The sequence below is a fragment of the Shewanella sp. DW31 genome (assembly GCF_015767295.1).
GTDB lineage: Bacteria > Pseudomonadota > Gammaproteobacteria > Enterobacterales > Shewanellaceae > Shewanella > Shewanella oncorhynchi.
The window spans coordinates 1-57671 of sequence record NZ_JADWMP020000004.1; the positions used below are offsets into that span (position 1 = coordinate 1).

At 46.3% G+C, this 57671-nt stretch carries 47 protein-coding genes; 16 read left to right on the forward strand and 31 right to left on the reverse strand.

What is annotated here, in order from left to right; all coding sequences use genetic code 11:
* Nucleotides 1-71: 71 nt before the first annotated feature.
* Together GWI56_RS04680 and GWI56_RS04685 are read left to right on the forward strand one after the other, a co-directional pair.
* Nucleotides 72-839 carry a helix-turn-helix domain-containing protein gene (locus tag GWI56_RS04680; protein ID WP_198572361.1) on the forward strand — a complete coding sequence of 256 codons (768 nt, stop codon included), beginning with the start codon at nucleotides 72-74 and terminating at the stop codon, nucleotides 837-839.
* 37 nt (nucleotides 840-876) lie between these two features.
* The gene (locus tag GWI56_RS04685) at nucleotides 877-1326 is read left to right on the forward strand and encodes a carboxymuconolactone decarboxylase family protein (protein WP_198572266.1); all 450 of its coding nucleotides are present in this window, start codon (nucleotides 877-879) and stop codon (nucleotides 1324-1326) included.
* A gap of 94 nt (nucleotides 1327-1420) precedes the next feature.
* Here GWI56_RS04685 and GWI56_RS04690 read toward each other — a convergent pair whose 3' ends face one another.
* Nucleotides 1421-2428, reverse strand: coding sequence for a class I SAM-dependent methyltransferase (locus tag GWI56_RS04690; protein WP_198572267.1), 1008 nt, complete (start codon nucleotides 2426-2428; stop codon nucleotides 1421-1423).
* 211 nt (nucleotides 2429-2639) lie between these two features.
* The gene (locus GWI56_RS04695) at nucleotides 2640-2933 is read right to left on the reverse strand and encodes a YciI family protein (RefSeq protein ID WP_198572268.1); all 294 of its coding nucleotides are present in this window, start codon (nucleotides 2931-2933) and stop codon (nucleotides 2640-2642) included.
* Nucleotides 2934-3820: 887 nt separating this feature from the next.
* Here GWI56_RS04695 and GWI56_RS04700 point away from each other — a divergent pair.
* On the forward strand, nucleotides 3821-5482 hold the full coding sequence (locus GWI56_RS04700; RefSeq protein ID WP_198572269.1) for an MFS transporter: 1662 nt from the start codon (nucleotides 3821-3823) through the stop codon (nucleotides 5480-5482).
* Between the two features lie 148 nt (nucleotides 5483-5630).
* A complete protein-coding gene (locus tag GWI56_RS04705; RefSeq protein ID WP_198572270.1) occupies nucleotides 5631-8192 on the forward strand; it encodes a glycoside hydrolase family 15 protein in 2562 nt (853 codons plus the stop codon).
* A gap of 119 nt (nucleotides 8193-8311) precedes the next feature.
* Here the strand turns inward: GWI56_RS04705 and GWI56_RS04710 are convergent, their stop codons facing one another.
* Nucleotides 8312-9130, reverse strand: coding sequence for a helix-turn-helix transcriptional regulator (locus GWI56_RS04710; protein WP_198572271.1), 819 nt, complete (start codon nucleotides 9128-9130; stop codon nucleotides 8312-8314).
* A gap of 80 nt (nucleotides 9131-9210) precedes the next feature.
* On the opposite strand from GWI56_RS04710, the gene GWI56_RS04715 reads away from it, so the two are divergent.
* Nucleotides 9211-10602, forward strand: coding sequence for an SLC13 family permease (locus GWI56_RS04715; protein WP_198572272.1), 1392 nt, complete (start codon nucleotides 9211-9213; stop codon nucleotides 10600-10602).
* A 115-nt stretch (nucleotides 10603-10717) separates the two neighbouring features.
* Here the strand turns inward: GWI56_RS04715 and GWI56_RS04720 are convergent, their stop codons facing one another.
* On the reverse strand, nucleotides 10718-12592 hold the full coding sequence (locus GWI56_RS04720; RefSeq protein WP_198572273.1) for a choice-of-anchor I family protein: 1875 nt from the start codon (nucleotides 12590-12592) through the stop codon (nucleotides 10718-10720).
* Nucleotides 12593-13044: 452 nt separating this feature from the next.
* On the opposite strand from GWI56_RS04720, the gene GWI56_RS04725 reads away from it, so the two are divergent.
* The 3 genes from GWI56_RS04725 to ilvN all read left to right on the forward strand — a co-directional run bounded on the left by GWI56_RS04725 (nucleotide 13045) and on the right by ilvN (nucleotide 17012).
* Nucleotides 13045-14268: a multidrug effflux MFS transporter gene (locus GWI56_RS04725; RefSeq protein ID WP_198572274.1), complete on the forward strand. Its 1224-nt coding sequence runs from the start codon at nucleotides 13045-13047 to the stop codon at nucleotides 14266-14268.
* Nucleotides 14269-14799: 531 nt separating this feature from the next.
* The gene (locus GWI56_RS04730) at nucleotides 14800-16518 is read left to right on the forward strand and encodes an acetolactate synthase 3 large subunit (RefSeq protein ID WP_198572275.1); all 1719 of its coding nucleotides are present in this window, start codon (nucleotides 14800-14802) and stop codon (nucleotides 16516-16518) included.
* The gene (gene ilvN, locus GWI56_RS04735) at nucleotides 16518-17012 is read left to right on the forward strand and encodes an acetolactate synthase small subunit (protein ID WP_028759823.1); all 495 of its coding nucleotides are present in this window, start codon (nucleotides 16518-16520) and stop codon (nucleotides 17010-17012) included. Before GWI56_RS04730 ends, ilvN begins: the two co-directional genes overlap by 1 nt.
* 99 nt (nucleotides 17013-17111) lie before the next feature.
* On the opposite strand, the gene GWI56_RS04740 is transcribed toward ilvN, so the two are convergent.
* The 14 genes from GWI56_RS04740 to trmJ all read right to left on the reverse strand — a co-directional run bounded on the left by GWI56_RS04740 (nucleotide 17112) and on the right by trmJ (nucleotide 27611).
* Nucleotides 17112-17555, reverse strand: a complete 444-nt coding sequence (locus tag GWI56_RS04740; protein ID WP_028759822.1) for an Hsp20 family protein — start codon at nucleotides 17553-17555, stop codon at nucleotides 17112-17114.
* Nucleotides 17556-17917: 362 nt separating this feature from the next.
* Nucleotides 17918-18349, reverse strand: a complete 432-nt coding sequence (ndk, locus tag GWI56_RS04745) for a nucleoside-diphosphate kinase (protein ID WP_011789197.1) — start codon at nucleotides 18347-18349, stop codon at nucleotides 17918-17920.
* Nucleotides 18350-18549: 200 nt separating this feature from the next.
* Nucleotides 18550-18717 (reverse strand): hypothetical protein, encoded by a 168-nt coding sequence (locus tag GWI56_RS04750; protein ID WP_081729028.1) that lies wholly within the window; start codon nucleotides 18715-18717, stop codon nucleotides 18550-18552.
* Between the two features lie 217 nt (nucleotides 18718-18934).
* Nucleotides 18935-19132, reverse strand: a complete 198-nt coding sequence (iscX, locus tag GWI56_RS04755) for a Fe-S cluster assembly protein IscX (RefSeq protein WP_028759821.1) — start codon at nucleotides 19130-19132, stop codon at nucleotides 18935-18937.
* 113 nt (nucleotides 19133-19245) lie between these two features.
* Nucleotides 19246-20151 (reverse strand): 30S ribosomal protein S6--L-glutamate ligase, encoded by a 906-nt coding sequence (gene rimK, locus GWI56_RS04760; RefSeq protein WP_006081851.1) that lies wholly within the window; start codon nucleotides 20149-20151, stop codon nucleotides 19246-19248.
* Nucleotides 20152-20308: 157 nt separating this feature from the next.
* Nucleotides 20309-20647 (reverse strand): ISC system 2Fe-2S type ferredoxin, encoded by a 339-nt coding sequence (fdx, locus tag GWI56_RS04765; RefSeq protein ID WP_006081852.1) that lies wholly within the window; start codon nucleotides 20645-20647, stop codon nucleotides 20309-20311.
* Nucleotides 20648-20655: 8 nt separating this feature from the next.
* Complete coding sequence (hscA, locus tag GWI56_RS04770) at nucleotides 20656-22518, reverse strand: Fe-S protein assembly chaperone HscA (protein WP_198572276.1); 1863 nt, start codon at nucleotides 22516-22518, stop codon at nucleotides 20656-20658.
* A gap of 67 nt (nucleotides 22519-22585) precedes the next feature.
* Nucleotides 22586-23110: a co-chaperone HscB gene (gene hscB, locus GWI56_RS04775; protein ID WP_113940596.1), complete on the reverse strand. Its 525-nt coding sequence runs from the start codon at nucleotides 23108-23110 to the stop codon at nucleotides 22586-22588.
* 16 nt (nucleotides 23111-23126) lie between these two features.
* Nucleotides 23127-23450 carry an iron-sulfur cluster assembly protein IscA gene (gene iscA / locus GWI56_RS04780; protein ID WP_006081855.1) on the reverse strand — a complete coding sequence of 108 codons (324 nt, stop codon included), beginning with the start codon at nucleotides 23448-23450 and terminating at the stop codon, nucleotides 23127-23129.
* Between the two features lie 14 nt (nucleotides 23451-23464).
* Nucleotides 23465-23848 carry a Fe-S cluster assembly scaffold IscU gene (iscU, locus tag GWI56_RS04785; protein ID WP_006081856.1) on the reverse strand — a complete coding sequence of 128 codons (384 nt, stop codon included), beginning with the start codon at nucleotides 23846-23848 and terminating at the stop codon, nucleotides 23465-23467.
* 37 nt (nucleotides 23849-23885) lie between these two features.
* Entirely contained in the window at nucleotides 23886-25100 is a 1215-nt protein-coding gene (locus GWI56_RS04790) for an IscS subfamily cysteine desulfurase (RefSeq protein WP_028759818.1), read from the reverse strand.
* Nucleotides 25101-25180: 80 nt separating this feature from the next.
* Nucleotides 25181-25642 carry a Fe-S cluster assembly transcriptional regulator IscR gene (iscR, locus tag GWI56_RS04795; protein ID WP_006081858.1) on the reverse strand — a complete coding sequence of 154 codons (462 nt, stop codon included), beginning with the start codon at nucleotides 25640-25642 and terminating at the stop codon, nucleotides 25181-25183.
* 378 nt (nucleotides 25643-26020) lie between these two features.
* Nucleotides 26021-26842 (reverse strand): serine O-acetyltransferase, encoded by an 822-nt coding sequence (gene cysE / locus GWI56_RS04800; RefSeq protein WP_028759817.1) that lies wholly within the window; start codon nucleotides 26840-26842, stop codon nucleotides 26021-26023.
* 40 nt (nucleotides 26843-26882) lie between these two features.
* On the reverse strand, nucleotides 26883-27611 hold the full coding sequence (gene trmJ / locus GWI56_RS04805) for a tRNA (cytosine(32)/uridine(32)-2'-O)-methyltransferase TrmJ (RefSeq protein WP_028759816.1): 729 nt from the start codon (nucleotides 27609-27611) through the stop codon (nucleotides 26883-26885).
* Between the two features lie 153 nt (nucleotides 27612-27764).
* On the opposite strand from trmJ, the gene suhB reads away from it, so the two are divergent.
* On the forward strand, nucleotides 27765-28568 hold the full coding sequence (gene suhB, locus GWI56_RS04810) for an inositol-1-monophosphatase (protein WP_028759815.1): 804 nt from the start codon (nucleotides 27765-27767) through the stop codon (nucleotides 28566-28568).
* A gap of 276 nt (nucleotides 28569-28844) precedes the next feature.
* On the opposite strand, the gene lolE is transcribed toward suhB, so the two are convergent.
* The 3 genes from lolE to GWI56_RS04825 all read right to left on the reverse strand — a co-directional run bounded on the left by lolE (nucleotide 28845) and on the right by GWI56_RS04825 (nucleotide 32155).
* Nucleotides 28845-30095, reverse strand: a complete 1251-nt coding sequence (gene lolE / locus GWI56_RS04815) for a lipoprotein-releasing ABC transporter permease subunit LolE (RefSeq protein WP_198572277.1) — start codon at nucleotides 30093-30095, stop codon at nucleotides 28845-28847.
* A complete protein-coding gene (lolD, locus tag GWI56_RS04820; protein WP_198572278.1) occupies nucleotides 30092-30787 on the reverse strand; it encodes a lipoprotein-releasing ABC transporter ATP-binding protein LolD in 696 nt (231 codons plus the stop codon). The genes lolE and lolD overlap by 4 nt, the downstream gene beginning before the upstream one ends.
* Nucleotides 30788-30922: 135 nt before the next feature.
* Nucleotides 30923-32155: a lipoprotein-releasing ABC transporter permease subunit gene (locus GWI56_RS04825; protein ID WP_198572279.1), complete on the reverse strand. Its 1233-nt coding sequence runs from the start codon at nucleotides 32153-32155 to the stop codon at nucleotides 30923-30925.
* A 94-nt stretch (nucleotides 32156-32249) separates the two neighbouring features.
* Here GWI56_RS04825 and GWI56_RS04830 point away from each other — a divergent pair, with 94 nt between their 5' ends.
* The 3 genes from GWI56_RS04830 to GWI56_RS04840 all read left to right on the forward strand — a co-directional run bounded on the left by GWI56_RS04830 (nucleotide 32250) and on the right by GWI56_RS04840 (nucleotide 37463).
* The gene (locus GWI56_RS04830) at nucleotides 32250-32891 is read left to right on the forward strand and encodes a hypothetical protein (protein WP_198572280.1); all 642 of its coding nucleotides are present in this window, start codon (nucleotides 32250-32252) and stop codon (nucleotides 32889-32891) included.
* Between the two features lie 85 nt (nucleotides 32892-32976).
* Nucleotides 32977-36462, forward strand: coding sequence for a transcription-repair coupling factor (gene mfd, locus GWI56_RS04835; protein WP_113940590.1), 3486 nt, complete (start codon nucleotides 32977-32979; stop codon nucleotides 36460-36462).
* Entirely contained in the window at nucleotides 36462-37463 is a 1002-nt protein-coding gene (locus GWI56_RS04840) for a peptidoglycan binding protein CsiV (protein WP_198572281.1), read from the forward strand. Before mfd ends, GWI56_RS04840 begins: the two co-directional genes overlap by 1 nt.
* 67 nt (nucleotides 37464-37530) lie before the next feature.
* On the opposite strand, the gene GWI56_RS04845 is transcribed toward GWI56_RS04840, so the two are convergent.
* The 6 genes from GWI56_RS04845 to nagZ form a co-directional block, all read right to left on the reverse strand.
* Nucleotides 37531-37806 carry an acylphosphatase gene (locus GWI56_RS04845; RefSeq protein WP_028759808.1) on the reverse strand — a complete coding sequence of 92 codons (276 nt, stop codon included), beginning with the start codon at nucleotides 37804-37806 and terminating at the stop codon, nucleotides 37531-37533.
* A 599-nt stretch (nucleotides 37807-38405) separates the two neighbouring features.
* Nucleotides 38406-40106, reverse strand: coding sequence for a hypothetical protein (locus GWI56_RS04850; protein ID WP_198572282.1), 1701 nt, complete (start codon nucleotides 40104-40106; stop codon nucleotides 38406-38408).
* A gap of 10 nt (nucleotides 40107-40116) precedes the next feature.
* Nucleotides 40117-42354 carry a hypothetical protein gene (locus GWI56_RS04855; protein WP_198572283.1) on the reverse strand — a complete coding sequence of 746 codons (2238 nt, stop codon included), beginning with the start codon at nucleotides 42352-42354 and terminating at the stop codon, nucleotides 40117-40119.
* Between the two features lie 545 nt (nucleotides 42355-42899).
* Nucleotides 42900-44360, reverse strand: a complete 1461-nt coding sequence (locus GWI56_RS04860; RefSeq protein ID WP_198572284.1) for a restriction endonuclease — start codon at nucleotides 44358-44360, stop codon at nucleotides 42900-42902.
* Nucleotides 44361-45128: 768 nt separating this feature from the next.
* A complete protein-coding gene (ycfP, locus tag GWI56_RS04865; RefSeq protein ID WP_198572285.1) occupies nucleotides 45129-45668 on the reverse strand; it encodes an alpha/beta hydrolase YcfP in 540 nt (179 codons plus the stop codon).
* A gap of 79 nt (nucleotides 45669-45747) precedes the next feature.
* Nucleotides 45748-46776, reverse strand: coding sequence for a beta-N-acetylhexosaminidase (nagZ, locus tag GWI56_RS04870; RefSeq protein WP_198572286.1), 1029 nt, complete (start codon nucleotides 46774-46776; stop codon nucleotides 45748-45750).
* Nucleotides 46777-47161: 385 nt separating this feature from the next.
* Here nagZ and GWI56_RS04875 point away from each other — a divergent pair, with 385 nt between their 5' ends.
* Nucleotides 47162-48538 (forward strand): L-serine ammonia-lyase, encoded by a 1377-nt coding sequence (locus GWI56_RS04875; RefSeq protein ID WP_028759794.1) that lies wholly within the window; start codon nucleotides 47162-47164, stop codon nucleotides 48536-48538.
* 118 nt (nucleotides 48539-48656) lie between these two features.
* Here the strand turns inward: GWI56_RS04875 and fghA are convergent, their stop codons facing one another.
* Both fghA and GWI56_RS04885 read right to left on the reverse strand, forming a co-directional pair.
* The gene (fghA, locus tag GWI56_RS04880; protein ID WP_028759793.1) at nucleotides 48657-49499 is read right to left on the reverse strand and encodes an S-formylglutathione hydrolase; all 843 of its coding nucleotides are present in this window, start codon (nucleotides 49497-49499) and stop codon (nucleotides 48657-48659) included.
* Nucleotides 49500-49638: 139 nt separating this feature from the next.
* Nucleotides 49639-50778 carry an S-(hydroxymethyl)glutathione dehydrogenase/class III alcohol dehydrogenase gene (locus GWI56_RS04885; protein WP_006081880.1) on the reverse strand — a complete coding sequence of 380 codons (1140 nt, stop codon included), beginning with the start codon at nucleotides 50776-50778 and terminating at the stop codon, nucleotides 49639-49641.
* 176 nt (nucleotides 50779-50954) lie between these two features.
* Between GWI56_RS04885 and GWI56_RS04890 the strand changes: the two genes are divergently transcribed.
* Nucleotides 50955-51833 carry a LysR family transcriptional regulator gene (locus GWI56_RS04890; RefSeq protein WP_198572287.1) on the forward strand — a complete coding sequence of 293 codons (879 nt, stop codon included), beginning with the start codon at nucleotides 50955-50957 and terminating at the stop codon, nucleotides 51831-51833.
* A gap of 45 nt (nucleotides 51834-51878) precedes the next feature.
* Here GWI56_RS04890 and GWI56_RS04895 read toward each other — a convergent pair whose 3' ends face one another.
* Nucleotides 51879-53168: an FAD-binding oxidoreductase gene (locus GWI56_RS04895; protein ID WP_198572288.1), complete on the reverse strand. Its 1290-nt coding sequence runs from the start codon at nucleotides 53166-53168 to the stop codon at nucleotides 51879-51881.
* Between the two features lie 540 nt (nucleotides 53169-53708).
* Here GWI56_RS04895 and GWI56_RS04900 point away from each other — a divergent pair.
* Nucleotides 53709-54356 carry a DUF938 domain-containing protein gene (locus GWI56_RS04900; RefSeq protein WP_198572289.1) on the forward strand — a complete coding sequence of 216 codons (648 nt, stop codon included), beginning with the start codon at nucleotides 53709-53711 and terminating at the stop codon, nucleotides 54354-54356.
* A 51-nt stretch (nucleotides 54357-54407) separates the two neighbouring features.
* On the opposite strand, the gene GWI56_RS04905 is transcribed toward GWI56_RS04900, so the two are convergent.
* Nucleotides 54408-54986, reverse strand: coding sequence for a nuclear transport factor 2 family protein (locus GWI56_RS04905; RefSeq protein ID WP_198572290.1), 579 nt, complete (start codon nucleotides 54984-54986; stop codon nucleotides 54408-54410).
* A 432-nt stretch (nucleotides 54987-55418) separates the two neighbouring features.
* On the opposite strand from GWI56_RS04905, the gene GWI56_RS04910 reads away from it, so the two are divergent.
* Nucleotides 55419-57407 (forward strand): TonB-dependent receptor, encoded by a 1989-nt coding sequence (locus GWI56_RS04910; RefSeq protein WP_198572291.1) that lies wholly within the window; start codon nucleotides 55419-55421, stop codon nucleotides 57405-57407.
* Nucleotides 57408-57671: the final 264 nt, after the last annotated feature.

Sequence of the window (57671 nt, forward strand, 5' to 3'; positions counted from 1 at the left end):
TGCGCCATCAAGATAAACAAGATCAGGAACATGAGGCTCAATTGTCGTTGCAGATGATGTAGGTTCTTGGAATAGCCCCTTCCAGGGGCAAGTCAAAGCCGCCTTCTAAGAAGCGGATTCTTTACCCAGACGGCGGCACTAGCCTGCATTTCTATTTCCCAACTCAAACACTCAGTGGCGATGAACCTCAAGTGTTATTTCATTGTGGTCAGAGCCGACATTCCCACGCCTTTTTACCAGGAATCGAGCTAATGACAGTTCGCTTTCACCCCGGCGGCGCGTTTCATTTACTCGGCATTGAACTGCAAGATATTCTGTCTACTTCATCAGTGACGACTATTGATGCGACGCAATTACAGCTAACAGGATTGGATCAACTGCTATCGAAACTGGCGGAAACCAATCAGCCAGCCCAACGCGTCGCCCTACTTGAGCACTGGTTATTGCAGCTCACCCAGCAGCAATGTGATGCGGCCTTATCTCGACATAAAAGCGCTATGATTAGCTTAGTGCAGGCGAGTTTACCAAAGCTTACTCAAACCCAAGCCAGTTTAGAGGATTTCTATAGGCAACTGCCCTTAAGCCGCCGTCAATTTGAACGAAGATTTAAACAAGAAACCGGATTGTCACCCGCGCAGTTACTGCAATTAAACAGAGTCAAAATCGCCCGAAACTTACTCAGCCAATCACCTAACCTCAGCCTAGTGCAAGTCGCATTCGATTGCGGATTTTACGATCAAGCCCATCTACATCAACACTTTGTACGGGTGACACAGCAAACTCCAGGACAATACAAAAAGCGTAAAATGTCGCAAATCTCCAATCCTACGTCGCGCTAACCGCTTAGATTGAAGCCTCAGCTTATAGGAGGCTTTTATGTCAGAACGTATACCACGCCAGCAAATTTACCAGCTACAACCCGTACTCGCTAACGCACTGCTCAGCTTAGACAAAGCAGCCGGCGACTCCCACTTTTCGCCATTACTGGTGCATTTAGTCAAGCTTAGAGCATCGCAACTCAATGGCTGCGCATTTTGTCAGCGAATGCACGCCGAGGAAGCCAGAAGCGACGGTGAAGAACAGCTGCGTTTAGATTTACTTGCCGCTTGGCAGGAGGTCGATGGAATCTTTAATGAACGGGAACGTGCAGCACTGCTCTGGACAGAAACCTTAACCCAAGTTGCCACTGCGCCCGTGCATGACAGTCAATATGCGGCGCTTGCAGAGCATTATTCCGAGAAAGAAATTGTCGACCTCACCAGCTTAATCATTGCCATTAATGGCTGGAACCGCATCGCGATAGCCTTCCATTTACAGCCCATCTAGCGGCAAATAAATGGACAAATAAACAGGGCACCGAATCGGGTGCCCTGCTTGTTAATATCACTATGTAGTTCTTATCACTATGCCGTTTGTATAGTTAACTTAATGTCAGTGCCACTATTTTAAGTGGATGATTGTCATCGAACGAAGGGAAATCCTCATGGGGATCAAGCCAAGTGTGCGTAGTGACTGTACGGCCTTGTTTTTCAACGCAGCGCTCTAAACTGTCAAACCATGCTTGGCGCTCGACTTTCGCCACATTGTTACAGCAAACGATAGTGCCACCGACTTTGGTCGCCATTAATGCGGGCTTAAACAAACCTTGATAATCATTGACCAAATCGACAATACCAAAAGCACTCTTGGCATAACGCGGCGGATCGAGGAACACCAGATCAAACTGGGTTTGCGCCAATTTGGGATAACTCGGTAATTTTTGATTGCGACGCCCTCCCACACTCAAGCCTGCCAATTGGCGCAGGGCCGGAAACGCATCACTCTGCACAAACTCACATACATTCGACACCTGATTTAACACCGCATTCGCTTTGCCCGTCGCTAAAGCAAAGGAAGAAAAATCAACATTCATCACCTGAGTCGCGCCGCCGATGGCTGCCGCAGTACCAATGCCGCAGGTGTAGGAAAACAAATTAAGCACAGTTTTATCTTGACTGTGTGCCCGCACATATTCGCGGCCAATACGCATATCGAGGAATAACAGCGGATCTTGTCCTTCGTGGCGCAGTTTAGTGCTGAACTTGATGCCATTTTCCTGCATTACTCGCTCAGAACTCGCAATCTCTGTCAGTGCGGGTGATAAGGCATTCAATACACGGGAATGGCCTAAAGAACGATCGTTATACACAATCGGCAAATCGGCCTGTTGCAACAAAACAGTGCCGACATCAGCCAACTCTTCGTCAGTTAAGGTTTGATGAAAACTCTGCACTAACCAAACATCGCCGTAGCGATCGACATTCAAGCCACTCACGCCTTCAACTGTGCCATGGAACACCCGAAAACAATCGGTTTTATCCTGTTCAGCTTGTTGTAAAAAATCATGGCGTTTCGCCAGAGCCGTCGATAACAGCGTTTGAATAGACATAAAAAGCGGGACTCGCGCAGCGGAAACCTGCGTAAGGTTTCAAGATGGAAAACGGCATAATACCAAACTAGGTCGCAGAATATCGGAAAAGTTCGCCCCGAAAACAGCATAAACACCGACTAACACCCAAATGGGCGGAACTCTATGTCCCCCAACCCGCCAAGCCTGTTATAACCAAGTACACGGAATAATTTTCAAACAAAGATGTAGGTTAAATCACTTCAAGCAACGGCTCTAACCCTGGCGCCGTTTTAGTCGGCACAAACTCTATCACCTCAAACTCAGCAACATCGGCAATGCAGAAAGGATCTTGCTGCAAAATAGCCTCTAGCGCCGCACGACTTTCAGCCTTGGCGAGGATGACGCCACCGGTACGTGGCACCTTACGACCCGAGGCGACAAAAGTCCCTGCGGCATAATACTCATCAAGATAAGCAATATGGGCGGCTAAATGTAACTCCACTTCTGCAATTGGCTTTTTATAGGTAAGCGAGACAACAAACATAGGGATCCTTTAATCAACTGAAAAAATTTAAAATAATCGAACGAAAAACGCTTAATCTGGCGATCATCATAAGCTAAGTACCTATCTGATCCCACCATATCTAGGCTGGCTATTATCATAGTGCAGAGTGCGCGACTTTCGAGTCAAGCTATCGGCATCCGTACTGGATATTTATTGCATGCTGACTCTTATTAAGTGCATTTAACTCGCCGTCAGTTATGCTGCGGTTGATTTTATCACTCAGTTAACATCCGCAATAACAATACCCTTTTTTCTAAAAAATAATGCAATGACTGATCATCAAGTATTCCAACAAGATTAGAGAGTTATTTGAGCATTCCAGCAAGCCTATGACTATTGATAAACCGTCTAGATGCGTTACACCTATGTTTCCATCCAGTTACTAAGCCATGATGAATACGTATGTAAGCAGTTGTGCAAAAATCTACGCCGAGGCTACTATAAATCCGCTCGTTTCACCCTCTGCTTGTGGGGTTTGAAATCTGTGAGGTCGTTTCTGATAGGGTTACATACAAGGATTGCTATCAGGCTTAAGTTCTTTCTGCTGACTGGCTTTAGGCCACTCACTTGGGCTAATCCCTTTGAATTAAGGTGTTAGGTCCAAATTTGAAATGAATTTATCGGCGAATATGCTTCTGAGGGAGGAGTATATTCGCCATTTTTTCACAGAGTACATTCATGGCATGCGCGAAAGCACCATGAATAAGCCATAAATCTGACTCTTAGCTTTTATTGTATGCTCTTGGCTGTGATGAAATAGCTCACCACATAAAAGCAAAGTACAGTGCCAATCCATTGCTAGGCAAAACAATTAAAACAATAAGCACTCAAGGCAGAACGACTGCCGGCAACAGAAAGGAAGTTCAATGTCTTCGAATTACCAGCAAGATCCCCATCAAGCCGCAGCACCTCAGTTGCCGCATGCATTCAAGCAACAACCTGAGTTGAGTTTCTGGCAAATTTTTAATATGTGTTTCGGTTTTTTAGGTATTCAATTTGGATTTGCCCTGCAAAATGCCAACGTCAGCCGCATTTTTCAAACCTTAGGGGCTTCTATCGATGAAATTCCCATTCTGTGGATTGCCGCACCACTGACGGGTTTATTGGTTCAACCTATTATTGGTTATTTGAGTGATAACACTTGGGGACGCCTTGGCCGTCGCCGCCCCTATTTTTTGATTGGCGCGATTTTTACTACCCTTGCCATTTTCATCATGCCGCACTCGCCTACCCTGTGGATTGCCGCTGGCATGTTATGGATCATGGATGCCTCGATCAACATCGCCATGGAGCCGTTTCGAGCCTTCGTCGGTGACAATTTACCGAAAAGCCAGCGTACCCAAGGCTATGCCATGCAAAGCTTTTTCATCGGTATTGGCGCAGTGGTCGCTTCGGCCTTACCCTATATTTTGACTCACTTTTTTGATGTTGCGAATACTGCACCAGCGGGTGAAATTGCCGATTCAGTGCGTTATGCCTTCTATTTTGGCGGCACAGTATTATTGCTCGCGGTCACTTGGACTGTCGTATCGTCAAGAGAATATTCCCCTGAAGAATTAGCCGCCTTTAACGCAAAACAAGCCGATGCTGAAGATGAAACTTTAGCCCGCACTCGTACCCGCAAGGACTATCAATTTGCCTCCTTCGTGTGGATGGGTCTCGGCGCCCTGCTCACCTTCGCTATTTGGGCTCAGGATTTAGATAAGCAGTTGTATATCTTGAGCTTAGGAATTTTCGCCTTTGGCCCATTGCAATTGTATTGCGCGCTGCGTTTGGGCAATTCACAACCCGCTGAACGCAATAAGCTCGGCATGGTATTTAGCGTGGTCGATGACTTGTTCCATATGCCCAAAGCCATGCATCAACTGGCGATCGTGCAGTTTTTCTCTTGGTTCGCACTGTTTGCCATGTGGATTTACACCACTGCCGCCGTGACGTCTTACCATTTTGGCAGCAGCGATGTGTTGTCCCAGGCTTATAACGACGGCGCAGATTGGGTCGGCGTACTATTCGCCTCCTACAATGGTTTTGCCGCCATTGCCGCAATTTTTATTCCTATGCTGGCTAAGCGTATTGGCATCAAGCTGACCCACACAGTCAATATGTTCTGTGGTGGTATAGGTTTGATTAGTTTCTTTTTTATTAAAGACCCAAGCCTGTTATGGCTGCCTATGATTGGTGTCGGTATCGCGTGGGCGTCAATTTTATCTGTGCCCTACGCCATGTTGTCGGGCATGTTACCCCCGCAAAAAATGGGCGTTTACATGGGGATTTTTAACTTCTTCATCGTCATCCCGCAGCTTCTTGCCGCCAGTGTGCTGGGTTTAGTGCTCAATGGTCTGTTCGATGGTCAACCTATTTATGCACTGATCACAGGTGGCGTCTTGATGATGTGTGCAGGCATTGCCGTATTATTTGTCAACCAAGACATTGTCGAACAAAATAACTCAAATAATCAAAGTGCAGCGATGAACCGCAAGACCCACTCAATCACGAAAGCCACAAGCAAATTAACGAATAAAAGTTAGCTCTTTATAACAGCGATACACATTAGGCGACATGCAGCAATGCATGTTAAGCGCGGTGAATTCGGTCATTTGGCTAATCACAGCAGCATAAAATATCTTTATCAATTCAATCACTATAAAAATAAAACCATTATTTGGGGAGAACGAGATGGAATCGAGTCCTACGCCGCAGCAGGATCTGCATACCAGCCAAAACCGTCACACACAAGCGTTAACAAGACGCAGCCGCCTAGCGCTTGCCGTCGCCGCAAGCCTATTAGGGATAATAGGGTTAGCGGCCTGTTCACCCACATCGAATTCAGCAACAACTGCCACAAGTGTGAATGCCGCGCCAAATGTGCAGCGGGTTGCGCCCGGCGCACCGGGTAAAGCGCCGACTTGGGCATTTTCGGGTAAAACTGGTATTGGGACGTCTTACGAGCCTTATACCCAAGGTCAATATCAAGATGCTAAGCAAAATCCCATTAGCCGCGTTTGGTTCTCCCTCGCCCAAGGTATTTTAACCGAAACCATGTATGGTCTTATCCATAATGCGCAGCTCAAAGAACTGCAATTTGTAGTCACAGGTAATGGCTTTGTCGATACCGAAAAAGAGAACACTATCAGCAGCATAGAATATTTAGATACAGATGCTAATGGTCGCCCACAATCCCTTGCCTATAAAATTATCAATAAAGATGTTGAAGGTAAGTATCAGATTGAAAAGCATATCTTTACCGATCCCGACCGCGACACTTTGATGATGCGTGTCACCTTTACCGCCTTTGAAGATGGCATTACACCGCATTTGTATGTCAATCCGCATATCGACAATGCGGGCGCCAATGATATCGGCCGCATCGACACTCATACTGACAATCATGCCAACACTCATGCTAATAATCAGGCGCTGGTGGCCTATACCGCCGCCAAAGACAGTAGCGTAATGACGGTAAAATCCGATCTGAATTTTGTGCAGGCTACGGCTGGCTTTGTCGGTGTCTCCGATGGCCTAGCCGATTTGGCCGATAACGGCAAACTCGATACGCCCTATCAAACGACCAGTGCGCAAGATAAATCGACCGTTGGCAATATCGCCTTTACCGCAAGCTACCCAACGCTCATCAAAGCCAAACCCGTCACCTTTAATCTCGCCATCGGTTTTGGTAAAGATGAAGCACAGAGTTTAGCCAATGCCGATGCCACCTTAGCCGCAGGTTATGATGCTGTGCTCAGCCATTACAATGCCGGCTGGCAGGGTTACCTAAGCTCACTGCCCGCCATCGCTAACATGGCTAACAACACCACAGATAGCGGCAAGCTGCTGTATACCAGTGCTATGGTCTTGAAAGCGCAGGAAGATAAAACCTATGCGGGCGCACTTATCGCCTCGTTATCTAATCCTTGGGGCGATACGGTTTCGGCAGCCGTGCCGAGCACTGGCTATAAAGCAGTATGGCCGCGCGACTTTTACCAATGCGCCATGGCATTCCTCGCCATGGGTGACACGCAAACGCCCAAGGTGGCCTTCGAATACCTGAAAAAAGTGCAAGTGACCGAAAAGACGCCCGACTATACAGGTACGCCAGGTTGGTTCCTGCAAAAGACCCATGTGGATGGCCAAATTGAATGGGTCGGTGTACAGCTCGATCAAACCGCCATGCCTATCATGCTCGGCTGGAAACTCTGGCAAGCGGGCGTACTCACCCCTGATGAGATCAGTCACTGGTATCAAGAGATGCTCAAAGGTGCAGCGGACTTTTTGATCAGCGGCGGTGACGTCAATCTGGATTGGAATCACACCCAAATCACCCCACCTAAAACTCAGCAAGAACGTTGGGAAGAACAAGCGGGTTACTCCCCCTCTACAACGGCTGCCGTGATCGCCGGTCTTGTTGCCGCGAGTGAAATTGCCAAAGAAGCCAAGGATCCCGACTCCAGCGTCCGTTATCTTACCGCCGCCAAAGACTTAAGTAATAGTTTAGAAAAACACTTAGTCACCACCCAAGGATTATTGAAGAACAGCACTGGAGTCAGCGCGCCTTACTATTTACGTTTAAGCCCGAATGGAAAGCCAAATACTAGCGATACACTGGCGGCAAATAATGGTAAGCAAGGTTTAGATCAACGTCAGATCCTCGATGGCGGATTTTTAGAACTAGTGCGTTATGGCGTGCGCGGTGCAACCGATAAGCTCATCAATCAAAGTCTTCAACTGATTGATAATACAGAGCTTGAGCACAACCTACGCATAAAATACGAGTTTACCGCCAAAGATGGCAGCACTATCCCAGGCTTTAGACGTTATGGCAACGACGGCTACGGTGAGGATACGGTTTCTGGCAATAACTATGCGGAATCCGGCAGCAACAGCGCCGATCAACGCGGCCGAGTCTGGCCCTTCTTCACCGGCGAGCGTGGTCATTTTGAATTAGCACTCGCCCAAGCGAAAGGTGAGCTAACAGGCAATAACGCCCAGCAAACCAAGCAGCAGTTGATCAACACCTATGTGCAGGGCATGGAAACCTTTGCGAATGCGGGCATGATGTTACCCGAGCAAGCCTGGGACGGTGTCGGCGACGCCACCCGCTACCATTACCAACTCGGACAAGGCACTAACTCGGCCACGCCGCTCGCTTGGACCCATGCCGAATACATCAAACTGGTGCGATCTATGACCGACGGCCAAGTCTGGGATAACTACCCTATCGTCCCAGCGGCATTGAAATAATCAGTTGAAATAGCCAATTAAAATTGCGCATTAGCTTAACGATACTTTGATTGATTAAGGCTAGAATAACTCACAGATGTTGTTCTAGCCTTTTTATAGACGATGTTATTGTGCCTGCTTTAGCTCGCACTTTTCATAGGCTTATGCTGCGGATAATCTTGCGGCGTGCAACCAAATTGCATTTTAAAAGCGGCACTGAAACTGCTGACACTCAGATAACCTAGACTATGGGCCACCCTAGTCGTGCTCTCCCCTTGGCTTAAGCTCTCAAGCGAATTTAACAAACGAAACCTTTGCCGCCATTGTCGATAAGTAAGCCCAGTTTCAGCTTTGAATAGTCGCTCAATCGTTCTCACACTCGCGCCGCCCATTTCGGCTAACTCGGTCAGTGAGTAACTCACTTTTGGACGTCGGATCAGCGTTTGGATCAAGCGGCTGAGTCTTGGATCTGAGCCTGCGGGTAAATGGGCATCCAGACTGTCCAGAGTTTGGAGCTCATCGATGGCAACCAAACCCAGCCGATGCAGTTGTCCACTGTCCATAAGATGTGAACTTTCACAAAGTTTAAGCACTAATTCGCGCATCAGCGCTGTCATAGTCACCATCACTACTTGCGTATCCTGTGGCCTAACGCCATAGCTAGGGTCAATATAAATATTGCGAGTATGGGCGTGGGTTTCACTGTTCACTTGATGGGGCAAATTGCAAGGGATCCAAACGGCATGGGTTGAGGGTACCACCCAGACGGCATTTTCACTGCGAACACGTAACAAACCTTTGGCGGCCCAAAGTAGCTGACCCCGCGGGTGCGAGTGAGGCTCGATGCCCGCTTCCGCCGCCATATTGCGAGTATGGGTCAGCACGGGCCGATTGGCATCTATGATAAACGCCGCATCACTGGGTGTTAACAATGTCGCTTTAGGAACATACTTTGACATATTACCTTCTTAAAACGCCAAACCAAGTCAGTTATCTTAGTAGGCATCTTTTACGTATTCAACCCAATAGGTCGGTAAACATGAAACGTTTTATTGGCGTTAAACAGCTAGTGTTTTTCAGTGCACTGTTGATCGCTACTTTACTTGCGCTTTTTCCGCTAAGTCAGCATCCCGCGGTGTTTTCCTACAGCGCAGGCGTAGTGTTAGTGACCTTGATGTTTTGGAGCACAGGTTTCTTCCCGCCCTTTATGGCGGGGTTAATCTTTTTTGCCCTTGCCACCATTTTTAAACTCATTGAGCCGAGTATACTTTTCTCCGGATTCGGCTCAACTGCGGTGTGGTTAATCATTTCGGGGTTTGTGATCGGCAGTGCCATCACTCAGTCAGGTTTAAGTCGCAGAATGGCCAGTTTGATTGCCCCCATACTGACCACAAGTTATCCACGCTTAATTGCGGGTTTGGTCTTTAGTGCTGTACTGCTTGGCTTTGTGATGCCCTCATCCGTTGGCCGTGCAGTGGTACTGGTGCCTATTGGTATGGCGTTAGCCGAGCAAGTCGGTTTTGCTCGTGGTAGCCATGGACGGATAGGCATTGCGACCGCCTTGGCACTGGCGTGTAACATGCCCAGTTTTGCCGTATTGCCCGCGAATATTCCCAACATGATATTAGCGGGTTCCAGTGAGAATCTATTCAATATCCACTTTGGTTATACTGAGTATCTCTTATTGCATTTTCCAATCCTTGGCTTACTCAAATCAATATTGATTGTGGCGCTAGTTATCTTTCTATTTCCTGCCCATATTGATAAAAGCCAGCCTAAACACGTCATTGAAAAAGAAACCTATCATCTTGGTATGCAAAAGAAAGTTGCACTATTACTGGCTATTACTTTGCTCTTTTGGGTGACTGACTCGCTGCACGGCATCAATCCCGCTTGGGTAGGATTAACAACGGCTATCTTGTTATTGCTCCCCAAATGGGGAGTACTTGAGCCTAAGAGTTTTAATAGTTCGGTGGATTTGTCGACCGTCATTTTTGTCGCGGCGGCCTTAGGTCTGGGAGCATTGGTCAATCATTCCGGGCTCGGCACTGCGCTAGGTCAACTGTTCAGTGAATGGTTACCCTTGCAGCAAGGGGCATCGTTCCTGAATTTTATGTCGTTATCGTTAATCGCGACGCTAACGGGATTAGTGGCAACGGTTCCAGGCGTGCCGACTGTGTTATCCCCCATGGCAGCAGACTTTGCCAATACAACTGGCTTCTCCACCCCTGCGGTATTAATGACGCAGGTGATCGGTTTCTCAACCGTGATTTTTCCTTATCAGGTGGCTCCTTTGATTTTGGCGATGCAATTATCCCAAGAGCCATTAACTAAACTACTTCGCATCACCTTACCTCTAGCGGCAATAACTCTAGTTGCACTTATTCCACTGAATTATCTGTGGTGGTTATGGCTCGGTTGGATAGCCTAAGCCCTCACCATTGGCGGTATTCATGCCGCCAATGGTGGATTTTAGAGCGGTTATATCAAGAACTCACAAGGCCCACGTCCAAAGCGCGATGCTCAGGTGACTGAATAAAACTCAATTACTTGATCTTGAGTTGGTAAACACTCGTGGTGCCACTGACTTCATTGCCTATGATTAACAAAGGATTACCGTTAGGGCTTTTATCGGCACTGACAAATTTCATCCCTTCTGGCCCTAAATCACCCGCCAATGTTGCATCACCTTTGACTGCACCTGTAGCGGTATCGACAACGAAGTCAGCTTCAAAATCACGATTAACAACATAGTCGACAAAATGCACATCAAAAGGATTAGTCACGTCATAGATCATAAAGCCAGAGGTACGTTCTAAACCAACAAAGGCATATAGTCGTTGACCAATTTGGCCTAGGGCTAAAGCTTCTGGCTCTGGCCCCTTGTCATCGCTGCGACTATCACCTTTATTTTCTTCGTTGTTATTGTTGAACTTATCCCCCAGTAGTGCGGCGGTAATACGCTCAAAATCACTGCCACTGTCAAACACTTGCTGACCATCAGCATTCCAAATCGAGAAGGAACGAGCACCAAAGCTCACGACTTTGTCGTAGTCGCCGTCCTTATCGTCGTCACCCATGCTCGTCGTTACCTTAAGACGCGCTAATTGGGTTTTATCTTTTGCGGCGGCAAATTGTGGGTGATTCGGGTCGAGCATTAAATCCCCTGCGCGGGCTTCTTCCGAAAAAGCCGCATAGTCACGGGAGTCACCTTCATTCGCAGTCACAATAAAGTCAGTGTTATTCCAACGGTAACTAGCAAGGGTATCGGGTTGATACATGCCGTACACCCCAGTGTAGCTTTGCAGGTTCACAAGATTGTCTTTGTCACTCGCATCAATTTTATTCACATCAAGCCCGTAATCTTTGAGGCCTAGCGGTAAAATCTTAGAGACTTTCGCATTGGCGATATCAATCACGGCAACAGCATTGTTCTCTTGTAAACTGACAAATGCACGGCGGTTATCTTGACTAATGGCGATATATTCAGGTTCTAAATCCTGCGCCACACTCGCCATTGGGCCATTAATTTTAATGTCAGCGGTGATTTCACTTGCACGCGCCCCGCCCTGATTAAACGCACTAAAATTTATGATGGTCGCAGTAGCTGCGGGCTTACCGTCAGTAATAGCAATCAGCGCAACACTACCTTCAGGATCTAAGGTATAAGCAGGATTAGGTTCGCCTTCATTGGCCACGAGTAAGGTTTTACCATCGTGGGTGAACACCACATTATCGGGTAAAGCACCGACTTCGACGGCGCTGATAAACTGCGGAGCATCTGTGCCGTTAAGCTGATAAAAAGCCACAAAACCATTGGCTTGTGTTTTATTGCCTGCAGCGTCACCACGCTCAATGGCAGCCGCTAACAAGTTGCCTGAAATACTCACGCTGTTAATGCTACCCATAAAGGTTTGACCCACATCCTTAGCAACATCGAGTTCTGCTAATTTGTCGAGATTATTCAATGCTAAAGGATCTGTGGCGTTTGATGCAGTCGCTAATAAGCTGCCATCGATAATATCGACTTTGCCGCTGATCGCATTAACCACAAAAATACGGTTTGAAGCACTATGATATTCAACAATTTCGGCGGCACTTAAGCCATAAACGCCAGTCTGATGACGACCAATTAACTCAGCTTTTAAGCTTGCAGTTTGTGGCTGGCAAACATATTGGGTTTGCGCGACTGCAATTTCACTGTTATCCAATTGTCCATTATGGTTGGCATCTAATCCGGTATCGATACGCTGACCACCGGCGGGACAATTTGCATCACCAATAGTTAATGCGGTCACTTTAACCAGTGAATTTAAGCCGTTGTCGCCTTTATCACCTGCTGCGCCATCATCACCGCTGCAAGCACCGAGTAATAAGCTCGCCATAATGGCGGCTGCAAGCGGGAGTCGTTGTGTTTTCATCGTGTCATTCCTGAATATTTTATTTTTAGTAGGGTGAAGCTAAAGCCCACTAAATTAGTCAGCATAAAAGACATCTAGATGACAAAGCAGTGACACTCAGATGACAACTAACACTTTTGAATGAAGCATATTGGAGGATAACGGCTCGAGCCGCCAAGGTTATGCCTCGATTATTGAGACTTGCTACTTAGTTACAATTTAATCGGTAAAATACGGTAAAGAAATCATCGCAAAGATTGGTTTATTTGTCCTAGCGCTTTACTATGCTATTGCTTAATGCCTTACCGTGAAAATTGATCGAAGCACAATTCACTTTTCCCCAAACACTGCCAATTAGCGCAAGATGCTGGCTAAAAATGGACGGATTAGAGTGAATTGTCCTAGTACAATTTAAACCACGCCGCATAACCCTGAGAAATACGCTTTCAATTCTTTCGCCACCCGAGGTAACAGTGGACCCACAATCACAACCTTCTGCCCATAACGGTAGACGTATACCGAATTTAGCACTGCTTATTCCCATGCTAGCGGCGATTGTCGCGATCACACCATTAGCCATCGACATGTACTTACCTGCGATGTCGACATTGGCCCTTAGTTTTCATACCGATATCACAACAGTGCAACAGTCCCTGAGTATCTACTTAGCAGGTTATGCACTGGGCATGTTGTGTTTTGGCCCCTTAGCTGACCGCATTGGCCGTCGCCCTATGGTGATAATGGGGCTGAGTGGCTTTATGCTAACCAGTTTACTGATTGGTTTTGCTGGTCAAGTCGAAGTCTTTCTTGGGCTACGCTTTTTGCAGGCCTTTATCGGCGCAGCAGCGACTGTGGTGGTGCCGGGATACATCAAAGAAGTCTATGGCGACAATACCGCCAAAGGTATGTCTTACGTGAGTTTAATCATGATGTTAGCGCCATTACTGGCACCTAGCATTGGCAGCGTTATCTTAGAACTCGGTGATTGGCATTTAATCTTCTTCATTCAATCTGCCTATGCCGCAACCCTGTTATTACTCGTGCTGTTTGCGCTAAAAATGCCCAGCGATAAAGATATGGATACCCGCAGCCAAAAATCGTTTCTTGGTGCCTATGCGACCGTATTTTCCCGATCTGGCGTTAAGTTAAACATTGCCAGCGGCGTGTTAACGTCTTTTGCGTTTTTCTGTTATCTCACCGCATCACCCTTCGTTTATATGGAAGTCTTTGCCTTAGATAAATCCTATTTTGCCATCTTGTTTAGCACCAACGTTGGCGCTTTGATGTTGGCCAATATCATTAATACTCGCATTGTCGGCCGCTATGGTTCGCTGCGTATGTTGCACGTATCAACCTTTTTTGGTGCTATTGCGGGGGCAGGTTTATTAACCGTCAACCTACTGGATATGAGCTATCATTTTACCGTGATCATGCTTATTCCTTTGATGGGCAGCCTAGGGGTGATGTCGGTCAACGCCGATGCGATAGTGCTGATGAAGTTCAAACAAGAAACCGGAACGGCAACGGCGGTTATTGGCACCTTAAGATTTGGCTGTGGCGCGTTAGCGGGGCCGTTATTAGCGGTGTTCTATGATGGCACAGCAGTGCCTTTCTCTGCCCTCATGTTAGGCTCTATTGTGTTAGTCGGCATTTGCCAATTCAATCGTCCAAAGCATCAAATACAGCCGACGGTTTAAGGATCTATTTTTAAGGGTCTATTTTTAAGAAATCATGGATGCCAATGCCTCATCTACAACACATGTTTGATCGCATAAAACAGCGCATTGGCTTTCACTAATGTAGCAAATAAGTAATATTTAATCGCAACAGTTAAGTATCTGCTTATCTAACGTCCCACACCAAAACGGCACTTTCAGTGCCGTTTTTGCTTTTTAAGTATTTAACAATCTGAAAAATATAAGATAAGCTCATAAATCAGCCTAGATTACTTGGCGATTCCAGCAAGTTATCCAGCCATTCAAACGTGAAATTGTTTCAAGTTGGTTATTTTTTACATAAAAGGCTTGAAATGTTGTTTTTTTTGAATATGATGAAATTCTGTTCATTGCAACAGTTGCTGCATCCTAAGGATGAATCACTTGTCTTCTACGAAGTCAGTTCAGCATTTCGGAGTCTGAATTACCCTTCAGGCTTAATTTTTAGAGCGATTACCGTCGCTGTAACAAAATACTGTTTACCGTAACGGTACTATGCAATAGGAGTTCCACATGGAGATGTTATCCGGCGCCAGCATGATAGTGCGTTCTTTGATTGATGAAGGCGTAAAGCATATTTTCGGCTATCCTGGCGGTTCAGTTTTAGATATCTACGACGCCCTGCACGTTATCCCAGGTATTGAACACATACTCGTTCGCCACGAACAAGCCGCCGTACACATGGCCGATGGCTACGCCCGTGCCACGGGTAAAGTGGGTGTGGTATTAGTCACTTCAGGACCCGGTGCCACCAACGCGATTACCGGTATTGCCACCGCCTACATGGACTCTATTCCCCTCGTCGTATTATCGGGTCAAGTACCGAGCAACCTTATCGGTAATGACGCCTTCCAAGAATGCGATATGATCGGTATCTCTCGTCCAGTGGTCAAACATAGCTTTTTAGTTAAAGATCCCACTCAAATCCCTGAAACGATAAAAAAAGCCTTTTATATTGCCTCTACCGGCCGTCCTGGGCCTGTGGTCGTCGACCTACCAAAAGATTGCTTAAACCCAGCGCTGCTGCACGAATATATTTATCCCGAAAGCGTGAAAATGCGCTCGTACAACCCGACAACCTCGGGGCATAAAGGACAGATCCGTCGTGGAATACAGGCACTATTAGCGGCTAAAAAGCCTGTGCTCTATGTCGGTGGCGGCGCCATTATCTCGGGTTGTGATAAGCAAATTTTACAATTAGCTGAGAGATTAAATATTCCCGTCGTCAGCACACTCATGGGACTGGGGGCTTTTCCAAGTACCCACAAAAACAGCCTAGGCATGCTAGGGATGCACGGTCGCTACGAAGCCAACATGACTATGCATAACTGCGATTTGATCTTCGGCATAGGTGTGCGCTTCGACGATAGAACCACTAATAATGTGGAAAAATATTGCCCGAACGCGACCATTTTGCACATAGATATCGATCCCTCGTCTATTTCAAAAACTATCCACGTCGACATTCCCATCGTAGGGTCGGCCGACAGTATTTTAGACAGCATGTTGACACTGTTAGATGAATCGAACGAGCACAATGACAACGATGCCATCGCCACTTGGTGGAATGATATTGAGCAATGGCGCGGCCGCGATTGTCTGGCCTATGACAAAAACAGTGGTCGCATCAAACCACAGCAAGTGATTGAAACCTTGTATAAGCTGACCAATGGCGATGCCTATGTCGCCTCTGATGTTGGCCAGCATCAGATGTTTGCCGCCTTGTACTATCCGTTCGATAAGCCGCGCCGCTGGATCAACTCAGGGGGTCTAGGCACCATGGGGTTTGGCCTACCCGCCGCAATGGGGGTTAAAATGGCGATGCCTGATGCCACGGTTGTCTGTGTCACGGGTGATGGTTCAATCCAGATGAACATTCAAGAGCTTTCGACCGCGCTGCAATATGATACGCCGGTTAAAATTATCAACTTAAACAATCGTTTCCTTGGCATGGTTAAACAATGGCAGGACATGATTTACTCTGGCCGTCACTCACATTCCTATATGGATTCAGTACCTAATTTTGCCAAAATTGCCGAGGCCTATGGCCATGTAGGTATGACGATCAGCGATCCCGCCGAACTTGAGTCAAAAATGGCAGAAGCGCTGGCGATGAAAGACAGACTGGTCTTTATCGACATCATGGTGGATGAAACTGAGCACGTGTATCCCATGTTGATCCGCGGTGGTGCGATGAATGAAATGTGGCTGACTAAGACGGAGAAATGCTAATGCGTCGAATTATATCTGTATTATTAGAAAACCAATCCGGCGCCTTGTCTCGTGTGGTCGGTTTGTTTTCACAGCGCGGTTATAACATTGAAAGTTTAACGGTGGCGCCAACGGACGATATCACACTGTCGCGGCTTAACATCACGGTCGTTGCCGATGAAATGGTGTTAGAGCAGATAGAGAAGCAGCTGCATAAGTTAATCGATGTGTTAAAAGTTTCGAATATTACCGAGTCTGCTTATATTGAACGGGAATTAGCCCTTATCAAGGTCCGCGCCCAAGGCGAGTTTAGGGAAGAAGTTAAACGGATGGCGGACATTTTCCGCGGCCAAATTGTCGATGTCACCGCCAATTTATATACCATCCAAATGGTCGGCACATCAGAGAAACTCGATGCGTTTATCCATGCACTAGGTGAAGTGACTAAATTGGTCGAAGTCTCTCGCTCCGGTGTGGTGGGTTTGGCTCGCGGAGAAAAGGCCATGAAAGCGTAGCTTTCTCACGGAAATCTCGCGGACATTTTTGCGTGAACACAAAAACATCAAGGGGAGCATTATGCTCCCCTTGTTTTTAGGTGGTTACCACAGTGTCAATTATGACTGGCTGTCTAGCAAGCGCGATGAAGTGATCTCGATTTTGCGTGGTTTCAACGCTTCAGGGATTTCACGCACTAAATCAATATTGAGTAAGCCATTTTCTAAACTTGCGCCGAGCACAGTGACATAGTCTGCCAGTTGGAAAGTGCGCTCAAAACCGCGTTCCGCTATGCCTTGGTACAAGTATTTACGCTCGGTTTGGCTTTCAGCTTTGTTGCCTTTCACCAGTAATTTCTCACCTTCACTGCTGATCTCAAGTTCATTCATTGAGAATCCGGCCACGGCCATAGTAATGCGATAGCGATTTTCGCCTAATAATTCAATGTTATATGGGGGATAGCCAGTATTGCCATTATTAGCGGCGGCATGTTCTGCCAGCTGAGCTAAACGGTCAAAACCAATGGCACTACGGTACAGGGGAGCTAGATCATAATTACGCATATTCATATCCTTGTCTTAAGCAATATGGAGAATTGGCGGACGGTTTTCACGATGAAAACGCTTGTAGAGTCTGCCGAGTTAAATCTTCTGTCCTTACGGCACAGAATTCACACTAGGATCCTCATCGAGCGATCCTGAAATAGATATAAGGACGGGAGAGAAAATTTCAAGCAAGAAAATTAAAAAAATGTGCAAAATTTAAAAAGACTAATAAAAACAAACTCTAATTAAGTTTTAACACTTTGAATTGACGTGTGATTTGTATAGAGGCATTAGCTTCATTGCAACACGGAAATCTATATTCGCTAAATTGCAGCCAATAAAAAAGGAGCCTAGGCTCCTTTTTCAGTCTTAGCATCGAATTAACGAGTGCGTGGACACAATTCTTCAGCGCTGAAGAAGTAAGCAATTTCACGAGCAGCAGATTCAACAGCATCTGAACCGTGAGCCGCGTTTTCGTCAATGCTTTCTGCGAAATCAGCACGGATAGTACCAGGAGCTGCTTGAGCTGGATTAGTTGCACCTAAAATTTCACGGTGAGCTAAAACAGCGTTTTCGCCTTCTAATACTTGGACCATGATTGGACCAGAAGTCATAAATGCAACCAGAGCACCGAAGAAACCGCGCTCGCTATGCTCAGCATAGAAACCTTCAGCTTGTTCTTTGGTCAGGTGTAACATTTTAGCTGCAACGATCTTAAGACCAGCAGTTTCAAAACGATTGTAGATAGCACCGATGTGGTTTTTTGCAACAGCATCTGGCTTGATAATAGAAAATGTGCGTTCGATCGCCATAATAACTAGCTTCCTTTGTCAGCAAGTTTAAAAAATTCGCGCGGATTATACGAAATTTAAAAGCTAAATCCTATCTTTATAGCAAATTAGTCTGAGATATTGCGCACATTCGCTTTATTCGTAATCAGCTTGATCACGCAAAATACCCCGCTAGGAGGATAAATCCTTAGCAGGGTTCATTAACTCATTAAAAAATGGGATTATTTTTTGTTTTTTGCCCAAATACCAGCCCATGCAATTAAAGCGACTAAAATGACTGCGGGAGCAAGATCTAACAAGTGATGGAATAAACCAACACCGCCATGACCTGGATGAGCCCAAGCCATTGAAGGGACAAGCATACATAACAATACAAGCAAAAGTTTCATGTGAACATCCTTGCAGTTGCGATAATAAAGTTAAGCCATATAAATGCCTTAACCAATATACAACAAATTACGATATCCACTGAAAATGAACTTGACTGTGATCAAACTCTCGCCAAATATTCTCTGCGCCACTGCAAATACGTGAGATAAATCACCTTAGTTAATCTTCTGAAGGACAAGATGCCTCACATAAAAAGCCGGACTACAACTGTGCTCACTACTTTTCATCAATCCAACACTGCTGAATTGCTTCCAGTATTTTTTCATTGCAATGCTTAGGATCATCAGCAAAATCATTCAAAGCTAACACCCACTCATACAGTTGGGTGAAATGCAGTTGAGTAGGATTAACCTCTGGGTGTGCTTCGAGTAATTCCAACGCAATATCTAACGAATCTATCCAAGTTAATGTCATCGTTTTCCCCTATTCGGTTCGCTTGAATGGGTAAGCTAGTGCTTAACGCCGTTACCCATAAGGAGGTGAATCAAGTGTTGATATTCCGTAGTCAATACTCGACACCAAGGGTGCTAACCCTGTGCTTGCGTCACCTTTTTTACTTTAATCGCATTTTTTTCAACAAAATCAATAATAGCACCCGCCACATCTTTCGTGGTGGCGCCTTCAATCCCCTCAAGCCCTGGTGAGGAGTTCACTTCCATGATCACTGGACCGTGGTTTGAGCGTAACAAATCAACCCCTGCCACATTCAATCCCATCGTCTTCGCCGCACGAATAGCTACAGAGCGCTCTTCAGGAGTCAGTTTGACTAAACTCGCCGTGCCACCACGGTGCAAATTAGAGCGAAACTCACCGGGCATAGCTTGACGTTTCATGGCGGCAATCACTTTATCGCCGAGCACAAAACAGCGAATGTCTGCGCCGTTGGCTTCTTTGATATATTCCTGCACCATGATGTTGGCTTTAAGGCCCATAAAGGCTTCAATCACACTCTCAGCCGCTTTGCGGGTCTCGGCTAATACCACGCCAATGCCTTGGGTGCCTTCGAGTAATTTAATCACCAGAGGCGCGCCACCCACCATATCAATTAAGTCTGGAATATCACTCGGTTTATTGGCAAAACCGGTAATAGGCAAACCAATACCGCGGCGTGACATCAGCTGCATAGAACGCAATTTGTCCCGTGAGCGGGAAATTCCAACTGAATCATTTAAGGCATAGACGCCCATCATCTCAAATTGGCGCAACACCGCCGAACCATAAAAGGTAATCGACGCCCCAATACGGGGGATCACGGCATCAAATGCAGGTAACTCTCGCCCGCCAATGTGGATACTCGATTGCCGCATGTTGATATTCATATAACATTCAAGGGGATTGATTACGTGTACTTCATGACCACGTAATTGAGCCGCTTCAACGAGTCGCTTCGTTGAATATAACTCTGGCCCTTGCGATAAAATCGCTATTCTCATTTGGTCTCCGGCAACCATTAATTTTGAGCGCATAATACGCCTGCGCAAGGATAAATCAAACAACTAGAGGCATAGACAAGATTAGTTGCACAAATGCTCAACGCCAAAAGCAAAAAACCAGTCACGTGGACTGGTTTTAATCATTATCGAAGCAATATTAATTGCCTTCGCTAACCATGTTAACCGTGTATTTAGGGATCTCAATCACCATGTCAGTGTCGACCACTTTAGCCTGACAAGATAGACGGCTTTCGGGCTCGAGTCCCCATGCTTTGTCTAACATGTCATCTTCTAGCTCATCACTTGGCTCAAGATCATTAAAGCCTTCACGCACGATACAGTGACACGTCGTGCAAGCACAGGACTTTTCACAGGCATGCTCGATATTGATGCCATTACGCAGCGCAACATCGAGAATGGTCTCACCAACATTCGCCTCAAGCACAGCGCCATCAGGGCACAACTCGGCATGGGGAAGAAAGACTAATTGGGGCATTACATCACCTATATGTTGTCGATCGACTGGCCTTTGAATGCCACTCGAATAGAATTGTCCATACGTCTGGCAGCAAAATCTTGGGTTTGCTCATCCAGTTTTTCAATCGCGAGCTTAATCGCATCGGCATCATCGCCCGCGGCAACTTGCGCCACATTGGCCATAGTAGCATCGATCTGAGCACGCTCATCGGCATTCAGCAAATCGCCATCCTTCGCTAACGCGGCATGTAAAGACTCGAGTACCCTCGCCGCCTCCACTTGCTGCTCGGCCAGCATACGACGACCTATATCGTCTTTGGCATACTTCATCGAATCTTTCAGCATAGTGGCAATTTCAGTATCCGATAAACCAAAAGACGGCTTAACTTGAATACTAGACTGCACGCCGGTGGATTTCTCCATCGCGGTCACGCTAAGTAAACCATCGGCATCCACTTGAAAGGTCACACGAATATGCGCAGCACCAGCGGCTAACGGCGGAATACCTTTTAAGGTAAAACGCGCCAGTGAGCGGCAATCGGCAACGAGCTCACGCTCGCCCTGCACCACATGGAATGCCATGGCCGTTTGACCATCTTTAAAGGTGGTAAATTCCTGCGCCCGTGCAACCGGAATCGTGGTATTACGCGATACCACTTTTTCCACTAAGCCGCCCATGGTCTCTATGCCTAATGACAAAGGGATCACATCGAGCAATAACAAATCCGATTCGGGTTTGTTACCCACTAAAATGTCGGCTTGAATGGCCGCGCCAATGGCGACAACACGATCGGGATCGATAGACGTCAGGGGTGGTTTACCGAAGAAAGCTTCGACCTGTTCACGCACTAATGGCACGCGCGTTGAACCGCCAACCATCACAGTTTCAAGCACTTCATCCGTCGTCACGCCCGCATCACGCAGGGTACGGCGACAGCTGGCAATCGTCTTTTTCACCAATGCCGCAATCATGGCATCAAATTCAGCTTTAGTAACGATTTGCGTCAGTTCAGTACCATCGGCAAGGATCACTTTTGCTTCAGTTTCTGCTGCATCCGTTAAGGCTTCTTTGACTCGACGCGATTCAATCAACAACTGACGACTTAATTGTGAGTCGATGTCGCTAAGCTGCCACACTTGTTGCATATGTGCTTGCAGTAAATGATCGAAATCATCGCCGCCAAGCGCTGAATCACCACCAGTGGCTAACACTTCGAATACACCGCGATTCAAGCGCAAAATAGAAATATCGAAAGTACCGCCGCCTAAATCATAGATGGCAATCACGCCCTCTTGCTTAGAATCTAAACCATAGGCAATCGCAGCAGCAGTCGGTTCATTCAACAAACGTAGCACTTTAACACCCAGCAAAGCTGCGGCATCTTTTGTGCCTTGGCGCTGGGCATCATCGAAATACGCAGGCACAGTGATCACCACGCCTTGCAGTTCGCCGCCTAAGGTTTTTTCAGCGCGGGCGATCAGCGGACGTAAAATCTCCGCAGATACTTGCACGGGATTCACTTGGCCTTGGGGAGTCACAAATAAAGGTAAACCGTTTTCGCTTTCGGCAAACTCGTAGGGTAATGATTGCTCGCCAGCTTGAATATCCGCTAGGCTGCGGCCCATAAAACGCTTTACCGAAACGATCGTGTTTTGCGGATCCTGCGCCGAACTCAACGCCGCAAGTGCGCCGACTTCGACTGAATCTTGGGTATAACGCACGATAGAAGGTAATGAATGCTGTCCAAGTTCGTCCGGCAGGGTTGCCGTCTCTCCACTTCGAACGGCCGCCACCAAAGAATTGGTCGTACCTAAATCGATGCCAACGGCAAGTCTATGTTGGTGCGGCGCGGCACTTTGACCGGGCTCAGCTATCTGCAAAAGGGCCATATATATCCAACTTAGTAATGCCAACTCAAGCGTACTTGAGTCAGCAAAGTAACATAAACACGGAAAATCAATCTAACAGAGCGTCTTCGACTCTGGTCAACTCGTCGTGTAATTTTGCCATAAATTTGAGTTTGCGAACTTGATCTGCCGCTAACAATGCATCTTCAGCCTGCTCACTGGTTAACAGTTGAGTCAATTGCTGAGTGAGTTGCGCGCGGTACTGCGCAAAAGATTGATATAGCTCGTCAATACTCGCTTGAGGATCGGCACTATCGCGTATATCTTCTAACGCCTCGCGCCATTCCATTTGCTGCATCAAGAAGCCAGTATCTTTCACTGTCGTGGTTTCATGGCTTAATTCAATACCACGCAGCGATAACATATGCTCGGCGCGGCGAATGGGATCTTTTAAGGTTTGAAAACCATCATTGACTTGCGCCGTGCGCTGCACCGACAGCAATTTTTGCTGATCAGTATCATTGGCAAATTTATCGGGATGAACCGCCCGTTGCAGTTCGCGATAGCGTTCTGCAAGTAAGGCGGTATCAATATCGAAGGCAGGGGAAAATTTAAACAGCTCGAAATAATTCATGCGTCAACTTTAGCGGTTAAACAGTGAAACTCTCACCACAACCACACTCACCTTTTGCGTTAGGATTATTAAATTGGAAGCCTTCATTCAGCCCTTCTTTAACAAAATCCAGCTCGATCCCTTGAAGATAGATAAGGCTCTTGGCATCTATGATGATTTTCACATCTTCGATATCAAACACTTCATCATCATCATTTAAAGAATCAACGAACTCAAGTACATAAGCCATACCAGAACAGCCTGATGTTCTTAAGCCGAGACGCAGGCCTACACCTTTGCCTCGGTTGACTAAGAAAGATCTGACACGATCGGCTGCCGCTGGGGTCATTGTAATCGCCATCTTAACTCCAGATGTTACTTAGCTTGTTTCGATTTGTACTCGTCGATAGCAGCTTTAATGGCATCTTCAGCCAAAATTGAACAGTGGATCTTCACTGGTGGCAATGCCAATTCTTCAGCGATATCCGTGTTTTTGATCGCCGCAGCTTGTTCGATAGTCTTGCCTTTAACCCACTCAGTTACCAGTGAGCTAGACGCAATCGCGCTACCACAACCGTAGGTTTTGAACTTAGCGTCTTGAATGATGCCATCAGCACCAATTTTCAACTGAAGTTTCATCACGTCACCGCAAGCAGGCGCGCCTACCATACCGGTCACGACCGAAGGATCGTTTTTATCAAAAGAACCAACGTTACGTGGATTCTCATAATGATCTATCACTTTTTCACTGTAAGCCATGGTACTGCTCCAAAATTATCTATTGTAAAGGTCAGAATTAATGATGTGCCCACTGAACTTGGTTCAGGTCGATCCCATCTTTAAACATTTCCCACAAAGGAGACATTTCTCTTAATTTATCAATAGATTGAGTAATTACTTCGATAGCGTGATCGATTTCTTCTTCGGTTGTGAAACGGCCGATTGAGAAACGAATCGAGCTATGTGCCATTTCATCATTTAAGCCAAGTGCACGTAATACGTAACTAGGCTCTAGGCTGGCTGAGGTACAAGCCGAACCCGATGAAACCGCTAAATCTTTCAGTGCCATCATTAACGACTCGCCTTCAACATAGTTGAAGCTGACGTTGAGGCTACCGCTAACACGGTCAATCGCATCACCATTGATATAGGTTTCTTCAATGTGCTTGATGCCATTCCATAATTTGTCACGTAATGCACCGATACGCGCGTCATCAGAGGCCATTTCCGCTTTTGCGATTGCAGCAGCTTCACCTAAACCTACGATTTGATGCGTTGGTAACGTACCGCTGCGCATACCACGCTCATGACCGCCACCGTGCATTTGCGCTTCTAAGCGAATGCGAGGCTTACGGCGAACATATAAGGCGCCGATACCTTTAGGACCATACATTTTGTGACCAGAAATCGAGATCAAATCCACTTTAGTGGCTTGCACATCGATAGGCACTTTGCCTGCACTTTGTGCCGCATCCATGTGGAAAATAATGCCCTTTGAACGGCATAGCTCACCGATTGCATCGATATCGTGGATCACACCGATTTCGTTGTTCACGTGCATGATGCTGACAAGGATAGTGTCGTCACGCATTGCCGCTTCTAAACGTTCCATCGGAATGATGCCGTTTGCCGCAGGCTCTAAATAAGTCACTTCGAAACCTTCACGCTCTAATTGGCGACAAGTATCGAGAACCGCTTTATGTTCAGTCTTACTGGTGATGATGTGCTTGCCTTTCTTGTGATAGAAATGAGCAACACCTTTTATCGCTAAGTTGTTCGATTCCGTCGCGCCAGAGGTAAACACAATTTCGCGGTGATCGGCGTTAATTAACTCGGCAACTTGGTTGCGAGCAATATCCACCGCTTCTTCGGCTTGCCAGCCGTAGCGGTGTGAACGTGAGGCCGGATTACCAAAGATGCCGTCCATTGTCATGCATTGGAACATCTTTTCCGCGACTCTAGGATCAACAGGCGTGGTGGCGGCATAATCTAAATAGATAGGAAGCTTCATAACACACTCCGTACTGAGCAGTCTCTGGTAGAGGCTACATACAACGTACAAAAATTATTTTTATATATAACAAAGTGCCGCTATAAACTGACTCTTTGTTCCTTTTGCATAGTGTCTTGCTTAAGTGAGATAAATTGCACATCTCGCTTCTGCATCAAGCCGGCAAGACTGATACCATCTAAAAAATCGGAAATTTGTTTGCTTAAATCGCCCCAAAGTGAATGGGTTAAGCAGCGAGTTCCACTCTGACAATTGCCAAGTCCTTGGCAACGAGTCGCATCGACAGACTCGTCTACAGCATGGACAACCATGCCGACTGAAATATCATTGGCTTCTAGGCCTAAGCGATAACCACCGCCCGGTCCACGTACACTGGCAACTAAACCGTGTTTTCTTAGCTTAGCGAAGAGTTGTTCCAGATAGGAAAGCGAAATCCCTTGTCTTTCAGAGATATCCGCTAAGGGAACTGGTCCCGATGCTGAGTGGATTGCCACATCTAGCATAGCGGTTACTGCATAACGACCTTTTGATGTAAGTTTCATAACTACCATAGCTCCCGAACAGGTATGCATTATTTCAACATACCCGAGTAATTCAGTCAAGTATTAAAACCTACTAAAACACTCAAGTATATGAGTGTGCACATAACCAATACCCTTTCATCTTGGTGGGGTATTTAACCTTTTTCTAGCCTAAGATTCAATGCTAAAGCGCCAATTAATCGACATCTAGCACGATATAAACGCAGGATAAAAGTGATCTCGGTACTATGGCGCGATCAAACTTAGGTTTGATCGCAATATGCGCCTTTACAACAGGATAAGCTAAAGTAAAACGCTAAACGAGACCCTTGTAAGGGTCAGCCTTTAAGCAAGTTAGACCGCTAAGTTAAATCATTTCGTTGAACCATTTCTTGAAACTTAGATACTCGGATCAAACTCATCTAATGCACTATGGCGTTTTTCCGCTGCCGCTTTTTCTGCATCATTGAACTCGCCCATATCAAGCTCTGGCAGTTTTTCAGTGCAGACATTGCCACCCAGCCCTTGAATGGCTTGACACAACTCTTGAACTTTCGAGTCCATCAAATGCATGTGATCGAGCATCTGCCCTATTGCATTGGCCACCGGATCGGGATTATCCGGTGATACCGCGTACGCATCGAAGCCATATTTTTTTGCCATCGCGCTGCGGCGTTCAGTTTTCTCTTTCGATTGCGGTGACGGTGTAGCCACTACGCGCCCAGGAATCCCCACAACCGTGGTATCTTTGGGCACATCTTTCACCACAACAGAATTAGAACCCACACGCGCACCATCGTGCATGGTAATAGGACCGAGGATTTTTGCCCCTGCGCCCACCACCACGTTATTGGCTAACGTAGGGTGACGTTTCCCCGCCTGCCAGGTGGTTCCACCAAGCGTGACACCGTGATAAAGGGTGCAATCATCACCAATCTCAGCCGTTTCACCTATCACAACGCCCATACCGTGGTCGATAAAAAATCGATGACCTATGGTTGCCCCAGGATGGATTTCAACCCCTGTCAACCAACGGGAAAACGTCGATAAACAACGTGCCGTTAAGCGCCAATCGCGCTTCCATAGCTTATGGCTTATCCGATGCAACCAAATGGCATGCATGCCTGGATAGTTAACCAAGATCTCAAACGCGCTACGCGCCGCAGGATCACGGTGATATATAGATTCAATATCTTCTTTTAGCCTAGCTATCACGCCCATTGTTTATCCTTCGCGATTAGTGTTAATTATTAAGGTTTGGCTATTTTTCTTTAGAACCCGCCACTTTCTCAATTGACGTCAAAATGCCCCTGAGGATATTCATTTCCTGACTCTCAATCCGTGCACGACTAAACAAGCGGCGAAGTTTCATCATCACTTGTCCAGGATGGTTCTTGATGATAAATCCAGTGGATAACAGTGTCGTTTCAAGGTGTGCAAAAAAACGTTCCTGATCGGCAGCCAAGGGATACTCAGTCAGCTCTTCTTCGGCAACATCTTTTTGCGCGAGATGGGCAACGCGGGTTTCATAACAAATGATTTGTACGGCTTGCGCCAGATTAAGCGAGCTGTACTCTGGATTTGCAGGGATAGCCACATGATAAGTGCACTGTTGCAGCTCTTCATTGCTTAAACCATGGTTTTCACGGCCAAACACAATCGCAACAGGGCCTTTAAGTGCCTCGGTCGCTAATTTCACCCCAGCTTGTCTTGGCTCTAACATGGGCCAATCTAAGGTGCGACTGCGCGCGCTGGTTGCAATCACTAGACTGCAATCGGCAATCGCTTCAGCAAGTGAATCCACTTTCACAAGATGTTTCAGAATATCCGATGCACCCGCGGCTAATGCTATGGAATGACCATCGGGCTCAACCCGGGGTTCTGCAAGATACAGAGTAGACAGACCCATAGTCTTCATCGCTCTGGCAGTAGAACCAATATTGCCGGGGTGCGAAGTCCCCACTAAAACCACTCGAATATTACTTAGCATGAAACAACTTAATTTAATTCATAAAACGTTGGGGACGAATATTATCACAGCCATTGCCGAATGCTTATATGAAAATCGGTATTTGATATAACTATCAAATCGAGTATAATACCGCCCGCTATTTTAACGTTCTTTAACATCCAGGGGATTGCAATGCATCCGATGCTGACGATTGCTGTACGCGCTGCCCGCGCGGCCGGCCAAACTATTATGCGCGCCTATACTGAACTTGACCGTATCGAAGTCAGTTCAAAAGGTATCAACGATTTTGTTACCAGTGTAGACAAGGAAGCAGAAGCGACAATTACTTACCAAATTCGTAAATCTTATCCTGATCACACTATCGTGGGTGAAGAGAAAGGCGAAAACCGCGGTGAGAATAAAGACTATGTTTGGATAGTCGACCCTCTGGATGGCACTAACAACTTTGTTAGAGGCATTCCCCACTTCGCGGTTTCTATCGCTCTGCAATACAAAGGCAAGACTGAAGTTGCCGTTGTTTACGATCCTGTCCGTGAAGAACTCTTTACCGCCGTCCGTGGTAAAGGCGCCAAACTCAATGATTTCCGTCTGCGTGTTACCAACGTGAATGAATTAGCGCCTACTATGATTGGTACTGGCTTCCCATTCAAGGCGCGTCAACACACTGAAACTTACATGGCTATTTTCGGCGAAGTCTTCGGCCAATGTGCTGACTTACGTCGCGCAGGTTCTGCCGCATTAGATTTAGCCTATGTTGCCGCGGGTCGTTTGGACGGTTTCTTCGAAATCGGCTTAAAGCCATGGGATATCGCTGCTGGCGATCTGATTTGCCGCGAAGCGGGCGGTACTGTGACTGATTTTACTGGCAACCATAACTATTTGGTTTCGGGCAACATCGTTGCTGGCTCGCCTAAGGTGACCACAGAATTAGTGAAGATCATGCGTCCATTATTGAACGAAGGCTTAAAGCGTTAATCAAGATTAACACTTAGCTTTAAATAAACGCATAAAACAGATACAAAAAAGGCCAGTGGTAATCTCTTTAAGAGCACCCACTGGCTTTTTTGTTTATGTGGTTTTCATTCTAAAGCCTTAAGTATTCGAGTCATCAAGTCCTCAGTCACCACAATATCGTATTTAGAAATAGTATAGTAATTAAGCAATAGTCATTGGGAAGAAAGGAGTGTCCTGAAAACATCTGCACTGATTTCAGCCCAAATCGGCTAACAGGACGAACAGCTATTTATCCAGTTATCTACCCGCTAACGCTTGTGCTGGTGCAATTTGGCTCGCCTTCCAAGCGGGATACAAAGTCGCGATTAAACTCATCACAAACGCCATCACAATCACCAGTACTGCATCCGAAACATGTAACTCAGACGGTAAAAAATCGACAAAGTAAACATCGGCCGAGAGCAGTTGAATACCGAGTAACTGCTCAACTGAGCTCGCAATCGCACTTAAATTCAGCGCCACACTCACGCCGATAATGCCGCCAAGACCACAGCCAAGCAGACCGTTTAACGCGCCCTGCACCATGAAAATCCCCATCACAGCCAAACGACTCAAGCCCATGGTCATCAAAATCGCAATTTCGGACGCTTTATCCCGCACCGCCATGACTAAGGTGGAGACAATGTTAAAGCAGGCCACACCAATCACCAACACTAAAACTAAATACATCACAGTGCGAACTAACTGAATATCTTGATATAAATGCCCTTGGGTACGGGTCCAGTCACTGATATACACAGACTGCTTTTGCGCATAACCGAGTTCGCGCACTTTTACTGGTGCATCAAACACTTTATCGACGCTAATACGCACACCCGTTACACCGTTATTCATGTTCAAGATCTGCGCCGCGTATTGCAATGGAATATAAGCGGTTGTCAGTTCAAGCTCACCGCCCAGATGATAGGTGCCTGACACCACAAAACGATGGCTCTTCGCCGCACGTAAACTGCCTGCCGCGTCTGGATCGATATCCTGTACATATAAGGCCAGCGTATCACCCACCTCAAGCCCCAACTTAGTCAATAAACTCTCGCCAAGGACGATATGATTCTCATCTTGGCTCAGACTCTGCCAGCTTGCATCACTCATAAACTGTGACAAAGTTGAAACCTTCGTTTCTTCTTTCGGATCAATACCCACCACGGCTAAGCCTTGAAAACCACCTGGCTTCTGCACTAAACCTTGCATGCGGATAAAGGGGGCTACACCACGAATACCTTCAATTTGTAGCGCACCTTGCGCAACACTCTGCCAATTGACGATAGGTTCGTCCACCCCGACAATGTCCGCCTGTGGCACTACACCCAGTAATCTTTGCTCTAGCTCTCGCTCAAAACCATTCATTGCAGACAGAACTATGATCAATACCGCCACACCTAAAGCGATACCGGCAGTCGATGCAAAGGAAATAAAACTAATAAAACTGTTGGATTGGCGGGCGCGATAAAAACGCCAACCAATGGATAGGGCTAACGGTCCTTTCATACTTGGGTTTCCGCCGCTAATTGCAAGTAACCGTTTTTCATCATCAGTTGGCGGTCCATACGGGCAGCCAATTTATGATCATGGGTCACCACCACAAACGCCGTACCTAACTGATCGGCCAGCTCGCGGATCAACTCATAAACCGCATCGCCACTGTTAGCATCTAAATTACCCGTAGGTTCATCGGCCAGCACTAACTTAGGTTTATTAATCAACGCCCTTGCGATAGCGACACGCTGACGTTCGCCGCCCGATAGTTCGGCGGGAATGTGGGTCATGCGATGGCCTAGCCCTACCCGCTCCAATAAGACTTTGGCATCGCCGAGCGCTTGTTTACGATCTTTACCTTGAATAAATGCCGGCATAGCGACGTTTTCTAGCGCAGTGAATTCAGGCAATAAATGATGGAATTGATAGATAAAGCCGAGATCTTGATTGCGGATCTGCGCTTGACGCGCACTAGACACTTGGTATAAATCTTCGCCTAGCAACAAGACTTTGCCCGCGGTTGGCTCATCCAAAGTCCCCATAATATGCAGCAGCGTACTCTTACCTGAGCCTGAGCTGCCGACAATCGCCAACTGTTCGCCCTTAAACACCTGCAAATCGACATTAGACAACACTTGCGTGGTCACGGCGCCATCATGGTAACTCTTACTGACACTCTGCACTTGCAGTAACACGTCTTGCATTGAAGTTCTCTCTTAAACATGCTTTGGCATCAATTTATTTCATTAAATCAATGCATTAAATTATTTTCATCTTAGCAAACCATCACTCACGGATGAATACCCATGGGTGACGACTATTCGTAAAAGCTCACGAGTTTACTCGTATCTCAACGCAGTTGCAGGTTGCACTCTGGCCGCACGCAGCGCGGGATATAAGGTCGCCAACAAGGTGACCAATAGCGTGCCTATCACGATCACTGACAACTGCATCAACTCCAGTTTTACTGGTAAACTCTGTCCCGCACCTAAAATCGAAATGCCTAAGGTCGTCATAATGCCATTCAGATTCAAAGTGATAAGTATACCTACCGCGAGCCCAAGCACTAAACCAAGTACAGCATTGAGCGAACCCTGCACCACAAAAATGCCCATCACGGCGGGCGTGGTTACGCCTTGGGTTTTTAGCACTGCCACATCCGTGGTTTTATCGACCACCATCATCACTAGCGCCGAAACAATATTGAATGCGGCCACGGCCACAATCAGGCTCAGCATCAGTGACATCATGTTCTTTTCCATTTTTACCGCACCAAACAAGTGACCATAGGTATCACGCCAATCGCTAGTTGTTACCTTAATATCTTGTTTAGCGAGAACATCCTGCACTTTAGACGCTAAAGCGGGCGCACTAAAGGGATCGGTTAAATAGAGTCTAAGCTGATCAATAGCCTCACTCGGTTGACGCATTAGACGCTTTGCATCTTGATAATGGATATATGCAACGCCTGCATCAACCTGAGAGCCCATTTCAAAAATGCCAGATACCAAGAACTTACGTTGACTCGGCACTGGGCCTAATGGGGAGTACACCACACCATCGCCACTCAATAATCGTACCGTATCACCGGGAGCGACTTTGAGTTGCCGTGCGAGCTCAGATCCTAAAATCACCTTGAAGTCGCCACTCGTCAACTGTTCAAATGCACCTGAGTAAGTGTGCTGCGCAACGGAGGATAACTTTTGTGCTAATTCGGGAAACACCCCATAAACCTGCACAGCGCGAATATTCGACGCAGATTGCACCATGGCCTCCGTCGATACGCTCGGTGTAACGCCTAACACTCCCGGTAAGGCTTTAAGCGCACTCGCCTGCTTTGTCCAATCGACTAATGGCGCTTCGCTATAAAGGGTTAATTGTGGCACTGCACCTAAGATACGTTGCTTAAGTTGGCCTTCAAGGCCATTCATCACTGAGCTGACAACGATCAAGGCTGCAACGCCTAAAAAAATGCCCGAAACGGCAAATAAGGTAATGAACGACGCGAACGCGTTCGCTTTTTTGGCCCGCCAATAACGGTAACCAATATAGAAAGGGAATCCTGGATTCATTGAGAGAGGGTTGCGTCCTGTGTGCTGAACTTGCTAAATCATGAAGATGGGCACGATAATAGGGGTATTGGTCCTATAAATAAAGAGGCAAGCCTTGTTCACTGACACCAATCCGTATTTTAGTGTGCCTCACCACTTTACCGCCTACCTAAGCCAATGGCCGAGTTCCCAGCCATTACCCTCAGAAATGGCACTGCGATCAATGCAATCATTAGGCATTCAACTGCTCAGCGAAGTCAAAACACTCGAAGCTAACTGCTTGCTACAGCTGCGCCATTTAGATAACGAGGCAAAAGTTGTCGTGGATTTTTTAAAGCTGCAATCCCGCAAAGTAGATCTAGTGCTGCAACATGTATTAGAAAAAGAAACCCAAGAGGGCGAAAAATGCTTTGGTAACCAATTTGGTGGCAGTGGCCTGAGATTACTCACTCCAACAGCCTTAGATATTGGCTCCCACTATAAAATCACTCTGTTTATTCACGACGAATTAGTTGCCATTCTCTGTTTTGGCAAAGTCATCGCCACTCAAGCACAAAAAATAGCACAAGCCGAAGGCGATATGAGTCGTAATGACAGTACAGAGCAACATACTCAACCTGAACATCTACAATGGCAAACCGACTTTGAATTCAGTCAAATTCTTGAATCTGACGTGGAGCAATTAGTCAAAGCCAGCCTCAATGTACAACAGAAACAACTCAAGTTACGCAAACTCGCCAGAGACGAGCATCAATAGCCGCTGACTTTTCTCTGGCACCTACGCCATCAAGTCTCTACAATGTCTGCAACTCTTTGTGAATGAATCAGTTTATCGCACGCCAATGACTCACATATCAGCCCTAACGCCGCCAGCCGTCAAAAATGGCACTCAAATTCAGACTCTGTCCACCGTGGGCGGCGTTTGCCAAGCCGTTACACTCGCCAATTTAGCGCGTCAACATAAGGGAACGACCTTAGTCGTCACCAGTGACACGCCAAGTGCCTTAAGCTTAGAGTTAGAGCTGAGTTATTTGCTCAGTAAAACAGGCATTAAGGTCAGATTATTCCCTGACCGCGAAACCTTGCCCTACGACAGTTTTTCGCCCCATCAGGATTTAATCTCCCAGCGACTCGAAACGCTATCGCAGCTGTCTCAGATTGAGCAAAATATCGTTATCGTACCCGTCACCACCTTGATGATACGCCTGCCACCTAAGGCCTATTTAAGCGCAAACGTGTTTGTGCTCAAAAAGGGGGATAGCTACAAGTTACACGATGTACGCCAGCATTTAACCGACACTGGCTACCATTCGGTGGAGCAAGTATATGAACATGGCGAGTTTGCCATTCGCGGTTCGATTCTGGATATCTTCCCAACGGGGATGAATATGCCACTGCGCATCGAGCTATTCGATGAAGAAGTGGAAACCATTCGCCATTTTGATCCAGAAACCCAACGCTCATTGCAACCTGTCGACTCAATTCGCCTATTGCCCGCGAAGGAATTCCCAACCGACAGTTCGGCCATCGAAGGTTTTAGGCAAAGATACCGCCGCCGTTTCGAGGTCATAGTCAAAGAGCCGGAATCGGTTTATCAGCTAGTGAGCCGTAACTTGATGCCGGCGGGGATCGAAAACTACCTGCCGCTATTTTTTGATGACACCGCCACCCTATTCGATTACTTGCCCAAGGACACTCAACTCGTCACCTTAGGCGATATCGAAAAGTCGGCGCGTGCGCATCTGCAAGAAGTCGAACATCGCTATCAAGACAGACGCGTCGATCCACTGCGGCCATTACTGGCGCCTAAAGAGCTGTATTTACTCATAGAAGAGTTATTTGCCGCCTTTAAACCGCTGCCACGTTATCAAATGCAAGTGCCAACAGATGGCATTGAAACAACGAAAGCGGTTGTTATTGCCGCCAGTACCCTGCCCGACATCAGCGCCAATCATAAATTAAAGCAACCGCTGCTAGCGCTGCAAGATTATGCCAGCAGCGCCAAACGCATGTTGTTTAGCGCCGAGTCCGAGGGTCGCCGCGAAGCGCTGCTTGAATTACTCGCTAAAATTCAGTTAAAACCTGCACTGTTTAACCATTTTGATGAATTTATTCAAAGTGATGCCAAGTTAGGCCTTATCGTGTCGCCGCTGTCACGCGGTTGTTTGCTGCAGATCAGCGCCAAAGAAAGTATCAGTATCATTTGTGAGACTGAACTCTTCGGCCATCGTATTTCCCAGCAACGTCGCCGTGAAAAACAGCGTCAGATCAGTAATGATGCCCTGATTAAAAACTTGGCCGAACTCAAAGTTGGCCAGCCCATAGTGCATTTAGAGCACGGCGTTGCACTTTATAGGGGCTTAGTCACCCTAGATACGGGTGGACTGGTCGCAGAATACTTACAATTAGAATACGCTGGCGGTGACAAACTGTATGTGCCAGTGTCTTCATTGCATCTCATCAGCCGTTACAGTGTTGGCGCCGATGAAGACGCCCACTTAAATAAACTCGGCAACGAGACGTGGGCTAAAGCCAAGAAAAAGGCGATTGAAAAAATCCGCGACGTCGCAGCCGAGCTGCTCGATGTCTATGCCCGTCGCCAAGCGCGTCCCGGCGAAAGCTGCGCAATTGACGAAGAAGAATACGCTCAATTCGCCCGCGGCTTCCCCTTCGAAGAAACCGTCGATCAAGAAAGCGCCATCATCGCCGTGTTAGCCGATATGCAATCGCCGACCGCAATGGACAGATTAGTCTGTGGCGATGTGGGCTTTGGTAAAACTGAAGTCGCCATGCGCGCCGCCTTTGTGGCCGTCAACGCTGGTAAACAAGTGGTCGTGCTAGTTCCGACCACACTGCTTGCCCAGCAACACTATGAAAACTTTAAAGACAGATTTGCCGACTGGCCCGTGGTCACTGAAGTGATGTCACGCTTTCGCACCGCCAAAGAGCAGACTCAAGTGCTGCAGCAATTGGAAGAAGGCAAAGTAGATATCGTTATCGGTACCCACAAGTTACTCCAATCTGAGGCTAAGTTTGAAAACTTAGGCCTGTTGATTATCGACGAAGAACACAGATTCGGTGTGCGTCAGAAAGAGAAAATCAAAGCACTGCGCGCCAACGTGGATATCTTAACCCTGACCGCAACGCCTATTCCGCGCACCTTAAACATGGCCATGTCGGGCATGCGCGATTTATCGATTATCGCCACCCCGCCCGCCAAACGTTTAGCAGTGAAAACCTTTGTGCGGGAATCGGATCCCGCGACTGTGCGCGAAGCCATTTTGCGGGAAATTCTCCGTGGCGGCCAAGTGTATTACCTGCACAATAATGTTGAAAGTATTGAGAAATGTGCCCAAGGCATTATCGATTTATTGCCTGAAGCGCGAGTCGTCGTTGCCCACGGTCAAATGCGTGAGCGCGATCTAGAACGGGTAATGTCAGACTTTTACCATCAAAGATTCAACGTGTTAGTCTGTACCACTATTATCGAAACCGGTATCGACGTCCCAAGTGCCAACACCATTATTATTGAGCGCGCCGACACCTTTGGTCTGGCGCAGTTACACCAATTGCGTGGCCGCGTCGGGCGATCGCATCATCAGGCCTACGCTTATTTGATGACGCCGCATCCCAAACGTATGACCCCAGATGCGCGCAAACGTTTAGAAGCCATTGATGCTCTTGAAGATCTCGGCGCGGGCTTTATGCTGGCGACCCAAGATTTAGAGATCCGCGGCGCAGGTGAACTCTTGGGCGATGAACAGAGTGGCCATATTTCGAAAATTGGTTTTAGCTTGTACATGGAAATGCTCGAAGCGGCAGTAAAAGCCTTAAAACAAGGCAAAGAACCGTCACTGGCGCAAATGCTCAATCAGCAATGCGAAATTGAACTGCGTATCCCCGCCCTGTTGCCTGAAGCCTATGTGAGCGACGTAAATATTCGTCTGTCGCTCTATAAACGCATCGCAGGTTGCGAAACACAGGCGGCGCTGGATGAGTTAAAAGTCGAATTGATCGACCGTTTTGGCTTATTACCTGAACCGACGCGTAACTTAATGGAAATGACCCTCTATAAACATGAGGCGACTCGCTTAGGTGCGACTAAAATAGAAGTGCACAGTAAAGGTGGCAGCATCGAATTTAGTGATGATCATGTCATAGATCCTGTGTTTATTATTGGATTACTCCAAAGCCAGCCACAAATCTATCGAATGGAAGGACCGAATAAGTTAAAGTTCAGCCTTGCAGCCGAAACCAGTAAAGACAGGCTCGCTTTAGTGAAACTCTTGCTAGAACAATTATCGCAACATCGTCTTGGAGATAAATAGTGTTACGTAAACTCGCGGTCTCTATCGCTACACTCATTGCACTATCACACAGTCAGGTCGTCCAAGCAGAAGCTTGGTTCGAGGTTGAAGTCTATGTGTTTGAACGCCAAAGTCAGTCAAGTGAACAATGGCCTGATGCGCCGAACAAGACGAAAACCGATAACGCAATAGACTTAATCTCCCCCGCTATCGCGCAAGCAATCACGCCGATACCCAGCGCATCTGCGCCTTGCACACTGGTCTTTGATGCCGATGCAAATAGCCACTGCGCTGAAACCTTAAACGGTACCTCGACGTCAGAACCTATGCCTGCTGCGCCTGCGAGTGTGGAATATCGTTACCCGCCGGTGATCCCATCAGAAATCAGCAGCGCACAGATCAGTTATCCTACAGCCAATGGCAACCCAGTATTGTTAACCCGCAGCCAAAGTCAGTTCGCGAGCATTATCAATAGTATTTCCCGCGAACGTGGTACGCGCAGTTTACTGCACATGGCTTGGCAACAACCTATGCGTGGTAAGAGTGGCTCAGTACCCATACGCTTATTTGCGGGTAAAGATTTCTCAGGTACTTATCACTTCGATGGCAGAAAAATCATTAAGCAAGCTCAAGCTGAGCCTATGATTAATGCCGATGGCACACCAATGCTTGCACCTGCTATATCACCGGTATGGGAATTAGATGGCACACTGAATATCTATTTAAGCCACTATTTGTATATTGAAACCGCATTGCACTTGCGCAAAGAAGGCAGAAAATTAATGCCAGCCGTACCCAGTGATGCGGCCGATACTAGCGCAACACTCACGGCGCCCAAAGTCATGACACCATTTTTAATGTCTGTGCCTTTGGAGCAAAACCGCCGTGTGAAGAGTGAAGAAATCCATTATTTAGATCATCCCGAAATGGGTATGGTGATCCAAATCCGCAAGATGGCGCAACCCAGTGCAATGCAAAATAATCAGAATGCCGAATCAATACAGACTGTTGGCCAATACTGAACAAACGCACAACCCGCACAATTCTTAAGTTAAAACGGTGCAGTTAAGTTAACACTGTACGTTTAAATTAAGACTGAACGATGGAGAAATCGAGGTAGATATCATCAGCCTCGTCTTCTCCTACCGTTACGGTTAATCCCTCAGTGCAAGGCACACCTACTTCGCACCAAGCAATTAAAGCATTAACAGCAATGTCACTGCCTTGGGCGAGTACTTCAACACTGCCATCGCGGCAATTGGTTACATATCCTGTCACGCCAAGGGCTCTGGCCTTAGTCAAGGTCGCATGACGGCAACCAACACCTTGCACTTTTCCCGTCAAATTAATTAATACTCGTTTCATCTCACGCTCCTTTTTCACGGAACCTTGTTATAGAAATAAGCATAGCCGCAATTATCCAAAGGCTAAGTGTTAACCTATGGATTTGTAGAGCAAAAAACAAACAATATTTAAATTTAGGCAAAAAAAAACAGCTAACAAGACTGCTGCTAGCTGTGTCGGGCGACATACGCAAAGGGATATCCAATAAATGGACAAATAAAACAGCAACTCTGTATCATTTTGTTACAAAATAGCAAGGGTCGCTACTTTACACAATAAATAATTATTTTCAAGAGTTTGAAAAGTAAAACTATCCATCCCGAATGAATATAATGCTTTTAGCTGAAAATCAGCTCGTACACCCATCTGCATTGTTCATGTTTAAAAACACCCCCCTGTGATAGCCAAAGAAGTATAAAGGCGTGTTGACGTTTAACGCTGAGATTGTGTTTGTTCTGGCAAGTTAGTAAACACGAAACGAGGGGTTGAGAAGTCCCCTCTAATGACAAGCGGCGCGTATGCCTGACGATAAAGCAAGGCAAGCAAACTAGATGCAAAAAAGCAAAAAACCGACCTAATTAGCCGGTTTTTGCTTGATTGTGTGGTTAGGTGATGAAGTGCTACTCGCTGATCATCTGACCATTTTGATAGCGATACTCGGATGAGGGTTCACCATTAAAGTAGTACACCGACCTCCCGTGCAGTTGATTATCAAGATACTCATCACTTTGCAGCAGGCTGCCATCTTCGTTAAAACTATAGCCTTTGCCTTGCAATTGACCTTGATCATCATACTGGGCCTGCCCTAATAAATGGCCATTGGCGGAAAAGGCTTGCCAGTGACCCACTTCGTGTCCTGCTTTATAGTTGCCATGCCAGAGCTTAACCATGCTGTAGCTGCTTTCATCTTGCAGCAGCCATTGGCCTTCGCGCTGACCGTTAACATACTGACCTTGGGCTTGCAGTTGTTTATCAAAGCCACGCAGTAAATACGCGCCATGTAACTTAGCGTTTTTATAAAACTCTCGGCGCATTATCGTGCCATCGGCTGCGATTTCTGTTTGTTCACCACTCAGCTCACCTTGTTGGTTAAACTGCTCATTGCGCGTCGTATCCACGTTTTTTGTGACCCACTTGCCGGACTTTAACCCTAAGTGATATTGGCCGATGACAAAGCCGCCGTCCTCGTCCTTGTCTTCTCGATATGCACCGTGCATTTGACCTTTGCGGTAGTTTATCCGCCTGATATAACCATTCCAGCCTGCACCGATATACAAGCCATCGTATCGCCCCTTGAGTTGTTCATCACGTTCAATCAGCTCACCTGCTGCATCAAAACGTTGACGTAAGCTCCAGTCTTTTGCAGTATCTTGCTGATATTGATAAGTTAACTTTCCCGCAGAATCGAAGCGCTGTTCAGTGCTAGTCTGACCTTTAGCAAGGTATTGCGTGTCGGTTTGGGTCGCAACATTACCGGCATTATCATAGGTAATATGTTGAATTTCACGACCATCCTTATCATACTTTTGCAGCTCTGCTAACCGCCCTTGTTCATCAAAACGCTGCTGGTTTCCCACCTGTTTATCATGCTCATAGTGTTTAATCTCTTGCAGCACATCGGCAGCTCGGTAAATCAACACTTCGCCGTGTATTTTCCCCTTAAGATAAAACTCTTTAGTGTATAACCAGCCTTCTTTTGTCCAATACAGTCTCTCGCCTTCTCTTTTCCCCGCCACCATATTAACGGTTTGCTCCGGCTGACCATTGTTATGAAAGCTTTCATATAGCCCTTCCATACCGTTAGCGCCGTAGGTTACGCGTGTTTGCAACTGGCCATTGTTAAAATAACTTTGCGATAATCCTAATTCAGCACCATTCACACGATGCTGAAGCTCCCTTAATTGACCATTAGTATGGTAACTTTTCTGATCTCCATGCAACTGGCCATGCTGGTAGTGGTACTCTCCCGAGAGCGCTCCGTCTTCCCAATAATGCAGATGCGTGCCTTGATAACGCCCTTGTGCATCGCTACTGCCCTTGCGAGACAATTGACCATCGGGATAGAAAAACTCGAAATCACCAACGATAAAACTCTCGGCTAAATTGGAACTGTTGACGCTGCCCTTAAAAACGGGTTTATCCGTCTCCAGATAAAAGAGTTGTAGCGGCCACACGCCATCTTTCTCTGTTGGTGCTTGCTCCTGATAATAAATGGCTTCACCAGGCACATCGCTAAGCCGCCATAGTTCGTCGAGTAAAATTCGCTCAGCCGACAGATTAAACGACATAAGTAGCGCAGATAATAGTAATAAGACTCTCATATTCTGCTCCTTAAGGTAACGCAGGGAATGTATTAACCCACTGTTTATTGACCGGTTCACCGCTTATCGTCAGCTGTTCTATCTGTGCTGCGCGCCCCGCCAGTACAAACCAGCGTTCCTCACGTAATACTTGCTGCAACGGACGCTGATAAAAATCACTGCTGTCACCTTGAATAGCAGGAGCTAGCTGTAAATTTTGCGCATTTAAAAAACGATAGCGCCGCATAAAGTCGGCCACGGTTTGATGGATATCAACATTCGGCAACTGAGTGATATCAATCAACCAGCTTTGCTCGGGTTGATACGCTAGCGCTTGCCATTTGGGCGTACCGGTACAGGCCAAAGTGCTGCTGACATTGATGTCGTAAAAATTGCGGCGGATCCCATCGGTGCTAGTCAGTTGGTACAGCACAAACTTATCCAGCCCTCCACCAAAACCCGTGTTGTTAGTGCTTGTGTTTGTCCATTGCAGTGTGTGCTCGTTGACCTTAGGTGCATCGACAACACTGAGCGTGCACACTGCTGCTTGCTCGGAAGTTAACAGCAAACTGACGCCGTATTTGGCCACGACTTGCGGCTCAAGTAAGGCGGGGTCTTCAGGTGCAGTAACTTGCGGCTGATTAACATAGGACGCATACATATCATCACTAAAAAGCAGCTGTTGCTGCGCCGGCGGATAGGCGACATTTTGCGCGTAATCTTGAGTCGGAATAAAACGAATGTTCTTAGTCAGTTCACCACTGTCAACCACAGTATTCACATAGAGTGTCAGCGTGGGCGGCGCTGCGGGAAAGGTAAACTGTGTGATCGATTCATATTGTGCCGCTGAGGCCAACGCCATCATATTTTGCTCTGCCGGGGTTAACCAATCCGGCCCAGTGGGCGGCGGTGAAAGATATTTCACCATAGCGCCTTCGGCACCGTCAAAGCGCCGGTATAACAAAGATTTGTCAGTGCTGCCTCGCGATTTCAGCAAATAACTGAATGGTTTATCTGGGATTGGCGAGAGTTCCAGCTGTATATCTTCATATTGCAAGGCCACAGTTTTGCTGGGATCGGGGGTCAGGTTAAGTTTGACTAATTTCGCGCCGCGATAATGGGCAGTCGCGCGAAACTCAGCAACCAGAGCTAAGAGGTCATTCGGCGCATTCCAACCGATAAGCAAATTCTGCTGCTCAGACTGATGGAAACCATCCTGTTCTGAATAACTATAACTACCTACCTTGCTCAATTGCAGCGGCAGTACTGTGCCATCCGCACTGTGTGCTGTGATATCGGTTAAGCTAAACCCGCCTTCGGGTTTAAAACCTGAAAAGTCATACTGATAAGTCAGCTTTAATAAATCATCTTGCTGGTAAAAGTAGCCCGCATCATAGGCAAATACAGCATCTTGGGTTAAGGTCTTATTGACGTTATCCAACACAACGTCAGGTTGTTTTTGATACTCAAATACTGGGAAATCATAAAAACCTAAATACTGCGTCAGATCGCCCAACTGGCGCTCCTGCGGCAACATAATAACGTTGCTGCGCACTGTGCCCTTATAGCCGTAGCGCTCAAACGGCGCTTCCGCCACTAAGGCTAACTGCGCTAACCAACCCCGCTCACGTTCTAACATCAACTGACCGTATATTTTGGCTTGCTCGCCGCCACTTTCAACTTTGGCTAACACATGAGTATCAGTGACTTGCAATACAGTAAGCTTGGCATTGGCGTGGCCTTGATAGGCAGGAAGCGCGACGACCGCCCCCGCTTTGGCGGGTATGGTGCTAAGAAAGGCCGATGAGCTAAAGAGCTTTTTCAGTTCCTGCTCAAGCTCTGCGCCGCGTTCAGCCAACAGCGCCTGCCATACAGGTTTGTTCAGTGCACTGAATTCTTTAATGCTGCCATCGTCTAGATTTAAAGAAAATTCAAACCCCTGCGAGAAAATAGCGTGCATTTCTGGATTACGATCGGCCCGCTGGCTACTACTGACGCCGCTCCCTTGGCCATCGCGCATGTTCATATAATCGACATGCACTTGAAACCGACTGTTTTTGCCTGTTTCGAGGACCTTATAACGCAGCAATTGATGTGACGTGGCGTTAACCGTTTCGGTACGCTGACCATTGTCTACAGTGATGTTAGTGGTGCTATACAGCTGATACGAGCGCTCTTCCCCTTTTTCAGGTGTAAACTCAACATCAGCATCCCCAAAAGAACAGGCCGATAATAAACAGCATGCAACTACGCTAACCAAGTACTTCATGGTTATTCCTTGTATCTCAAACAAATAGTAAGCGCCGCATTATGCCCTTTCATACACAGTAAATAAAATGCTTTGGCTATTTTGCCTGTCCAGCGCAACACCTTAATGCACGACTAAAATATCCTTTTAGATAGTCGCAGGTACAGCAATGCTAATCTCAGGCAAGTTCTTAATGACGAATTACAACATAAAGAACTGATGCGCAAAGCTAGTTCTGCTGTATTAATTGTCATTATTTACCCAGTGACTCGCCGTATTTTTATTTAATATGAAGTATCCCTATCGGCTCGACGGTAACATCTGCAGCACACGGTCACTGTTGCAGCAATGCCAATCTTAACTATCCCTCTAGCTGTTTGTTCAGTTAAAAAGCTCTTGCCCCATTACGAGTTTCAAAGTTTTTGTGTTAACCGAAGTAAGCTGATTTTTCCTTATTAGAGCTAGGGATTGAGTTTGAATTAAGAACAAGCCCAAAACTAGAAAAACCACTAAAAGGAAGCCATTTCACTATACCACTTCACTCATAGTAATTCCGATGTATAACATTACTTTTCTTTCAGGCTATCAAAAGTCTCTTTGATTTTCGGGATCATTTCTTTATCACTAAAAATCTCTGAACTTTTAATGATTATGGTTTTCTCTGATTCTAATAGCTCTATTATCTCAGATTCAATCTTGTGCATTACAGGATCTAATATAATTAAGTCCCTTTCCACTCTGCTTCTAACATCCGAAATAGTGGTAAAACCCTCATGCATTTTAGGAAATAACACGTTAACTTTAAAATTTTTCTCCTCTTTGGTTCCTTCTATTAAAGAATAATCACCACACATAAAACGTTCACTCGAATCTAGTAAATATTTTAAAACTTCACCAATCAACTGGTCTTTAGTTGCATAATGTTCAGGATAATACTTCTTATGCAATTTTTCTGGAAGCGTCCCACCAACTAGTGAACGACTACAACGTCGAGAAAGGTACATAGTAACAACGTTTACGCTAAATGGATGGATTATATTATTGAGTAATAGCTTATTTGTGACCTCCTTGAGAGTAAGTTCCGTTATTTTACTGCTCAAATAATTAAATAGCTTTTTGTTCATAAACAATGAAACATTGGACATAAGTTGGAATAACTCACCAAACTCATCATTTTTAAGAGACTTGAGGAACTCTATGTCGTAGCCATATAAGTCAAATGTCCCAAAATTAGTTCTCTTTTCTGAACCAATAGACTTTATTCGTTTTTGTAAATGCTTTATGTCTATATCAGATTGATCAGCAAAACCATATCCCTCTAAAATTCTTTCCATATCTTCTTTGAAAGCATCTCTGTCAATGACTTGTATCACATCAAAAAAGTTCTGGAGTATATTTGGTTTACATTGAATACGATAAGATAAATCTACTTGGTCATATACTTCGACTGTTGTTAGCTTTAATAAGGATTCAATTGCTTCATATGGTTCTTCGCCTACGTAGTCTTCAAATGACGCATATTCATCGACAACTGCCTTTATGTAACCTCTAACTTTACCCTCTTTAATATCGTTTAATATTTCCTTACTAAACTGATTGATTAGCTTGGCTGCAGGTTCAGTAAGTGATTTAGATACGTAAAAAAGATATTTGACCTTATTCCCGCTAAAAAGACTTTCATCAATGGTTAGATGCAAAAGAAACTTTATTAACTCTTTCAAAAGTGCAGGTCTAGTTATATTAGATTTGTATTTCTTACACTGAACAACAGCAACAACTTCATCATTAGAGTAAATTACGCAGTCTCTACCTCTTTCTCCGACACCTTGCATGAGAGATATGTTGTCATATCCATTATGCTCATTATCAGTTATTTCTTCTTTAATTAATTGATAGGTAAGTATTTCGAAGTCTCTATCGCTTAGCTCACATAGTGGCAAATCTCGGCTGCTTGCATTCATTGCATGTGGTCGATATCTTGATTCAATTTCATTATCGATTTGTTCATCACTAACGGTGTTATACATTTGAATTCTCTTTGTTATGTAAGTTTGCTAACAGCGCTTAGAAGTATTGACCAATGGTTAACCCAGCTCATGTAACGGGCTTAATCAGGGGGAGATCGTTGATTCCTTGATGGTTAAGCTCCTCATCATAGAATACCATATAGTGACCGATTTCAAGTGCTGCTGCACAAGGTGAAGCTGTAGTGGTGGTTTAAAACTGGTCGCTAGTTTGTTGGTGAATTGAATGTTTTGTCATAGCTGTAGTTATCCAAGAACTCACAGCCTGTGGGAATTCGTAACTAGCTTTTGTCTAATTGAGTAGTGCCTACAATCGTTAAGATTAGTTCTAGTCTTTAAAACCTAGAGGTTACGCATGCGCTCGAAAGGCGAGCCATGGTGATTGGCGAGACGACCGTCCGCCCTATGGACGGGGCGGTCGAGCATCCACGGACGGACTGGCTGCGTGTCGGTGAGTCAATGCCATGGCAAGCCTATATGCGTAGATATCCGCCAACGCTAATCCCCTAAAAACAAAACCAAAAGTCGCAGTCACCCAAGACTACTTTCCTACACATTTAAGTCCAAAACCAATACAGTCGATTTTATAATCTAGAGCCCTCAATATGCCCTACTGAAATATATACCCATAGTCACACTCATATTCAGAGTCGCAATGTGCGCCACATGAAGTATTAAAGCCAAACCATAAGGCGAAATAGCCGATGAGATAAATCCACTCCCCTCTTAAATATAAAAAGAGGAGTGATACTTTTATTCAATCGATATAAATCAAGCCAACTTAAAGGCTTTTATTTTGGGCAGATGGGCAGCGAGCTGGGGGAATTTGTGGGGCTGAACGTCATCCCAATCAATCGAATAATAGGCGCTTAATTCACTGGCGAGTTGCTGATTATCGAACATCTCATCATTCACAGAAAATATGCACATGGCCTTGTGGGTATTCTTTTCGCGAAATTGCGACACGCACTTATTGGCAATATCGGCATATTCTTCTGGGCGATCAATCTTGCCCTGCATATTATTTTCTGGGTGCAAATTAGGATTAATAAGTACTGATTTAAGACCATTCAAAAATCCAATCCGTTCGGCCCAATAAGCGCCGAGTCCCACGCCAACAATTAACGGCGCGGGATCGTCGCAATGCTGCATTTGCTTAGCGACTTCCTTGAGCAAGTGTTGCATGTCGTGCTTAGGGTGCAAAGTGCTGTAACTGATCAAACGCACATCAGGGTCAATAAATTGCAACTGACGCATTTTTTCGTGATTACCTGGGCTAGTAGCATCAAATCCATGAAGATAGAAAATCATATCAAGGCCTTTTAATCATTTTTGATTACAGTGAATTAACTAACCCTAGCAAAAGAGTGATCTCACACCTTGCGCTACATCAAACTTTCGCCTGTTGAGCCAAACAAATTTGCTCGGCAAGCTGCTTGGCATTTTCCCAACGAGCCGTATTATCGAGCGCCGCTGCCGTTTGCGAGGCATTGGGTTTAAGTAAACTCGCAGGATACTGTGGCGCGCTCGCAGGCCAAGTAAAGCCATCGAGTAGCGACATTACGCCCGCATTGTCATTACACACTAAAATCATGTCGCAACCTGCGGCTAAGGCGGCGCTGGCCCTTGCACGGTAATCGCCCGCAAATCCTGCACCTTGCATGCCGAGATCGTCAGAGAAAATCACCCCGTTAAAGCCAAGTCCTTTACGCAGCACTTGTTTTAACCAGTATTCAGAGAAGCCCGCAGAGTTAGGGTCGACTTTAGGGTAAACCACGTGCGCGGGCATCACGCCTAATAACTTTTCTTTTGCGATCAATTCTTTAAACGGCAGGATATCCTTTGCAAAAATGGCCTCGGCATCACGTTCATCAATGGGTTTCTCGTAGTGCGAATCCGCCACTACACTGCCGTGCCCGGGGAAATGTTTACCCACGGCGCCCATGCCAGCTGCGGCCATGCCAGCAATAAAGCTTTCGGCCAATGTAATAACCTCGGCGGGCTCTGGGCTAAAGCTGCGTTTACCTATGACTTGGCTCACGCCGTTTAAGTCCAATACGGGCGCGAAACTTAAGTCGATATCGCAAGCCAGTAATTCGATTGCCATCAAGAAACCGAGCTCACAGGCCCAACGCTTGGCCAATACCATATCACCCTTTGCTGCGGGGAGAATGTCGCCCATGGCGGGAATAATGGTAAAGCCATCACGGAAACGTTGTACTCGGCCCCCCTCATGATCGACGGCGATTAATATTTCTGGGCGGATTTGGCGTATCTGTTGTACCAGACGGATCAACTGATCACGGCTCGAAAAATTACGGGAAAATAGGATTAAACCACCCACCTGTGGATGGCGTAGCATCTCAGATTCAGCCTCACTGACGTCCAACGACAGTAAATCCAACATTAAATAGCTCATACTTCTCCCTAAAAATATTCATTAATACTCAAAAAATAACCACTCAAGCCATAAGTAGTCCACGCTCACAAAAAAGCTAAAAAAAGCGAGCCACCTACTCTTGTAGCGCTGTCGAAGCCTGTATTCTTGACCATAAAATGGCCTGTAAAAAAGTCCCAATTAAGTTCAGCTTATCCGAACTATTACGAATAAAAAAAACTAATGTGAATTGTCACACTAATCTATGGGATACTGGCGTTAGAGTATCACACAAGCAGATTTCGCATGAAAGAACGCCGCCACTGACCAGAGTACACGCGCAAGATTAGCGTGCTTCAATCTGCAGAGCGAGCAATCCCATGCACTCAGACTAAAATAATAAACAAGACACAACAGGACTTCTATCATGATTAGCGTATTTGACATGTTCAAGATCGGCATAGGTCCATCGAGTTCACATACCGTCGGCCCAATGAAAGCGGGCAAAATTTTTATGCAAAACCTGACTGACTCAGGACTCGTGACCCAGATTGATGAATTAAGAGCCGAACTCTTTGGCTCCCTCGGCCAAACAGGCAAAGGCCACGGCACGGGCAAAGCAGTGATTTTAGGCTTAATGGGCGAAGATCCCGAAACCGTGGACACTGACAGTATCGACGGTATTTTAGAACACGTCTCCAAGGACGAAACCTTAACTCTACACTGTGGCAAAGTAGTTAAGTTTACCCGTGAGCAAGGCATTACCTATCACAGACGCAAAACGCTACCTGCACATGCTAACGCCATGACCTTGTACGCTTACTGTAAAGGAGAATGCATTTTTGATCGCACTTACTACTCAGTGGGTGGCGGCTTTATTTTAGATGAAGATGAAATTAGCCAACGTAATGCATCGCCAGCCTCACAAATTGAATCGGCTCCTTTTGATTTTGTGAGTGCGGCTCATTTACTGGAATTATGCGGCGAGCAAGGTCTCAGCATTTCTTCTTTAATGATGGCGAACGAACTGAGTTTAGCCACTGAAGATGAAGTCAAAGCCAAGCTGTGGAATATTTGGCAGACGATGAAAACCTGTATCGAACGCGGTTATCAGAAGGAAGGTATTTTACCTGGCGGCCTAAAACTGCGTCGTCGTGCTCCTGCACTGTACCGTCGTTTGAAAGCCGAAGGCCGTAACAATGTCGATCCATTAACCGCTATGGATTGGGTTGATTTATTCGCCCTGTCGGTCAACGAGCAAAATGCGGCCGGTGATCGCGTCGTCACTGCGCCAACAAACGGTGCTGCGGGAATTATTCCTGCCGTTTTATGCTATTACGATACCTTCGTACAAGAAGTGGATATCGATGTCTGCGCCCGTTATTTATTAACTGCCGCTGCAATTGGTATTTTGTACAAGAAAAATGCCTCAATTTCGGGCGCCGAAGTCGGTTGCCAAGGTGAAGTGGGCGTGGCCTGTTCTATGGCCGCTGGCGCACTGACTGAAATCATGGGCGGTACGGTTGAGCACGTTGAAAACGCGGCTGAAATCGGCATGGAACATAACTTAGGTCTAACCTGCGATCCTGTGGGCGGCCTAGTGCAAGTGCCTTGTATCGAACGTAATGCCATGGGCGCGATTAAAGCGATTAACGCCTCTCGTATGGCCCTGCGTGGCGACGGTAACCATAAGGTTTCACTGGATAAAGTGATCAAAACCATGATGGACACCGGCAGAGATATGCGCAGCAAATACAAAGAAACCGCCAAAGGTGGTTTAGCAGTCAACATTGTTGAGTGCTAAGTGCTGAGTGTTAATTCACTCTCGTTAATCGCTTAAATCGCACCATAAAAAATGCCGCAACTCAGTGAGTTGCGGCATTTTTGTTTTAGCGCATCGACGTGACTGCCGAATCGGCTATTTATGGCTTAAAGTACAAGCTATGGAACTTAAGGTGCTCTTCAATAAAGCTCGCGATGAAGTAGTAGCTGTGATCGTACCCCGCTTGCATCCGCACATCCAAGGGATAACCCTTGGTATGGGCGATATCCACCAGCGATTGTGGCATCAATTGGGTGTCTAAAAAGCTGTCAGCTTCACCTTGGTCAATCAGTACTGGCACTTCGCTAATCGCGAGCTTAAGCAACTCGCAGGCATCATACTGGCGCCAATGTTCACGATTTTCACCTAAATACTCACTAAAGGCTTTAATGCCCCAAGGTGCATTACTTGGATTCGAAATCGGGCTAAAGGCCGAAATTGAGCTATATCTGTGTGGATTACTCAGACCAATCACCAAAGCACCATGACCGCCCATTGAATGGCCGGAGATAGCGCGCTGGGTAGTGACAGGAAAATGCGCTTCAATCAAGGTAGGCAGCTCATGGACTATGTAATCGTACATTTTGTAATGACGATTCCAAGGTGCTTTTGTCGCATTGAGGTAAAAACCCGCGCCTAAGCCTAAATCGTAAGCTTTATCCGCCGCATCGGGCACATCGTCACCGCGAGGACTGGTATCAGGGGCGACAATCGCCATCCCAAGTACCGCTGCCATGCGCTGTGCACCCGCCTTCTGCATAAAGTTTTCATCGGTACAGGTTAGACCTGAAAGCCAATACAGCACAGGCACAGGTTTATTCACCGCCTCAGGCGGCAGATAAATCGCAAAGCGCATCTCGCAGTTTAACGACTGAGATTGATGGCGATATTGCTTATGCCAACCGCCGAAACTCTTGTTACAACTGATATTTTCTATGGTCATACAAGTCCTTTTAGCTCAATCTGTTAGCGCTTGTCTTAGCGTTAATCATCTGATCAATTGGCAACACAGCAGACAGATTTGCACCTGTCTGCTGGTTTGTCACATCAAGCTGAAGCATCAACTTAGCGTGCAAAATCGCTTATTTATCAAAATGGATCACGCTACGGATGCTCTTACCTTCGTGCATCAGCTCGAATGCTTCATTGATTTGCTCAAGTCCCATAGTATGGGTGATAAAATCATCGAGCTTAAATTCGCCCGCCATGTAACGCTCAACAATGTGTGGCAGTTCAGAACGCCCTTTCACACCGCCAAAGGCAGAACCGCGCCATACTCGGCCAGTAACTAATTGGAATGGACGGGTTGAAATCTCTTGACCAGCACCGGCAACACCTATGATCACCGACTCACCCCACCCTTTATGACAACACTCTAAGGCGCTGCGCATCACGTTGACGTTGCCGATACACTCGAATGAGTAATCCACGCCGCCATCGGTCATTTCAACGATCACCTCTTGGATGGGCTTATCCAATAATTTTGGGTTGATGCAATCGGTCGCGCCGAGTTTTTTGGCTAACTCAAACTTAGACTCGTTGATATCAATGGCGATAATGCGGCTGGCTTTTGCCATCGTCGCACCAATGATCGCCGATAAACCGATACCGCCGAGGCCGAAAATCGCCACGGTTGCGCCTTCTTCCACTTTGGCCGTGTTCATCACAGCGCCCATGCCTGTGGTTACGCCGCAACCTAACAGACAAATTTCTTCTAATGGCGCGCTCTTATTGACTTTAGCCAATGAGATTTCAGGCAGCACGGTATATTCAGAGAAGGTCGAGCAGCCCATGTAATGGAAAATAGGCTTGCCATCGAGATAAAAACGCGTGGTGCCATCGGGCATTAAGCCCTTACCTTGAGTCGCACGAATTTTTTGGCACAGGTTAGTCTTGCCCGATAGGCAGAACTTACACTCGCCGCACTCAGGAGTATAAAGTGGGATCACATGATCGCCCACTTGCACGCTCGTCACACCCTCGCCCACTTGCTCAACGATACCGCCGCCTTCGTGGCCTAGAATCGCTGGGAATACGCCTTCTGGATCATCACCGCTCAGGGTAAAGGCATCCGTGTGACACACGCCCGTAGCCACAATGCGCACTAAGACTTCGCCCGCTTTAGGTAACATCACATCCACTTCTTCAATCTTAAGTGGTTGTCCTGGCCCCCAAGCAACAGCGGCCTTTGATTTAATAAACTGCGGTTTTTCGTTCGACATTGTTACGTCCCTTGAATAGGTAATAGGAGTAAGTCATTGGTGTATCATAAATTCAATTCAGGCCAAGCAAATTCTTGCGCCCATTGCACTGATGCTACTGAATAGGAGGATTGTATTTGTTTCTCAGCGAGAGACAATCTAGTATTCAAGCAATTCATTTTTACTGAGTAACAACAATGTATCTCTGGGATGGCATTTCTGAATTTGTCGCAGTGGCCGAGGCCGAAAGTTTTACCCTAGCAGCGCAGCGGCTGAATATCTCCACCGCCCACGTTAGCCGCCAAGTGAGCACCTTAGAAAATCGCCTTGGCACAAAACTCTTTTACCGCACCACCCGCAAAGTGTCGTTAACCGAAGAAGGCACGATTTACTATCGTCATTGCCGCCAATTACAAACTGGGTTAGAAGAAGCCGAGCGCGCCATCTCAAACCTAAAGGACTCACCCCAAGGCTTAGTCAAACTCACGGCGCCCGTCGCCTATGGCGAAAAATTTATCATGCCGTTGCTCAATGATTTTATGGTGCAATATCCCAGCGTTGAATTTAGCGTCGACCTAACTAATCGCACCTTAGACTTGATTGAAGGCGGTTATGATCTGGCCATTCGCCTCGGAAAACTCGCCGATTCGAGTCTGATGGCCAAACCGCTCAGCAGTCGCACTCACTATGTCGCCGCCTCACCAAGCTATGTGGAAAAATACGGTCAGCCCCATACCTTATCTGAACTTAGCCAGCACAATTGTTTGATCGGTAATCATAATTACTGGCGCTTTGTCGAAAATGGCCGCGAGCGCAATATTAAAGTCCGCGGTAATCTCAATTGTAACAGCGGCTACGCATTAAGGGATGCGGCACTAAAAGGCATAGGGATAGTTCAACTGCCTGATTATTATATTGAAGAAGATATTCAAGCCGGACGGTTGCTCTCCTTCCTTGACAGTCACCGCGAAGCCAAAGAAGGCATTTGGGCACTCTATCCGCAAAATCGCCACCTGTCGGCCAAGATCCGCGTATTGGTCGATTATCTTGCCGAAAAACTCATCGAACAGGATTAAATACTGTTTGAGCAGATTGATTGGTAGCAGATAACACGGCGCAGACTAGCGCCAGTTTTCCCGCAAAGTGTAATACAACATGCCTAACGCAAGCGCTTGATTGCCGAACCATTCATTTAACGGAATGCGGATATGGCGCATGGCGGCAAACAAATCAAACTCACGCAATTGCCCGTCCATCGCATTGGCCATGATCTCGGCCATAATGTGCGATGTCGCTACTCCGTGCCCAGAATATCCTTGGCAATAGAACACATTAGGCGACACTTTGCCGAGCTGCGGGATACGGTTAATCACAATTCCTGCCATTCCCGCCCACGCAAATTCGATATTAACGCCCTTTAATTGTGGAAACGTACGCTCAATCGCGGGCCGTAATTCCGCAGCCACATTTTTAGGATCGCGGCCGCTGTAGTTAGTGCCGCCGCCGAACATCAGCCGTTTATCCGCGGTCAGGCGATAGTAATCCAGTACAAAGCGGCAATCGTACACGGCTAAATCCTGCGGATTGATTTGCAAAGCGATATCATCGGGCAGAATCGCAGTGGCGCAATTGCCTAAGGACGCAGGAAATAACATACCGCGCAGTTTTGGACGGGCGAGTTTATGGTAAGCATTACCGGCGATCAGCACACTGTTGGCGCGCACTTTTCCCTTGGCAGTGATAACAGTCGCCACATCACCTTCTTCAATATCGAGTACGGGCGAGTGTTCAAAGATTAATGCCCCAAGACCTGCTGCGGCGCGGGTTTCACCAAGGCATAGATTAACAGAGTGTAAATGCATATTGCGCCGATTGACTAAGCCACCGTGATACAAGGGCGAGCCTAAATATGCGGGCATTTCATCGGCGGATACCAGCGTCATAAATTCCCCCATGCCGCGGCGCTGCGCCTCATCATGCATCGCACTAAGCTCTTGCATATGCTTTGGCTGGTAAGCGGTTTGGATATGACCAAACTTTAAATCACAGTTTATGCCGTACTTGGCCACCCGATTTTTAATTATATCGTGGCCGCGCCAACGCATATTCCACACATAATCTTCGGCCTCATGGCCGATTTGGCGGCGCAGCTGTTTTGTCATCTCAACATCGCCGGACAAACTGCCCGTCACCTGCCCACCGTTGCGTCCGGTCGCGCCCCACGCAATTTTATTGGCCTCAATCAGCGCGACTTTGTAGCCCTTCTCGGATAACTCTAACGCCGTTGCCACGCCGGTAAAACCGCCACCGACAATCGCCACATCGACTCGAATGTCGCCTTCAAGCGCAGGATAATCTGACTCTTGGTCAATGGTGGCATTGTAGTAGGAGGCGCAACGCTCTGCTGACATGGTCATTCCTTGATGTTGGAAGTTAACTGTTGAAAATTAACTGTTGAAAGTTGAAAGCTGAAAGTGAGTGTTAAGTCTTAGTTCTGGGCTCTCAGTTCTTCTGGACACTTAGTTTTGGACACTCGTTTTAACGCGGCATTATACCGACGTTGTTTTATATTTTTTACAAGCGTTCAGAATTTGTGAGTATATCTAAGTTAAGATCGAGGTCAACAGTGAATTGCGATAACTATTTGCAGGACAAAGGGAGTTGAGCTGACTGCAGGCTCCTTCTTGAAGAACCTGAAATGGAGGTGCTTGAGATGGAAGCTTCTGAAATGGCGGTACCTAAAATTAAGGCACTAAAATTAAGGCACTAAAATTAAGGCACTAAAATTAAGGCACCTAAGATTAAGATACCTAAGATTAAGTTATCTAAGATAGAGACTCCGAATGTTAAGGCGCGGCTCATTTTCTCTTTTAAGCCTTATACTTTTTGCTGGTTTAAGATAGGCTTGTGCGGCGTCATCCTCTTTTTATCTCAGCAACCTAGAGTCCATTATGCCACGATTGCCAATTGTCCAGCCACTTAGCCAACTGCCGTTTTCCCAAGCGTGCGAAAACAACAAAGCGCCGATTTTAGCGGTATTAACACAAGCATTCTCACTCAACCAACATGTACTCGAAATCGGCAGTGGCACAGCGCAACATGCTGTGTATTTTGCAGCAAATCTTCCCCATTTAATCTGGCAAACCAGCGATCAGGCTGAATATATTGAGGTCATTACCGCAAGGTGTATGCATGAAGGCAAGCGACCCAATGCAGCGGCAAACCTACGCTTACCACTTACCCTTGATGTTACCGCACCATGGCCGGTGAAGGGATTAACATTTGATATTGATGGCGTATTTACTGCAAACACTTTGCATATTATGAGCAAAAATATGGTTGAAGCATTTTTTACTGGCCTTGGTCTGTATCTCCCCCAACTCAAGACCCTGTGCATTTACGGCCCCTTTAACTACCAAGGCGAATTTAGCAGTGACAGCAATCGCCAGTTTGATGCCTTTTTAAAACAGCGCGATCCCGCCAGCGGCATTCGCGATATTGAATGGATTTGCAGTTTAGCTAGCGAGCAAGGCTTAACGCTGAAGCAAGATGTGGCTATGCCCGCCAATAATCGACTACTGCATTTTGTTAGAGACTAGCTTTTTGTTAAAGACTCGTTTTTTGTTAAAAGCTAACTTTGGTTGAGTGGTTTAGTCCGTTTTGGCCTCGGCGGTTCTGTGCCCATAACTCAGCACTCGGGTAGCTTTCCACTGTTCGTTCTGTTTGCGCCACACAATGACAAAGTCGGCTAGGCCATCACAGCTACCAGTTTCAAAGCTGCAAAAACGATGAACGCCTTGCTCTATCGCACCAAACTCTTTCACCGGAAACACTTTCATCGTGCCCGCAACTAACTCGCGGCGGTAATGGCCACAAGCATATTTTTCGGTGTTGGCGATCATGTCCTTGCGGTTCCAAGTAACGCCACCAGTATCGTGGTAAAACTCTACATCTTCAGTGAAAAACGCCGCGTGTTTCTTGAGCTCAGCAGGGGCTGAACACTTATTGAAACTGTCGAACACAGCAAAATCCACCGCTGCAATTTGGGTAGATAAAGTGTCTGTAAGTGCAGCAGCGGGCTGCGCAATGTCAGTTTGTGGAACATCAACGGTTTTATCCGATGCTGCTTTAGCTAATGTTGGCGTATCTGTGGCAACAGCAGGTTCGGTAGTGGCGAGTGACAAAGTTAAAACAGTGACTGTGGCTAGGCTATAAAATGCTGGATTCATATTCTCTCCGTAAATATTGGCAATACATTTTGTATGGCGACTATTCACATCACAAACATGAATGCACCACGAAACATAAAGTCACATCGCCAGCAAAGCTTATGCCAGTTAAAATATCCATATTAATCATATTGATATAGCTTCATATTACGTTATGCAGTTTTGTACGGTGATAGTTTCTGATTATTCTCACTATTTTTTAGTGATTTATCCGACGACAGTCAGACTCAGATCGTCATACTCAGTACCTTATGCTCAATACACTCAATCAAGATGACCATGCCAGCGAGCAACACGTCGAATATACGGACTATCACACTGTTATTAAACACTAAAAATTTACACTGCCTTTACACAAAAGAGAGACATCCAAGCTTGAAGCTATAATTAAGAATAATTATCATTCGCCAAAATTACCGAAGGAAGAATGATATGCCCCGCTTTATCCGTCGCACTCGCCAAACCTCGCATCTATCTCATGCAACACAGACACCTATGTTGAGCCAGCTATCGCGCGCTATTGGTTTATGTTTGTTATTACCTGCAGCATGGGCTAGTGCTGCAAATACGCAAGATACCACTCCAGAAATGGAACGCATGGTGATCACAGCAACACAAACTAAACACTCGGAGCTTTCGGCGCCCGCTTCAGTGTCCGTGATTAACCGCAGTGAACTTGAAGCGCTAGTCATAGACGATCTCGCTAGCGCAGTCCGTTATTTACAGGGTGTGAACATCAGCGAAGGCACGCCATATGGCCGCAATGAGATCAGCCTGCGAGGTTTGGATTCAGATTACACTTTAATCTTGATTAATGGCCGCCGCATTAACTCCCGCGAAGCATTAACCTCTGGTTATGGCAACGATTTTGACTTGTCCTCTATTCCTATGTCTGCCATTGAACGTATCGAAGTTGTGCGTGGGCCTATGTCATCCCTCTACGGCTCAGAAGCTTTAGGCGGTGTGGTTAACGTCATACTGCGTCAACCAACTGAGAACTGGCAAACCAGCGTTGGCGTGCAATACGATGCACCTACCAGTGGCAAGGGTGGCGATAGCACTAAGTACAATTTCTACAGTAGTGGCGCGCTGATCAAAGATAAATTACTGGCAAACTTAATCGTCGACAGCAATAAACGCGATGCATGGCGCTCGGACTTAAAACCCACTATTGATGCGCTAGAAGACAGGGATGAAATCAGCGCCCTCGCCAATTTACAATGGCTGATTGATAACCAGCAAGATCTGCAATTTGACTTAAGTTACGCCAACGATGAACGCGAGTCTGATTGGAATAACTACGGCACGATTCTCACCAATAACCAACAAGCGGAGCGGATAAGTTCAGGTCTGACCCATAATGGCCACTGGAACTGGGGCGATACTCGCCTGCGCTATTACTATGAAAATGTTGAGGTGACTGACGACTCAGCGTTAATCGCCGAGATAGGTAATATCACCCAAACCAACCACAATCTCGACGGTCAAACCACTGTCCTGCTTGGCGATCACATGTTAACCAGCGGTGCAGAATACCGTTGGACCCAGCTCGAAAATAGCCGCAATATTTTAGGTGATGGCACCTTAGATGACAGCCAATCGGCATTGTATCTACAAGATGAATTTAGCTTAGGCGAACTCAATATCACCTTAGGTGGGCGCGTCGATCACCACGATGTGTACGGCACCGAATTTAGCCCACGCTTGTATTTGGTGTATAACTTAAGCTCTGAATGGGTCATTAAAGGTGGTGGCGGCAAAGCCTTTAAAGCGCCAAATATGGCGCAATCCCAAGCCGATTATATTATCCCCGCTTGTCGTGGCGCCTGTACCGTTGCGGGAAATCCTGATCTTCAACCCGAAACCTCAGTGAACTACGAGTTATCGACCCAATATCAAACCACGGATTTTGGTGGCTCGATCACCTACTTCCATAACGATGTAGAAAATAAAATTATCACCGAAACTTGGAATAGAGTCCCTGGTACAGTATTAACTTACCAAAACGTGAACGAAGCTAAGATCACTGGTTGGGAATTACAAGCTTGGTACAATTTAACTCAAGATCTCAGCCTAAACGGTAATTACAGTAAAACCGATGCCGAAGATAAGCAAAATGGCGCGCCTTTTACCTTAACACCGGACGACAGCTATAACCTGAAACTGCAATGGCAGGCATTCGATGGTTTATCCACCTTTATCGCCTACCATTATACTGGCGAGCAGTATTTACGAGCCAATGTCAAATCAGAGGGTTATGGCTCGCTCGATATAGGTGCGAATTATCAAATTAATCCTATGTTTAGACTGAAGCTTGGCGTGACTAACCTAACGGATTCTGAACGTGACCAAGTTGCCACTGACCTTGATTATATTCAAAAGAGTCGCAGTATTTATGCTGGGGTAACTGCAAGTTTCTAAGCTCTACAAGCCAGAAATTAATGTGTAACTATAGCTCTGCTACTCAACATTAAACATCATAGGCGAAGCCCGTTTTGGCTTCGCCTATTGTTTTAAGACCAAAATGAATATCACACATCCGACCAGAAAAAGTAAAATCAATATATTTTCTAAAATAGAGAATTTTTAAATAAACATCAAAAATATAAATTACATAATCCAGATTTAAATCATTAGTCTTTTACATTCCGCAATATAACCTTGATCATACTTTAACGCTAAAAA

Coding starts and splice junctions, on each gene's coding strand:
- ndk (WP_011789197.1), bottom strand. CDS start 18,349: ATGGCGATCGAACGCACATTTTCTATTATCAAGCCAGATGCTGTTGCA.
- trmJ (WP_028759816.1), bottom strand. CDS start 27,611: ATGCTAAGTAATATTCGAGTGGTTTTAGTGGGGACTTCGCACCCCGGC.
- GWI56_RS04715 (WP_198572272.1), top strand. CDS start 9,211: ATGAAACGTTTTATTGGCGTTAAACAGCTAGTGTTTTTCAGTGCACTG.
- iscA (WP_006081855.1), bottom strand. CDS start 23,450: ATGGCGATTACAATGACCCCAGCGGCAGCCGATCGTGTCAGATCTTTC.
- GWI56_RS04720 (WP_198572273.1), bottom strand. CDS start 12,592: ATGAAAACACAACGACTCCCGCTTGCAGCCGCCATTATGGCGAGCTTA.
- hscB (WP_113940596.1), bottom strand. CDS start 23,110: ATGAATTATTTCGAGCTGTTTAAATTTTCCCCTGCCTTCGATATTGAT.
- iscU (WP_006081856.1), bottom strand. CDS start 23,848: ATGGCTTACAGTGAAAAAGTGATAGATCATTATGAGAATCCACGTAAC.
- GWI56_RS04905 (WP_198572290.1), bottom strand. CDS start 54,986: ATGAATCCAGCATTTTATAGCCTAGCCACAGTCACTGTTTTAACTTTG.
- GWI56_RS04845 (WP_028759808.1), bottom strand. CDS start 37,806: ATGAAACGAGTATTAATTAATTTGACGGGAAAAGTGCAAGGTGTTGGT.
- GWI56_RS04790 (WP_028759818.1), bottom strand. CDS start 25,100: ATGAAGCTTCCTATCTATTTAGATTATGCCGCCACCACGCCTGTTGAT.
- suhB (WP_028759815.1), top strand. CDS start 27,765: ATGCATCCGATGCTGACGATTGCTGTACGCGCTGCCCGCGCGGCCGGC.
- lolD (WP_198572278.1), bottom strand. CDS start 30,787: ATGCAAGACGTGTTACTGCAAGTGCAGAGTGTCAGTAAGAGTTACCAT.
- GWI56_RS04900 (WP_198572289.1), top strand. CDS start 53,709: ATGCCACGATTGCCAATTGTCCAGCCACTTAGCCAACTGCCGTTTTCC.
- GWI56_RS04705 (WP_198572270.1), top strand. CDS start 5,631: ATGGAATCGAGTCCTACGCCGCAGCAGGATCTGCATACCAGCCAAAAC.
- GWI56_RS04890 (WP_198572287.1), top strand. CDS start 50,955: ATGTATCTCTGGGATGGCATTTCTGAATTTGTCGCAGTGGCCGAGGCC.
- iscR (WP_006081858.1), bottom strand. CDS start 25,642: ATGAAACTTACATCAAAAGGTCGTTATGCAGTAACCGCTATGCTAGAT.
- GWI56_RS04910 (WP_198572291.1), top strand. CDS start 55,419: ATGCCCCGCTTTATCCGTCGCACTCGCCAAACCTCGCATCTATCTCAT.
- GWI56_RS04895 (WP_198572288.1), bottom strand. CDS start 53,168: ATGTCAGCAGAGCGTTGCGCCTCCTACTACAATGCCACCATTGACCAA.
- rimK (WP_006081851.1), bottom strand. CDS start 20,151: ATGAGAATAGCGATTTTATCGCAAGGGCCAGAGTTATATTCAACGAAG.
- GWI56_RS04690 (WP_198572267.1), bottom strand. CDS start 2,428: ATGTCTATTCAAACGCTGTTATCGACGGCTCTGGCGAAACGCCATGAT.
- GWI56_RS04710 (WP_198572271.1), bottom strand. CDS start 9,130: ATGTCAAAGTATGTTCCTAAAGCGACATTGTTAACACCCAGTGATGCG.
- cysE (WP_028759817.1), bottom strand. CDS start 26,842: ATGGGCGTGATAGCTAGGCTAAAAGAAGATATTGAATCTATATATCAC.
- GWI56_RS04885 (WP_006081880.1), bottom strand. CDS start 50,778: ATGTCGAACGAAAAACCGCAGTTTATTAAATCAAAGGCCGCTGTTGCT.
- iscX (WP_028759821.1), bottom strand. CDS start 19,132: ATGACATTAACTTGGATAGATTCGTTAGATATTGCGTTGGAATTACTC.
- hscA (WP_198572276.1), bottom strand. CDS start 22,518: ATGGCCCTTTTGCAGATAGCTGAGCCCGGTCAAAGTGCCGCGCCGCAC.
- GWI56_RS04695 (WP_198572268.1), bottom strand. CDS start 2,933: ATGTTTGTTGTCTCGCTTACCTATAAAAAGCCAATTGCAGAAGTGGAG.
- GWI56_RS04850 (WP_198572282.1), bottom strand. CDS start 40,106: ATGAGAGTCTTATTACTATTATCTGCGCTACTTATGTCGTTTAATCTG.
- GWI56_RS04825 (WP_198572279.1), bottom strand. CDS start 32,155: ATGAATCCAGGATTCCCTTTCTATATTGGTTACCGTTATTGGCGGGCC.
- GWI56_RS04685 (WP_198572266.1), top strand. CDS start 877: ATGTCAGAACGTATACCACGCCAGCAAATTTACCAGCTACAACCCGTA.
- GWI56_RS04855 (WP_198572283.1), bottom strand. CDS start 42,354: ATGAAGTACTTGGTTAGCGTAGTTGCATGCTGTTTATTATCGGCCTGT.
- GWI56_RS04875 (WP_028759794.1), top strand. CDS start 47,162: ATGATTAGCGTATTTGACATGTTCAAGATCGGCATAGGTCCATCGAGT.
- GWI56_RS04750 (WP_081729028.1), bottom strand. CDS start 18,717: ATGAAACTTTTGCTTGTATTGTTATGTATGCTTGTCCCTTCAATGGCT.
- GWI56_RS04740 (WP_028759822.1), bottom strand. CDS start 17,555: ATGCGTAATTATGATCTAGCTCCCCTGTACCGTAGTGCCATTGGTTTT.
- ilvN (WP_028759823.1), top strand. CDS start 16,518: ATGCGTCGAATTATATCTGTATTATTAGAAAACCAATCCGGCGCCTTG.
- mfd (WP_113940590.1), top strand. CDS start 32,977: ATGACTCACATATCAGCCCTAACGCCGCCAGCCGTCAAAAATGGCACT.
- ycfP (WP_198572285.1), bottom strand. CDS start 45,668: ATGATTTTCTATCTTCATGGATTTGATGCTACTAGCCCAGGTAATCAC.
- fdx (WP_006081852.1), bottom strand. CDS start 20,647: ATGCCCCAATTAGTCTTTCTTCCCCATGCCGAGTTGTGCCCTGATGGC.
- GWI56_RS04700 (WP_198572269.1), top strand. CDS start 3,821: ATGTCTTCGAATTACCAGCAAGATCCCCATCAAGCCGCAGCACCTCAG.
- nagZ (WP_198572286.1), bottom strand. CDS start 46,776: ATGAGCTATTTAATGTTGGATTTACTGTCGTTGGACGTCAGTGAGGCT.
- lolE (WP_198572277.1), bottom strand. CDS start 30,095: ATGAAAGGACCGTTAGCCCTATCCATTGGTTGGCGTTTTTATCGCGCC.
- GWI56_RS04730 (WP_198572275.1), top strand. CDS start 14,800: ATGGAGATGTTATCCGGCGCCAGCATGATAGTGCGTTCTTTGATTGAT.
- fghA (WP_028759793.1), bottom strand. CDS start 49,499: ATGACCATAGAAAATATCAGTTGTAACAAGAGTTTCGGCGGTTGGCAT.
- GWI56_RS04860 (WP_198572284.1), bottom strand. CDS start 44,360: ATGTATAACACCGTTAGTGATGAACAAATCGATAATGAAATTGAATCA.